This window comes from Nocardia miyunensis NBRC 108239, assembly GCF_001613065.1.
Taxonomy (GTDB): Bacteria; Actinomycetota; Actinomycetes; order Mycobacteriales; family Mycobacteriaceae; genus Nocardia; species Nocardia miyunensis.
On the sequence record NZ_BDBQ01000048.1, the window covers coordinates 1 to 57671 of the forward strand.

General features: G+C 68.3%; 40 protein-coding genes and 1 pseudogene (1 of these 41 running past the window's edge). 14 read left to right on the top strand and 27 right to left on the bottom strand.

What is annotated here, in order from left to right; genetic code table 11:
- The 7 genes from NM2_RS20775 to clpB all read right to left on the bottom strand — a co-directional run.
- Window positions 1-278 (bottom strand): lysoplasmalogenase family protein (locus tag NM2_RS20775; protein ID WP_245718140.1); only part of this gene is annotated, 278 nt, incomplete at its 3' end.
- Window positions 278-1336 (bottom strand): beta-ketoacyl-ACP synthase 3, encoded by a 1059-nt coding sequence (locus NM2_RS20780; protein WP_067671264.1) that lies wholly within the window; start codon window positions 1334-1336, stop codon window positions 278-280. The genes NM2_RS20775 and NM2_RS20780, both read right to left, overlap by 1 nt.
- A gap of 83 nt (window positions 1337-1419) precedes the next feature.
- Window positions 1420-1965 (bottom strand): orotate phosphoribosyltransferase, encoded by a 546-nt coding sequence (gene pyrE, locus NM2_RS20785; RefSeq protein ID WP_067671267.1) that lies wholly within the window; start codon window positions 1963-1965, stop codon window positions 1420-1422.
- A 51-nt stretch (window positions 1966-2016) separates the two neighbouring features.
- Window positions 2017-2826 carry an SDR family NAD(P)-dependent oxidoreductase gene (locus tag NM2_RS20790; RefSeq protein ID WP_067671584.1) on the bottom strand — a complete coding sequence of 270 codons (810 nt, stop codon included), beginning with the start codon at window positions 2824-2826 and terminating at the stop codon, window positions 2017-2019.
- A gap of 60 nt (window positions 2827-2886) precedes the next feature.
- Window positions 2887-4059, bottom strand: a complete 1173-nt coding sequence (locus NM2_RS20795; RefSeq protein ID WP_067671270.1) for a TtfA family protein — start codon at window positions 4057-4059, stop codon at window positions 2887-2889.
- Between the two features lie 85 nt (window positions 4060-4144).
- A complete protein-coding gene (locus NM2_RS20800) occupies window positions 4145-4978 on the bottom strand; it encodes a DUF5666 domain-containing protein (RefSeq protein WP_067671273.1) in 834 nt (277 codons plus the stop codon).
- A 183-nt stretch (window positions 4979-5161) separates the two neighbouring features.
- Entirely contained in the window at window positions 5162-7723 is a 2562-nt protein-coding gene (clpB, locus tag NM2_RS20805; protein WP_067671587.1) for an ATP-dependent chaperone ClpB, read from the bottom strand.
- A gap of 307 nt (window positions 7724-8030) precedes the next feature.
- Between clpB and NM2_RS20810 the strand changes: the two genes are divergently transcribed.
- Window positions 8031-9191 (top strand): FAD-binding oxidoreductase, encoded by a 1161-nt coding sequence (locus tag NM2_RS20810; RefSeq protein WP_067671276.1) that lies wholly within the window; start codon window positions 8031-8033, stop codon window positions 9189-9191.
- Between the two features lie 58 nt (window positions 9192-9249).
- Window positions 9250-10035, top strand: coding sequence for an FAD-binding oxidoreductase (locus NM2_RS20815; protein ID WP_067671279.1), 786 nt, complete (start codon window positions 9250-9252; stop codon window positions 10033-10035).
- A 10-nt stretch (window positions 10036-10045) separates the two neighbouring features.
- Here NM2_RS20815 and NM2_RS20820 read toward each other — a convergent pair whose 3' ends face one another.
- The 12 genes from NM2_RS20820 to NM2_RS47650 all read right to left on the bottom strand — a co-directional run bounded on the left by NM2_RS20820 (window position 10046) and on the right by NM2_RS47650 (window position 23109).
- On the bottom strand, window positions 10046-11215 hold the full coding sequence (locus NM2_RS20820) for a globin domain-containing protein (protein WP_067671282.1): 1170 nt from the start codon (window positions 11213-11215) through the stop codon (window positions 10046-10048).
- Window positions 11216-11754: 539 nt separating this feature from the next.
- The gene (locus NM2_RS20825) at window positions 11755-12381 is read right to left on the bottom strand and encodes a DUF6461 domain-containing protein (RefSeq protein ID WP_157121208.1); all 627 of its coding nucleotides are present in this window, start codon (window positions 12379-12381) and stop codon (window positions 11755-11757) included.
- Between the two features lie 133 nt (window positions 12382-12514).
- Window positions 12515-13597, bottom strand: coding sequence for a phage tail tip lysozyme (locus NM2_RS20830; RefSeq protein WP_067671287.1), 1083 nt, complete (start codon window positions 13595-13597; stop codon window positions 12515-12517).
- A 138-nt stretch (window positions 13598-13735) separates the two neighbouring features.
- Complete coding sequence (locus NM2_RS20835; RefSeq protein ID WP_174575657.1) at window positions 13736-14164, bottom strand: heat shock protein transcriptional repressor HspR; 429 nt, start codon at window positions 14162-14164, stop codon at window positions 13736-13738.
- Window positions 14164-15348 (bottom strand): molecular chaperone DnaJ, encoded by a 1185-nt coding sequence (gene dnaJ / locus NM2_RS20840; RefSeq protein WP_067671293.1) that lies wholly within the window; start codon window positions 15346-15348, stop codon window positions 14164-14166. Before dnaJ ends, NM2_RS20835 begins: the two co-directional genes overlap by 1 nt.
- Before the next feature lie 33 nt (window positions 15349-15381).
- Window positions 15382-15999 (bottom strand): nucleotide exchange factor GrpE, encoded by a 618-nt coding sequence (gene grpE, locus NM2_RS20845; RefSeq protein ID WP_067671296.1) that lies wholly within the window; start codon window positions 15997-15999, stop codon window positions 15382-15384.
- Window positions 15996-17831: a molecular chaperone DnaK gene (dnaK, locus tag NM2_RS20850; protein ID WP_067671299.1), complete on the bottom strand. Its 1836-nt coding sequence runs from the start codon at window positions 17829-17831 to the stop codon at window positions 15996-15998. Before dnaK ends, grpE begins: the two co-directional genes overlap by 4 nt.
- A gap of 425 nt (window positions 17832-18256) precedes the next feature.
- Window positions 18257-18901 carry an HhH-GDP family DNA glycosylase gene (locus NM2_RS20855; protein WP_067671302.1) on the bottom strand — a complete coding sequence of 215 codons (645 nt, stop codon included), beginning with the start codon at window positions 18899-18901 and terminating at the stop codon, window positions 18257-18259.
- A 65-nt stretch (window positions 18902-18966) separates the two neighbouring features.
- A complete protein-coding gene (locus tag NM2_RS20860; protein ID WP_245718141.1) occupies window positions 18967-19851 on the bottom strand; it encodes an RNA polymerase sigma factor in 885 nt (294 codons plus the stop codon).
- A gap of 148 nt (window positions 19852-19999) precedes the next feature.
- Window positions 20000-20899 carry a haloalkane dehalogenase gene (locus NM2_RS20865; RefSeq protein ID WP_067671305.1) on the bottom strand — a complete coding sequence of 300 codons (900 nt, stop codon included), beginning with the start codon at window positions 20897-20899 and terminating at the stop codon, window positions 20000-20002.
- Window positions 20900-21198: 299 nt separating this feature from the next.
- Entirely contained in the window at window positions 21199-22017 is an 819-nt protein-coding gene (locus tag NM2_RS20870; protein ID WP_067671308.1) for a DUF1707 SHOCT-like domain-containing protein, read from the bottom strand.
- Between the two features lie 9 nt (window positions 22018-22026).
- Window positions 22027-23109 (bottom strand): DUF1707 SHOCT-like domain-containing protein, encoded by a 1083-nt coding sequence (locus NM2_RS47650; protein WP_169816208.1) that lies wholly within the window; start codon window positions 23107-23109, stop codon window positions 22027-22029.
- Window positions 23110-23305: 196 nt separating this feature from the next.
- Between NM2_RS47650 and NM2_RS20880 the strand changes: the two genes are divergently transcribed.
- A complete protein-coding gene (locus NM2_RS20880; RefSeq protein WP_067671311.1) occupies window positions 23306-24454 on the top strand; it encodes a zinc-binding dehydrogenase in 1149 nt (382 codons plus the stop codon).
- Window positions 24455-24740: 286 nt separating this feature from the next.
- On the opposite strand, the gene NM2_RS20885 is transcribed toward NM2_RS20880, so the two are convergent.
- The 3 genes from NM2_RS20885 to NM2_RS20895 all read right to left on the bottom strand — a co-directional run bounded on the left by NM2_RS20885 (window position 24741) and on the right by NM2_RS20895 (window position 31290).
- Window positions 24741-26294 carry a dynamin family protein gene (locus tag NM2_RS20885; RefSeq protein ID WP_174575658.1) on the bottom strand — a complete coding sequence of 518 codons (1554 nt, stop codon included), beginning with the start codon at window positions 26292-26294 and terminating at the stop codon, window positions 24741-24743.
- A 214-nt stretch (window positions 26295-26508) separates the two neighbouring features.
- Window positions 26509-28332, bottom strand: a complete 1824-nt coding sequence (locus NM2_RS20890; protein ID WP_067671314.1) for a dynamin family protein — start codon at window positions 28330-28332, stop codon at window positions 26509-26511.
- A 33-nt stretch (window positions 28333-28365) separates the two neighbouring features.
- Window positions 28366-31290 carry an IniB N-terminal domain-containing protein gene (locus NM2_RS20895; protein ID WP_157121209.1) on the bottom strand — a complete coding sequence of 975 codons (2925 nt, stop codon included), beginning with the start codon at window positions 31288-31290 and terminating at the stop codon, window positions 28366-28368.
- 270 nt (window positions 31291-31560) lie between these two features.
- On the opposite strand from NM2_RS20895, the gene NM2_RS20900 reads away from it, so the two are divergent.
- The 6 genes from NM2_RS20900 to NM2_RS20925 all read left to right on the top strand — a co-directional run bounded on the left by NM2_RS20900 (window position 31561) and on the right by NM2_RS20925 (window position 41108).
- A complete protein-coding gene (locus NM2_RS20900; protein ID WP_067671320.1) occupies window positions 31561-33213 on the top strand; it encodes an Hsp70 family protein in 1653 nt (550 codons plus the stop codon).
- A 10-nt stretch (window positions 33214-33223) separates the two neighbouring features.
- A complete protein-coding gene (locus tag NM2_RS20905) occupies window positions 33224-35866 on the top strand; it encodes a LuxR C-terminal-related transcriptional regulator (protein ID WP_245718142.1) in 2643 nt (880 codons plus the stop codon).
- 47 nt (window positions 35867-35913) lie between these two features.
- On the top strand, window positions 35914-37101 hold the full coding sequence (locus tag NM2_RS20910; protein WP_174575659.1) for an Hsp70 family protein: 1188 nt from the start codon (window positions 35914-35916) through the stop codon (window positions 37099-37101).
- 169 nt (window positions 37102-37270) lie between these two features.
- Window positions 37271-38635: a S1 family peptidase gene (locus NM2_RS20915; RefSeq protein ID WP_067671326.1), complete on the top strand. Its 1365-nt coding sequence runs from the start codon at window positions 37271-37273 to the stop codon at window positions 38633-38635.
- Between the two features lie 127 nt (window positions 38636-38762).
- A complete protein-coding gene (locus NM2_RS20920) occupies window positions 38763-40112 on the top strand; it encodes a S1 family peptidase (protein ID WP_067671329.1) in 1350 nt (449 codons plus the stop codon).
- A gap of 153 nt (window positions 40113-40265) precedes the next feature.
- Complete coding sequence (locus NM2_RS20925) at window positions 40266-41108, top strand: NRDE family protein (RefSeq protein WP_067671333.1); 843 nt, start codon at window positions 40266-40268, stop codon at window positions 41106-41108.
- A 6-nt stretch (window positions 41109-41114) separates the two neighbouring features.
- Here NM2_RS20925 and NM2_RS20930 read toward each other — a convergent pair whose 3' ends face one another.
- Window positions 41115-41834, bottom strand: coding sequence for a DUF8020 domain-containing protein (locus tag NM2_RS20930; RefSeq protein WP_067671336.1), 720 nt, complete (start codon window positions 41832-41834; stop codon window positions 41115-41117).
- 141 nt (window positions 41835-41975) lie between these two features.
- Window positions 41976-42791, bottom strand: coding sequence for a DUF8020 domain-containing protein (locus NM2_RS20935; RefSeq protein ID WP_067671339.1), 816 nt, complete (start codon window positions 42789-42791; stop codon window positions 41976-41978).
- Between the two features lie 474 nt (window positions 42792-43265).
- On the opposite strand from NM2_RS20935, the gene NM2_RS20940 reads away from it, so the two are divergent.
- Window positions 43266-46595 carry a (Fe-S)-binding protein gene (locus NM2_RS20940; protein WP_067671602.1) on the top strand — a complete coding sequence of 1110 codons (3330 nt, stop codon included), beginning with the start codon at window positions 43266-43268 and terminating at the stop codon, window positions 46593-46595.
- A 226-nt stretch (window positions 46596-46821) separates the two neighbouring features.
- Here the strand turns inward: NM2_RS20940 and NM2_RS20945 are convergent, their stop codons facing one another.
- Complete coding sequence (locus NM2_RS20945) at window positions 46822-47271, bottom strand: hypothetical protein (RefSeq protein WP_067671342.1); 450 nt, start codon at window positions 47269-47271, stop codon at window positions 46822-46824.
- Window positions 47272-47525: 254 nt separating this feature from the next.
- Between NM2_RS20945 and NM2_RS20950 the strand changes: the two genes are divergently transcribed.
- From NM2_RS20950 to NM2_RS51725, 3 genes and pseudogenes are all read left to right on the top strand, one after another.
- Window positions 47526-48863 (top strand): helix-turn-helix domain-containing protein, encoded by a 1338-nt coding sequence (locus NM2_RS20950; protein ID WP_084531366.1) that lies wholly within the window; start codon window positions 47526-47528, stop codon window positions 48861-48863.
- Window positions 48864-49101: 238 nt separating this feature from the next.
- Complete coding sequence (locus NM2_RS20955) at window positions 49102-50358, top strand: pyridoxal phosphate-dependent aminotransferase (RefSeq protein WP_067671348.1); 1257 nt, start codon at window positions 49102-49104, stop codon at window positions 50356-50358.
- Window positions 50359-50702: 344 nt separating this feature from the next.
- Window positions 50703-51959 (top strand): annotated as a pseudogene (locus NM2_RS51725) (YibE/F family protein); the annotation flags it as partial.
- A 1115-nt stretch (window positions 51960-53074) separates the two neighbouring features.
- Here NM2_RS51725 and NM2_RS20965 read toward each other — a convergent pair.
- Both NM2_RS20965 and NM2_RS20970 read right to left on the bottom strand, forming a co-directional pair.
- Window positions 53075-54463, bottom strand: a complete 1389-nt coding sequence (locus NM2_RS20965; RefSeq protein WP_067671351.1) for a DUF7159 family protein — start codon at window positions 54461-54463, stop codon at window positions 53075-53077.
- Between the two features lie 132 nt (window positions 54464-54595).
- Window positions 54596-55918, bottom strand: coding sequence for a UDP-glucose dehydrogenase family protein (locus NM2_RS20970; RefSeq protein WP_067671354.1), 1323 nt, complete (start codon window positions 55916-55918; stop codon window positions 54596-54598).
- Window positions 55919-56198: 280 nt separating this feature from the next.
- Between NM2_RS20970 and NM2_RS20975 the strand changes: the two genes are divergently transcribed.
- Window positions 56199-57671: the 5' portion of a S53 family peptidase gene (locus tag NM2_RS20975; protein ID WP_067671357.1), read on the top strand. Its footprint extends 102 nt past the window's final position; only the first 1473 of its 1575 coding nucleotides appear in the window; the start codon lies at window positions 56199-56201; the stop codon falls past the right edge of the window.

Consider the following 57671-nt stretch of genomic DNA (forward strand, 5'->3'; position numbering starts at 1 on the left):
CCGGCCTGCATCACCGCGAACGCGCTCGCACCCGCGACCAGCCGACGATCGTCGTCCGGATCGATCAGCAGCACATCGCCCACGGTCGCGGCGGTCAGCGAGCCGAGCAGCAGCCGCCGGTCCGCGGGTGCGAGCGCATCGCCCGCACGCGCGACGTCCGCGGCCAGCAGCGGCATCATCGCGGGCTTGCCGATCCACTGCAGCCGATCGCGTCCGGTGAGCGCACCGGCCACGGTCAGCGCGGACGCGGCCAGATAGGCCACCCGGAACGGCCGCATCAGAAACTTGGCTCGCGGGGTGCGGGCGGGAGCCGGACCACCTGACCGGCATAGCTCAACCCGGCCCCGAAACCGAGCAGCAAGGCCAGCTGACCGCCCTTGGCCTGGCCTGTGACCAGCATCTCCTCGATGGCCAGCGGAATCGAGGCCGCGGAGGTGTTACCGGTGTTCTCGATGTCGTTGGCCATCGGAATGTCGTCGGCCAGACCGAGATTCTTGCGCATCAGCTCGTTGATCCGGGCATTGGCCTGATGCGGGACGAAGACCTCGATATCCTCCTTGGCCACCCCGGACACCTCGAGCGCCGAGGACAACGCCCGCGGCAGCGTGACCGCGGCCCACCGGAACACCCGCGGCCCCTCCATCCGCAGCGACATCCGGCCCACCGGATCGGTCTCGGGATCCACGCCCTGCAAGGCCTGGGCCTTGTCCATGTACGCGAGGAAATCGACGTTCTGCGCGATGGCCTCGGCATTCTCGCCGTCACTGCCCCACACCGTCGGCGAGATGCCGTTCTCCTCGCTGGGACCGACCACGACCGCGCCCGCGCCGTCGCCGAAGATCATCGCGGTGCCGCGATCGGTGGGATCGAGGCCGAGGGTCATCGTCTCGGCCCCGATCACCAGGATGTAATCGGCCGAACCGGCCCGGATCATATCCGCGGCCACCCCGAGCCCATAACCGAAACCGCCGCAGCCCGAGGTCAGATCGAACGCCGGAATACCGTTCATCCCCAGGTCGTAGGCGATGGTCGGGGCACCGTGCGGGGTCATCTTCAGCCAGCTCGAACTGGCCAGCACCAGCGCACCGATCCGGGACCGATCGATACCGCTGTTGGCGATCGCGCGCTCACCCGCCGCGCACGACATCATCCGCAGCGTCTCGTCACCGCTGATCCAGCGCCGGTTGCGAATTCCGGTGCGCTCGTAGATCCACTCCGGAGTGGAGTCGAGCACCTCGCACACCTCGGCGTTGCTGACGATCCGAGTGGGTCGGTAAGCGCCGATGCCGAGCATCGCGACATTCTCACGCCCCTTGTTCACCGCAATGCTCACCACAGGCGACTCACACGACCCTTCACCACGCTGTTCGACAGATCGCGTAAAGGCTAGCTCAGTGTCAACAGCCGTGGACGTCCCCGTCACCCGAGGGCGAGATCCTTCAGCCCGAGGATCGAGCGGTACTCCAGCCCCTCCGCGGCGATCACCTGATCGGCCCCGGTCTCCCGGTCCACCACGGTCGCCACGCCGACCACCGTCGCCCCGGCCTCGCGCAACGCGCGCACCGCGGTGAGCGGGGAATTGCCGGTCGTGGTGGTGTCCTCCACCACCAGCACCCGCTTGCCGGTGATGTCCGGCCCCTCGATCTGCCGCTGCATGCCGTGCGTCTTGGCGGCCTTGCGCACCACGAACGCGTCCACCGGAGGTCCGGGTGCGTGCATCACCGCGACGGCCACCGGATCCGCGCCCATGGTGAGCCCGCCGACCGCATCGAACTCCCAGTCGGATACCAACTCGCGCAACAACTTTCCGATCAGCGGCGCGGCCTGGTGATGTAGCGTCGCGCGCCGCAGGTCGACGTAGTAGTCCGCCTCCTTGCCCGAGGACAGGGTGACCCGGCCGTGCACGACGGCCAGTTCCCGTACCAACTCGGCCAATCTGTCCCGGTCGGTGGTCGATTCGATCATGTTGTGTGCCGTGTCCTTTCTGGTCGACCGGCCGCTGCGGGCCTGGCCGCTCTAAGTCCTACCGCGTGCGTTGAACAGGGTCCGACTGAGGCGGACCAGCAGGGAGCGCGGGATCATCCCGGCCACCGTGGTGAGCACCTTGTACTGGGCGCCGGGCACGCTGACCACCTTGTTCGATTCCAGATCACGCAGTGAACCCGCCACTACCTGCTCGACGTCGAGCCACATCGGCTTCGGCAGCGACGACATATCGATACCGGCCCGATCGTGGAATTCGGTGTGGACGAATCCGGGGCACAGCGCCTGCACTCGAACTCCCGTACCCGCGAGTCCGCCCGCCAGCCCTTCGCACAAGGATACGACGTAGGCCTTGGAGGCCGAATACGTCGATCCACGTCCCGGAATCAGGCCCGCGACGCTGGCGAGATTCACGATCGAACCCTTCGCCGCGGCGATCATCGGCGGCAGTGCGGCGCGGGTCAGTTGCACGACCGCGGTGACGTTGACGTCCAGTTGCGCCTGCAACTGCGCCGGATCGTTGGACCAGAACTCACCGGAGATGCCCACGCCCGCGCTGTTGACCAGGAACTCCACACCCTCCCCGAGCCGCGCGGCGACCCGCTCGCGGTCGGCGGCGACCGCCAGATCGGCGGGCAGCACCTCGGATCCGGTGTCGAAACGCCGGCTCAGCTCCTCACCCAGGGCGGTGAGCCGCTCCTCGTCGCGGGCGACCAGCACCAGGTCGTAACCGAGCGAGGCCAGTCGCTTCGCGTAGGCGTGCCCGATTCCGGAGGTCGGACCGGTGACCATGGCGACGGGCCTGCTCGCGCCGGGTAGGCGGGCGGCGGGTGTTTCGGTCATGACCTCATCATCGCGCACCCGGGCCGATCATCGTTCACCCGAGGTCGACACCGCGGACACTCAGCGCGGCGCGGGACCCTGATACGGACGGAAGCCGGGGTGGAACGGGCCGCCGGGACGGTCGGACTGCTCGTCCTCGTGCAGGTCCTGCGCGAATTCGGATTCCTCGGGCTCGTGTCCGGAGTCCTCGGGCGTCTTCTCCTCGGCCGGGGGCCAGTTGCGGCGGACGCGGGTGCGCGGATCGGGCACCACGGCGAGGGCCGGACGGCGTTGCGGCGGTTCGGAATCCCCGGCGATGTCCTGGACCAGGGGGGCGTACCGGTCGTCGGATTGCTCGGCCGGAATCTCGTAATCGCGTCGCTCGGAATCGAATTCGGCGAGTTTCGCGGACGCGGGCGAGCGGTCGTCCGCGTCGTCGTAGCCGCGCTCGTCGTAGCGGCGATCCTCGTCGAGACGTTCGGCGTACCGGCGCTCGTCGTCGTAGCGGTCCTGGTCGTAGTCGTCGTAACGGCGTGCGCCCGGCCGATCCTCGTAGTCCGCGTCCGGATCGTCGTCCTCGGCGCGGGTGCGCGGGCGCGGACGTCCCGGATCGTGCGCGTCGGGGTCCCCGGCCTCGCCGCCACCGGCCACCGGCGGCAACACGTGCAGCAGACCGGACAGGCGCAGCACCGCGTCGACCGCACCCTCCCACTCCCGCGAGGACAGGCCCACCGGCAGTACGCCGAGCGTCCAGTTGCCCTCACTCCACAGCTGATGCACGCTGCCGGAAAGGGTTTCGATGAAGGCGACCATGCGCTGATCCACCGCGTGCCGGGCGATATCCGGATTCGTCGCGAACACCACGCGGTCGCCGATCGCGCCGAGCAGTTCCAGATCCGCGTCCTTGGGCGGGGCGGCGGTCTTGAGGCGCAGGTCGATATCGATATCGGAGCCGATCTGACGACGCACGGCGACCAGCGTCGCGGCATCCTCCAGATCGAACAGAACGAACTTCTCGCCCTTGCGATTACCGGAGACCACGTCGACCGCGGACAGGTACCCGAGTTTGGCCATCGCGCCGCGACGCCACGTGGACGCCAGTGCCGGTTCGACCGAAACATAGGTGTAGCCCTGAGCTTTCGCCCAGACCTGACGCACGTGACCGGTCCGCTGCCGCTGGAGCCGATCGAAATACAGCAGCACGATCGCACCCACCAGTGCGATCGCCGCGAGTCCGAACCACATTGCCGTCATCGCGGACGAGTCTAGTTGGCAGTCGCACCTCGCGTGGTGTGCGCACTGCGTGTTGTGCGTGGCCGCCCGGTCCGCGGGCCGCGAATCACCGAGTGGGCGTGGGGATCGTGGTGCCCTGCGAGGGCAGTGCGGTGCCGATGACGATCTTGGCCTGAATGGATCCGTCGGCGTTCTTGTCGCCCTGCACCACGACCATATCGCCGGGATGCAGATCGGCGACGGTGCTCGAACCCAGCGCGATCACCTCGGTCTTGGCGTCGGTGTGCACGGTGATGGTCGAGCCGGACAGCGCGTCGACGGTGAGCGTGGATCCGTCGTTGGTGCTGATGGTGCCCATCGTCGCGCCGAGGCCGTCGATGGTCCCGCCCAGTCCGGGCAGTTGCGGCGCGGTGGTCCTGCCGGTGCCGGGGGTATCGGGCGACTTCGGGAACATCGGCAGTCCGGTCGGGGCCGAGTGGTACGTGGTGTCCCCGGCGGTCGAGGAGGACGAGGAGGTGTTGCCCAGGAACAGCCCCACCGCGATCGCGCCGAGCACCACCACCGCGAAGGCCACCAGCGTCATCCCCACCCACATCCCGCGACGGCCGCGGTGTGGCGGCTGCTCCGGGGGCAGATCGGGCGGCCCGACCAGCGTCGGGGTCGGCGGGCCGTTCTGGACGGGCGTGGTGTGGGCCGGGCCGATCCACTGGGTGTCGTATGCGGCCTCGCCCGGACCGGGCCCCTCGTAGACGCCCCACTGGCTCTGATACGGCGGCAGGGGCCGGGTCGGATTCGGCCCGGGAGCCTGGTCGAAGTACTGATACGGCTCGGTCGAACCGAACGCGTCCGAGTACTCCGGCGCGCGCTTTCCCTCCGACCCGCCCGACGCTCCGAGGTGCTCGGTCGGCGCGTCGGGCGAATCCGGTCCCTGTGCCGACATTTTGGCCTCCGCTTCGCTCCGGCGGGTTTTTCGGCGCCCTGAGCCGCGCCGAAAAACATCTGGGTTGATGTTCCTGGCCTGACAGTCCCAGCCTACAGAGACGCTTCGCCGCTGAGCACGCTGTGAGGTAGTTGCGTTGGGCCTGCTGTCCCGGGTCACGGCTGTGGCCCGGGACGCGGCGGGTCACCTGCCGACGATGAGTCCGTCACCGTCCGGAGAGACGTTGACCTTCACCAAGTCGCCGTCGGTGACCTCGCCTGCCAGCAGTTCCTTGGCCAGCGAATCGCCGATGGACTGCTGGATCAGCCGGCGCAGCGGGCGGGCGCCGTAGGCCGGGTCGTAACCCCGCACGGCCAGCCAGAACCGCGCCGAATCGCTGACATCGAGGGTGAGCCGCCGCTGCGAGAGGCGCTTCTGCAGCTGGTTCAGCTGGATGTCGACGATCTGCTCGAGTTGCTCCTCGTCGAGCGGCTGGAACATCACCACATCGTCCAGGCGGTTCAGGAATTCCGGCTTGAACGCGGAGCGCACCGCGTTCATCACGAACTCCTTGTCGCCGCCCGCACCCAGGTTGGAGGTGAGGATGAGGATGGTGTTGCGGAAGTCGACCGTGCGGCCTTGGCCATCGGTCAACCGGCCCTCGTCGAGCACCTGCAGCAGGATGTCGAACACGTCCGGGTGCGCCTTCTCGATCTCGTCGAACAGGACCACCGTGTACGGCCGGCGGCGCACCGCCTCGGTCAGCTGACCGCCCTGGTCGTAGCCGACGTATCCGGGCGGCGCGCCGACCAGGCGAGCCACCGCGTGCTTCTCGGAGTACTCGCTCATGTCGATCCGGGTCATGGCGCGTTCGTCGTCGAACAGGAAGTCCGCCAACGCCTTTGCCAATTCGGTCTTGCCGACGCCGGTCGGGCCGACGAACAGGAACGACCCGGTGGGCCGGTTCGGATCCGCGACCCCGGCACGCGCCCGGCGCACCGCGTCCGACACCGCCTGCACGGGTGCGGACTGGCCCACCACGCGGCGGCCCAGCTCGTCCTCCATGCGCAGCAGCTTCTGCGTCTCGCCCTCGAGCATCCGCCCGACCGGAATTCCGGTCCAGGACGAGACCACCTCGGCGATATCGTCCGGGCCGACCTCCTCCTTGAGCATCACCTCGCCGTCGGAGCCGGTGCTGGTCCCGGCCTTCTCCTCGGCCTCGGCCAGCTGCTTCTCCAGCGCCGGAATGCGCCCGTAGCGGAGTTCGGCGGCCTTGCCCAGATCGCCGTCGCGTTCGGCGCGCTCGGATTCGCCGCGCAGCGATTCGAGCTCCTCCTTGATCACGCGCACACCGTCGATGGCCTGCTTCTCGTTCTGCCAGCGGGCCATCAGCTGGTTGAGCTTCTCGCGGTCGTCGGCCAGTTCCTGACGCAACTTCTCCAGGCGTTGCTTGGACGCCGCGTCGGTCTCCTTGGCCAGGGCGACCTCCTCGATCTCGAGGCGGCGCACCGCGCGTTCGACCTCGTCGATCTCCACCGGACGCGAGTCGATCTCCATGCGCAGCCGCGAGGCCGACTCGTCGACCAGGTCGATCGCCTTGTCCGGCAGGAACCGGGAGGTGATGTACCGATCGGACAGCGTCGCCGCGGCCACCAGCGCGGAGTCGGTGATGCGCACGCCGTGGTGCACCTCGTACCGCTCCTTGAGCCCGCGCAGGATGCCGACGGTGTCCTCCACCGAGGGCTCGCCGACCAGCACCTGCTGGAAACGCCGCTCCAGCGCCGCGTCCTTCTCGATGTGCTGGCGGTATTCGTCCAGCGTGGTCGCGCCGACCAGGCGCAGCTCACCGCGCGCGAGCATCGGCTTGATCATGTTGCCCGCGTCCATCGCCGACTCGCCGGTCGCGCCGGCTCCGACGATGGTGTGCAGCTCATCGATGAAGGTGATGATCTGCCCGGCACTCTGCTTGATCTCCCCGAGTACGGCCTTGAGCCGCTCCTCGAATTCGCCGCGGTACTTCGCACCGGCGACCATCGCGCCCAGATCGAGCGAGACCAGTCGCTTGCCGCGCAACGACTCCGGCACGTCACCGGCGACGATGCGCTGGGCCAGGCCCTCCACGATCGCGGTCTTGCCTACGCCGGGCTCGCCGATCAGCACCGGGTTGTTCTTGGTGCGGCGGCTCAGCACCTGGACGACCCGGCGGATTTCGGTGTCGCGGCCGATGACCGGGTCGAGTTTGCCCTCGCGAGCGGCCGCGGTCAGGTCGGTGGAGTACTTCTCCAGGGCCTGATAGGTGCTCTCGGGATCGGGACTGGTGACGCGGGTGTTGCCGCGTACGGAGGTCAGCGCTTCTCGGAGCGCGTCCGCGGTCGCGCCGTACTTCAGCAGCAGCTGCGAGACATCGGAATCGCCGCTGGCCAAACCGATCAGCAGCACCTCGGCGGAGACGTATTCGTCTCCCAACTCCGTTGCCAGCTTCTGTGCGGCGTTCATCGCGGCGACGGCCTCGCGGCCCAGCTGCGGTGTGGTGGTCGCGCCGGTCGCGCTGGGCAGCCGGTCGATGATGTCCTGGGCCTCGCGTCGAATCTGGGCCGGATCAGCGGCGACAGCCTTCAACAGCGGGGCGGCGATGCCGTCGGTCTGATCCAGCAACGCCACCAGCAAGTGCGCCGGACGGATCTCCGGATTGCCCGCGGCCGAGGCGGACTGCAGTGCGGCGGTGAACGCCGCCTGGGTCTTGGTGGTGGGATTGAACGAGTCCACGGTCACCTTCCTACTTGTCGTCTCTTCGCAGCCTCGTCCGGCTGCTTCCGATCAGTTCAACGCAGTAGAAGTTGAGTCTGTTCCGCTCAAGTTTGAAACTTTTCGACGTTGCGCGCAACACCATCCCCGGACCGCTTCCCCCACGCTAGCCCCGCGCGGCATCCGACCACGACGTTTCGCCCTCGGCGAGGTTGGGTACCGTCAAAGCCGCATAACCGTGCGACCACGGTTTTTTCGGGGATACTGGAACCCGAGCCGGTCCGGGCCTGGGGTCCGGATCGTTCTATGCAGAAAGGAAGCTCGAGTCGTGGATGCGCGTTCGGCTGCGCTGGTCCGCGCCAATTACCGGTCCGTCATCGAGGCGCCGAACGGCCCGGAACGGCTGGTCAGTGCGTTCTACGGCCATATGTTCAGCGAGAATCCACGGCTGCGGGAGTTGTTCCCGCCCGCCATGGACATGCAGCCCAAGCGCGTGATGACCGCCGTGCAGTTCGTGCTCGACCATCTCGAGGACTGGGACCGCGCCCAGCACTTCCTCGAACAGCTCGCCCGGGACCACCGTAAATACGGGGTCGAGGCGGCACATTACGATATCGCCGGTCGCGCGCTGGTGGCCGCGTTCCGCACCTACTGCGGCATCGGCGGCTGGTCGCGCGAACTCGAGGAGGGCTGGCGCGATATCGGCATCCTCATCTCCGCCTCGATGGCCATCGGCGCGAATTCCGACAATTCCCGGCCGTTCTACGAGGCGACGGTGGTCGGGCACCGGCAGGTGCTGGAGGATCTGGCGATCGTGCGGCTGCAGTCCGAGACGCCGATCCCGTATCAGGCCGGACAGTATGTTCCGGTGTCGGTTCCCCAGCGGCCCAAGATGTGGCGGTACCTGTCGCCCGCGATTCCGACGAATCCCTACGGGGAGATCGAATTCCACGTCCGCAAGGTGGAGAACGGCTGGGTGAGCCCGGCCATCGTCGCCGAGACCGAGGCCGGGGACGTCTGGCAGATCGCCGGTCCGCTGGGCGGGCTGCACGTGGACCGCGACAGCGGCGCCGACGTGCTGATGATCGGCTCGGGCACCGGTATCGCGCCGCTGCGCGCGCAACTCATCGAAATGGGCAGGCGCGGAGACAATCCGCGGGTGCACTTCTTCATGGGCGGGCAGTACCCGTGCGATCTTTACGACGTGCAGAACATGTGGCAGCTGTCGCTGAGCAATCCGTGGCTGACCGTTATTCCGGTGTGCGAGAACGCATCCAACCCGTGGTGGTATCCGCATCCCCCGGCCGACCCGCCATTCGGCATGCACCGCACGCTGATCGGTAATCTGGGTGCGGTGGTGGCGAGCTTCGGCTCCTGGTCGGATCGGCAGATCCAGATCGCCGGATCGGCGCGGATGATCGCGGCCACCAAGCGGGCACTGGTGGCGGTCGGCACACCGGAATGGGCCATCACCGCGGATCCGGTGTGATCCGCAGCCGATCGAATCCTTCCGCAGCACAAGACATTTCGACGAACAGGGATGGTGTATGACCCTCGGCCCCGATGAGACCGGCGAAATCCACCTGGGCGCGCCCACCGAATGGGCCGCGACGGTGGTCGGCCACCATCGCCTGCGGCACGACATCGCGGTGGTGCGGTTGATCGGTGACTATGTGCCGTTCGTCGCGGGGCAGTCGGTCGAGGTGCAGATTCCGCAGCACCCCGGGTTGCGGCGGCGGCTGTCGCCCGCCCTGGCGCCCTCGCGGGACGGCAAGCTGGAATTCCACGTCCGGACCGTGCCGGGCGGGTGGTGCAGCGGAACGATCGTCGCGGACACCCAGCCGGGTGACGAATGGCGGATCACCGATCCGGCGGGCTGGCTCTCGGTCGACAACGACACCACCGACGTGGTGATGCTCGCCGGTGGCACGGGCCTGGCGCCGCTGCGTTCGATCCTGCTGGAGATCTCCCGCCGCCCCGAACCGCCCCGCACCCACCTGTTCATCGGCGGCCGCTCCCCCCGCGACCTGTACGCCTCGGACATGCTCTACCTGCTGACCGGCGAATTGCCCTGGCTGACGGTCGTTCCCGTGGTGGAGAGTCCCGACGACCCGACCTGGGAAGATCCCTGGTACGAGAGCTGCCGGGTGGACGTGGGCTTCGACGTCGACGAGATGTTGGAGGGCACTCTGGCGGACGTCGTCGGGGAGATGGGGCCGCTGGAGCACCACCAGATCCTGGTGTGCGGTTCGCCGGGGATGACCACGGCCACCGTCGATCGCCTGATCCAGACCGGTACTCCCGCGGAAGCCATTCGCTACGAAGGGGTTTGAGGCAGACCTCTCAGTACAGAGGGTCGTGGCGGATGTTGGCTGCCGGGGTGCCCGCTGCCAACAAGCGGAATTTGGTGGTCTGCACCATCGATGGGGAGCCCGAGATCTGCACGTCGCGATCGGCCCACGGGCCGTAACCCGCTACGACAGCGCCGATCTGGCCGGTGCGGCGCGGGTCGAGGCCCGGCAGATCCGGTGACGGTTCGCCCGAATCGAAGTGCCACCATGGGTTTTCGTCGCTCTCGACGATCGGGGTGACGGTCAGCCATTTGTTGGCCGCGGCCAGGTCGCTCAGCGTCCGGAGGTCGTACAGATCGCACGGGTGGTGCCCGCCGACGAACAGGTGCACCCGCGGATTGGACCGGCGACGCGCCATCGCCACGAGTTGTGCTCGCAGCGGGGCGATTCCGGTGCCGCAGCCGATCATCAGCAGTTTGCGCCGGGGGTTGCGCGGCACCCCGAGTCCGCCCATCGGCGCGCTCAGCAGCCACTGGTCACCGACGGCGGTGTGCCCGACCAGAGCCGGACTGACCCAGCCGCCGGTGCGGCCGCGCACGTGGAATTCGATCTCCCCCTGCGCGTTCGAGGGAACGGCCGGGGACAGATACCGCCACATCCGCAGCCGGGACGGGATCTGCACACTCACGTATTGACCGGCGGCATAACTCATCGGCTGATCCAGCCGCACCCGCACGACCGCCAGGTCGGTGAGCACCCGGCGATGTTCGATCACGGTGCCGGTCCACACCGCGGGCGTGTCCTGTTCCCCCGCGCCCACGATCATGGTCCCCGTGATCAGGGTGACGCACTGCTGCCAGGCGCGCTCCACTTCCTCGGTCCACAGCTCCGTGGCCGCATGGGTGCGCACCGCCGTGATCAGCGATGTCCGCACGGCCGGATAGTGTTCCGGCGCGATGCCGTATTTGCGGTGATCGCGCCCGAGCTGGGCCAGGAACGGCAGCAACTCGCCGGGCTCCTCGAGCCGATCCACCACGTGCGCGAGCGCGGCGATCAAGCGCTCGCACTGCGTATCGAGGGATGCGGGGAAGAACTCGCGCAGCTGCGGTTGCGCGGTGAACAAGATCGAATAGAACGACCTCGCCAATTTCTCATGCCCCGCCTCATCCGCAGCAACCGCCTTGAACGTCGTCCTGACCAACGCGGCGGCACGCGAATCCATCTGTCTCACATCCCTATTTCGCACTCGAATACGAGTCCGGCCACGAGAAGCGCACCGTCCAGAAACCCGGCAGCAGCCGATACGATCAGAGTGTAGGCGAGGTTTGCCAGCAGCGGTCGAAACCGGTTGAACAACCGCTCTGTAATTCCCCTCGAACCTGCTCAGCGCAGGCGGCAACCCGCAGAAACCAACCGTTTGCCCAGTAAATTCGGTCATTGCCCGCCAATTCATCACTGGATCAACATGATTCATTTTGAAAGACTCACTTCTACAGCGATCACTCTGCAATCGATCACCGCTCAATCGGAGCCGCTCCACGGGGCCGAATCTGGCCCATAGCAACCTATCCGCCACCTCTGAGGAAAATTCCGACCAGACACCCGGCAGACGAATCGCCGCGACCCCGGCCATGAGTGCAGCACATCACCAGCAATCGGATGTCGGGTGGGGCCGCACGGCCCGGCCACATCCCTCTCGCGCGCAACAAGACTCGACGTCACCTGATCGCAGGTGAATCGTGCGCCAACCGTTTTCGGCCGTCAGCCGATCTTCGTGGGTGCTCCCCAGACCGGTCCACTGATGTCCGACACCGTCGGCCGCAATCCGAAATAGCCGCAGGCAACCTGCAGCAGGTCGACCCAGCCGTCACCGAGGCTCTCCGGGGCGGCGTCGTTCTCGTCCCATGGCCGCAGGGCTGCTTCGGCCAGCTCGAACAACCGGGTGGCCAGATCCGCATCATCGGTTGCGATTTCATCGGGCCGGTCACCGTCGATGAAGGCCACCCGGACACCGTCCCGGACGACTGTCAGTTCCTGCGCGAGGCTGGTGGGGCTGAGGTAGACGTTGACGGCTTCCGCGCCCCGCGACAACGGCCCGGCCCACTCCGCGATACGTCCGCGGAATCCGAAATCCTCGACGATGACGGCGTGCCCGTCGATGGCGAACGCGGCGGTGACACCATGTCGGTGGGCCGGTTCGAGCTCCCCGGCCTGAGCTTGCAACTCGGACCACGGCGCGGTTCGGATGGTCTCCGCACCGACCCCCAGCCGATGCAGCGCCGCGCGCGGCCCCACTCCCCGCACCGCGGTGATGCAGTAGCCGGGCTCGAGATCCAACCCGGCCGCACGCATCCAATCCGCGGAGTAACCTGCGCCGTCCGAAAACACCGTCGCGCCTCCAGAATCACACGTAATGCGAACCAGGCCACCGTATTACGTTTGCCTCTCGCCCGCACGACGCACGACGCGCCACCACCCTCGGCTCCGAAACGTTGTCGCGGTCGAGCTTCAGCGCCGAAAGCTACACCTGCACAACGGTGTTGTAGATGTTCTGGGCGTCGGCCATCCGGGTGCCGCGGGAGGAGCCGGAACTTCTCTCGTAGTACTGGTCGAAGGCGGCCGCGGCGGCTTCGGGGGTGTCGGCGGCTTTGAGTTGGGCCAGGGCGCCGGATTCGCTGCCGCCGAGTTCGGACATCAGGAAGTCGAGCTGAGTGTGCAGGTCGGAGGCGGAGGTGCGGCGGGAGGCGGCGAATGCTCGCAGCGACGACAGGCGTCCGCCCTCCCACTGGGACAGGCCCAGGGCGCCTTCGCCGGAGTTCCACGCGCTGGTGTCGAAGCTGGATTCGACCTGCATATTGCCCAGGATGCCCGCGATCTGCGCGGAGGTCAGATTCATCTTCGTGCCGGGACCGTAATGCTTGTACAGATACTGGTAGATCTCTTGCGCGGTGGTCTTCACGCCGCCGGACAGATCCTGGGCGCTGGCGGCGGAGTAGTGCTGCGTGGAGTTTCCGGTACTGAAGGTGCGGCTGCCGTCGGAATTGGTCGTCACGGTCGGCGGCGACTGAGCGGCGATCTGCGCGGCCTTCTTCTGGATCTGCGTGTTGGCGTCCTTCAGGTCGCCGTGAATCTTGTCGACCGTATCCGAGCAGGCCGCGAGCAACGGGCCTTCGAGACTGATCAGACTCTTCGGATCGTCCTTCGGCAGTTTCACGTTCAGCTTGCTCTGCAACGAGGTGATCTTGTGAATGATCTTCCCTGCGGTGTCGTCGGCGACGCCCGCGGTGTCGCCGGTGCTGTCACCGACATAGTTGTCCATACCGGCCAGATCGGTTTTGACCTTCTTCACCTGCTTGACATGGCCGTCGTACGCGGTGACGAGTTCGGAGTGGTTCGAGGTGTCGGTCAGCGATTTGCCGTCCTTGCCCGCCTCGGTCTGCAGCAGCTCGGAGAAATCCGGGGCGCTGGCCGGGTCACCGTTCCCGGTCAGATCGACGCACGTCTGGGCGTACTGCCACACCGCGTCGACGGCCGCGACCAATCCGGGCGAGGCGTTGGCCGGCGCGGTGAGTTTCGGGACATCACGGAAGTGCTGGTCGGCCACCTCGTATCACCCAGCCTTTCAGGAGCATCCCATCCATCCTCAACTATGCAACCCTCCCAACGCTGGGAGGACAGTTCCCGCTCACGAAAACAGCGCCCCTGGATTCCAGGGGCGCTGTCTCGGTTGATATTTCGCGATCTACCGTCGCTTGTTGCGCGGCTGCCAGACCACCAGAGCGGTACTGCGTTGCGGCGGAGTGAGATCGGGGCGATACCCCGAACGCAGGCGTTCCACCTCGTCGCCGAGTTCAGCGACCCGCTGCTGCAATGCCTCGACCTGGTTGGTCAGTTCGATGATGCGCTTGATACCGGCCAGGTTGACGCCCTCGTCCTGGGACAGGCGCTGCACCTCGCGGAGCAGCTCCACATCCCGGTTCGAATAACGCCGGCCGCCGCCCGAAGTGCGGTGCGGGGTGACCAGGCCCAGCCGGTCATAGGTGCGCAGGGTTTGCGCGTGCATACCGGCCAGCTGGGCGGCAACCGAGATCACGAAGTACTCGGCGCTTGCTGCTCCACCCCGGTCGTTACCGGGTGGCTGTGGGGGCGAAGCCCCTGCATGACCGGACATTACGCACCTGCCCATCCAGCTCGCGGATCGAATCCGCCGGCCTTCTCCGCCTCCGCGTAACGCCGCAGCGCCTCGGAGGCCTCGTCGTCCAGCTTCGGCGGAACCGCGACCTTGACCGTCACCAGCAGATCGCCCGCACCGCCGGAGCGCTTGGGCACACCGCGCCCGCGCACCCTCAGGGTACGGCCGTCGGCGGTGCCCGCGGGCACCTTCACCCCGACACGCCCGTCCAGCGTGGGCACGGACACCGTTGTGCCGAGCACCAATTCGCTGTAGCTGACCGGCAGCACCAGGGTCAGATCGTCGCCGTTGCGGCCGAAGACCTTGTCATTGCTGACGTGCACCGTGACGAACAGATCACCCGCGGGCGCACCGCGCAGACCCGCTTCGCCCTGGCCCGCCAGGCGAATTCGCTGACCGTCCCGCACACCCGGCGGAATCCGCACCGTGATGGTGCGGGTCCGGTTCTGGATGCCGGTTCCGCGGCAGTCCACACACGGATCGTCGATGATCGACCCCGTCCCGCGGCAGTCGTCACACGGTTCGCTGAATCCGAACGCACCCTGGTTCCGGCTGATGACACCGGTTCCGTTGCAGTGCGGGCAGACTCGCGGACTCGTGCCGGGCTTCGCGCCGCTGCCGTGACAGGTCGTACACGGCGAGGGACTGGTCATCCGCAGCGGAACCGTCACACCCTGCGCGGCCTCGCGGAAGCCGAGATTGGTCTCGGTCTCCACATCGCTGCCGCGCCGCGGACGCGTCGAGGTGCGCGTCGCACCGCCGCCGCGGTTGAACAGGCCACCCAGGATGTCACCCAGTCCGCCGTCCGCCGCGGTGGAACCCGCCGCGCCACCGAAGATATCGCCCAGGTTGAATTCGCCGAATCCACCCTGCCCCTGGCCGTAGCCACCGCCGGGCGAGAAGCCGCCGCGACCGAAACCGCCGTTGGCGAACAGCCGCCGGGCCTCGTCGTACTCCGAGCGCTTCTCCGGATCGGACAGCACGGCGTGCGCCTCGCTGACGGCCTTGAACCGCTCCTCGGCCTTGGTGTCACCCGGATTCTTGTCCGGATGCAGGTCCCGGGCCAGTTTGCGATAGGCCTTCTTGATCTCGTCCTGGGTTGCGCCGGAGGAAATACCCAGCTCCTTGTAGAAGTCCTTCTCGAGCCATTCACGATTCACCAGGCATCTCCTCCTCTCCTCAGCTCAGATGTCTGCTCAATGGTCGTCGTCATCGGTGCCAGCGTTTCCTGTCACCAGATCTGTTACCCCGTCGGTCACTCCGACAAGCGCGTGCCGCAGCACCCGTTCGCCGAAGCGGTAACCCTTGCGCATCACGACGCCGATCACCGGATCGTGGCCCTCGCCCTCGTGCTGCACGGCCTCGTGCAGGGTCGGGTCGAACGACTCGCCCTCCGCGCCGAACTGCTCGAGCCCCTGCTTCTGCAAGGCCTCGGCCAGCTTGTCCGCCACGGACTTCAGCGGCCCGGATTCCAGGTCGCCGTGTGCGCGAGCACGATCCAGATCGTCCAGCACGCCGAGCAGTTCGGTGACCACCGACGCCTTGGCGGTGTCGATCGCGGCCTTGCGGTCGCGTTCGGTCCGCCGCCGGTAGTTGGCGTACTCGGCGGTAAGGCGCTGCAGATCGGCGGTGCGCTCGGCCAATTCGGCATGTACCGGATCGGCGGGCGCCTCGGTCTCCGGTGCGGGCCGGGGTTCCCCCTCGGCCGCGGCGTCCTGCGACGCCGCGGCCTGGCGAGCCTCACCAGTGACCGGATCGACCTTGCGGTTGTCCACGATCGTTACCGGTTCGGATTCCGAATTGTTTTCCGTCACTTCTTCTCCGGCTCTTCCACGACCTCCGCGTCGACGACCGTGTCATCGGATTCGGGAGCGGCGCCGTTGCCCGATGCGGCCGAATCGGCCGCCGACGCCTCGTAGATCGCCTGGCCCAGGGCCTGCGACTCGGTGGCCAGCTTCTCCACCGCGGTCTTGATGGCCGCGATGTCGGTGCCCTTGAGCGCCTCGTTGGCCTCGGTGATGGCCGCCTCGACCTTGGACTTGACGTCCGCGGGGACCTTGTCCTCGTTGTCCTTGATGAACTTCTCGGTCTGGTGGACCAGCGACTCGGCCTGGTTGCGGGTCTCGGCCTCCTCACGACGCGCCTTGTCCTCGGCCGCGTGCGCCTCGGCGTCCTTGACCATCCGGTCGATCTCCTCCTTGGACAGGCCGGAGCCGTCCTGGATCTTGATCGTGTTCTCCTTGCCGGTGCCCTTGTCCTTCGCGGTCACGTGCACGATGCCGTTGGCGTCGATGTCGAAGGTGACCTCGATCTGCGGCACGCCGCGCGGGGCCGGCGGGATGCCGGTCAGCTCGAACGAGCCCAGCAGCTTGTTGTGCGAGGCGATCTCGCGCTCACCCTGGAAGACCTGGATCTGCACCGAGGGCTGGTTGTCGTCCGCGGTGGTGAAGGTCTCCGACCGCTTGGTCGGGATCGTGGTGTTGCGCTCGATGAGCTTGGTCATCACGCCGCCCTTGGTCTCGATGCCCAGCGACAGCGGGGTCACATCGAGCAGCAGGACGTCCTTGACCTCACCCTTGAGCACACCGGCCTGCAGGGCGGCGCCGACGGCGACGACCTCGTCCGGGTTCACGCCCTTGTTCGGCTCCTTGCCGCCGGTCAGTTCCTTGACCAGCTCGGAGACCGCGGGCATACGGGTCGAACCACCAACCAGCACAACGTGATCGATGTCCTTGACCGAGATCCCGGCGTCCTTGATGACGGACTGGAACGGCTGGCGGGTGCGGTCCAGCAGATCGGAGGTGATCTTCTGGAACTCCGAACGGGTCAGCTGCTCGTCCAGGAACAGCGGGTTCTTGTCCGCGTCCACGGTGATGTAGGGCAGGTTGATCGAGGTGCTCTGCGAGGAGCTCAGCTCGATCTTCGCCTTCTCCGCGGCCTCGCGCAGCCGCTGCATCGCCATCTTGTCCTTGGTCAGGTCGATGCCGCTCGAGTTCTTGAACTTGTCGACCAGCCACTGCACGACGCGCTCGTCCCAGTCGTCGCCACCGAGGTGGTTGTCACCGGAGGTCGCGCGGACCTCGACGACGCCCTCGCCGATCTCCAGCAGCGAGACGTCGAAGGTGCCGCCGCCGAGGTCGAAGACCAGGATGGTCTGTTCCTTGTCGCCCTTGTCCAGGCCGTAGGCCAGGGCCGCGGCGGTGGGCTCGTTGACGATGCGCAGGACGTTCAGGCCGGCGATCTGACCGGCTTCCTTGGTGGCCTGGCGCTGGGCGTCCTCGAAGTAGGCGGGGACGGTGATGACCGCGTCGGTGATCTCCTCACCGAGGTAGGACTCCGCGTCGCGCTTGAGCTTCATCAGCACGCGCGCGCTGATCTCCTGCGGGGTGTATTTCTTGCCGTCGATGTCCACGTTCCAGTCGGTGCCGATGTGGCGCTTGACCGAGCGGATGGTGCGATCGACGTTGGTGACGGCCTGGTTCTTGGCAGACTGTCCGACGAGTACCTCGCCATTCTTCGCGAACGCGACGATCGACGGAGTGGTCCGCGATCCTTCCGAGTTGGCGACGACGACCGGTTCGCCGCCTTCGAGAACGGCGACGACAGAGTTCGTGGTCCCGAGGTCGATACCGACCGCACGAGCCATTGTGGTTCCTCCTATATGACGTACCTGTATGTGGCGATGCAGGGCAGACGCCTGCCGCGGCTGCCTGAGGGCAACCACCGGACCTCACCCCGACACCGCCTGGAGCACGGTCCTCAGCAACACTGAGCGTGGTCGACTCAATCTTGCATGCACTCGGGGTCCGAGTCAACCAAGAACTTGAGTCTTGCACGCGCAACTTTGCGTCGATCCAGACAACGAGCGGCCCGTCGTATCCATTCCCGGCAATCCGAGATTTTTTTGCGGAGGCCGCCTGGCCACCGAAATTGCCTGGTCAGCGCGGCTGATCGGATATTCGTACGGCGTAGCGGACACCGGCACCGTGACTCGGACCACCGGACGTCCGAAGACAGCAGAGCGCGGCCGCACGACCGCTCGGGCGATCGCGCGACCGGGAACAGCGGCCGCTATCCAGCCGCGGCCAGGACTTCCTCGGCGAGATCGTGGTCCAGCGTGACGCGCACCAGCGCGGCGGCCAGTTCGGCATCGTGGCCCGAGGGGCTCAGGCGATCCAGGCTCGCGGCATCGCCCGGCAGACCCAGGCGCTCGGCGCCCTGCCGGGCCCGTTCGTCGAAATGCGGCCGCACCCAGGTCCACACGTCCTGGATCTCCCGCAGGAAGATGTCCGCGCCGGTCGGTCCGATGCCCTTGAACTGCTGCAACAGCTCGGCCAGCCGGGCCGGATCACCGTCGGCCTCCGCCGCCAGACGGCGCAGATCGCCGTGATAGCGCTCGAGCAGCAGCGTGGCGTTCTCGCCCAAGCGAGTGGCGGTGGATTCGTCGTAACGCTTGTAGTGACCGCGGCCGAGGGCGTCGACGAGGTCCTGCCAACCGGCCTCGGCGACGTGCTGCGGGGTGTTGTACCCAGAGGAGATCAGTTCCCGGGTGGCGCCCAGCGCGATCTCCGCGGAGATGGGGTGACTCAGCAATTCGGCGAGCATCAGCAACTGGAACAGCGGCGCGGGCTTGTCGGCCGGCGTGATTCCGGCCTGGCGCGCGTAGCTGGTGCCCGCGCGATCCAGCAATTCGCGCACGATATCGGTTCTGCTCATCTCGCACCTGCCTTTCTTTCGGTCGGCATACCCGGTATCGAGGTGCTCACCCGCCGCGCGCGGAATCAGTCGTGCGGCCGGTTCAGCATGGGAAAACGATCCGAATCGAGCAGCGCGGCGACCGCGTCCCGGCGCGCGGAGGGCGCGGCGTAATCCGGGTGCGCGCGAAATACGGCCGCCACGTCGTGCAGCCGGACCATCTGCTGTTCGGCCGCCGCGGCCGTGCGGCCGCCCGGGGTGACCGGGTGAGCGGCCAGGACCGGGCGGCGGGGGTCGATGCGGCCGATTTCGACGGCCTTGTCGACGCGACGGGCACAGCGGCACGGGGCCTTCGGATTCGTCAGGCCGCAGGTGGAGTTCAGGAAGTCGCCGAGGCGTTTCTTGGCTCGCTGCAAGCGTTTTCGATAGGCGGCGGGTGTGGTGTCCAGAATCCAGGCCGCCTCGGACGAGCCGAGTTCGAACACGTCGCTCAGTACGAAGGCGACGCGTTCGTCCCGGCTCAGGCACTGCAGCATGGCCTGGCTGCAGGTGAGCCGGACCTCGCGGGTGAGCAGGGTGGCCTCGGGGCCGCGGTGATCCTGTTCGGCCAGGCCGTCGCGCAGATCGGTGGCGAATTCGTCCAGGGAGAGCTGGACGCGTTCTTGCGGGCTGCGGCGGCGCAGATTCAGCAGGTGGTTCACGCCGATGCGATATGCCCAGGTCAGCAGCCTGGCCTCACCGCGCCAGGTGGACAGACTGCCCAGGACGCGCAGCAGGATCTCCTGCGTCGCGTCCTCGGCGTCGGGCGGGCGGCCGGTCATCCGCAGGGCCAGCCGGTACAGCGGATCCTGCAGCAGCCGAACGACTTCGGTGACCGCGGCGGCGTCGCCGGCGACGGCCCGCGCGACCAGATCCGCCTCACCGGGGGCGGGCTCCTGCGTGAACGGCGCTGCGGCCGGTTCGATATCCACCACACCATCGTTCGGCGGATCGCCCGCCAACGCAAGAGCCGCCCGGACCAGTGCATCCCTGGGCCGCCGCTCGGAGACGGTGGCACAGGGATGCGGCCGCAACGTGATGCTCCGGCCCGGATCGCGAGACGAGCGTGGACCCATCCGCCTACGCAGGACTTCCGGCACCGGGCAGGGACGACGCCGTCACGGCCCCGGACAGGTTGTGCTGGAGCAGCCACCGCGCCACCGCCGTGCCGATCGCATCGGGCTGATCCTCGGGCGCGTGATGCCCCGCGGGTCCGATGCCGACCGTCTCGATATTGGCGAATGTGGTTGCCGCCCAATCGATCGTTTCGTTCCCACCCATGCCGATACCGTTCTCGACGGCTATCAGCAGTTTCGGGATCCGCGGGGTGTCGGCCATCGCGCGACCGTAGTTCTCCATCACCGCGGCCACGTCCGCGGGCTCGCCGTCGAACGGAATCTCCCTGGGCCACACCAGCATCGGGCGACGGGACTCGGGCGTCGGGTAGGGCGCGCGATAGACGTCGAGATCGGCCGGGGTCAGGCTCTTCGCGCCGAAGGGCAGATTGAATTCGATGAACATGTTCTCCTGCAGGATCATTCGCTCACCCTCCGATGATCGAAACCGCCGGAACAGATCCGCGCCCTGCGGCGGCATCTCCGCCCAGCTCAACGGGCGCAGGAAGGTCTCGAGCACGGCGATCCCCCGCACCCGCTCCGGATGCCGCGCCACCCGATCCATGGCCAGCGCACCACCCCAGTCGTGCCCGACCAGCACGACCTCCGCCAGTCCCAGCGCGTCGAACCAGGCATCCAGATAGCGCGCGTGATCGGCGAACCGGTACCCGATATCGGGCTTACCCGACTCGCCCATCCCGATCAGATCGGGCGCCAGCGCCCGCACCCCGCCGCTGACATGCGGAATCACATTGCGCCACAGGTATGACGAGGTGGGGTTGCCGTGCAGGAAAACCACCGGCACCCCACCCTCGCCGGTGTCGGTGTAGTTCATGAACGAGTCGAGAACGTCGATGACAGGCATCGCGGATCCTTCCGGTCGAAGTGCTTACACCGGGTTGGACACGTCCTGCGACGCCACCGTGACAGGCAATTGAAGTGATGCGCGTCACATAATTGTCGGACCGGCTCGGGCGGTCGAGACGGTGCGCCCCATCGCCCCGCCGTCGGTCCGATGCCGCGGAACTGCAGCAGCAATCGACCGGCGGTCCAGGGGCGTGATCCGAATCGGCGACCAGTCCGCGACGGTCACAGCGGCAGCACAATGCGGCATGGCACCGAGCGAGAGAATCGCTGCCCGGGACGATCGCCGAGCGGATGCGCCTAGGAATTCGCCTTGGCGATGTAGAGCGGCTCGCCGGTGAGGTCGACCATGAGGTATCCGCTGTGCGCACCCTCGGTGTAGATGGTCACGGCCGCCTGTTCGTCACGGCCGAGGGTGGTTCGGTCGATGATGAGGTGGCTGATCCCCGCGCCGGGAGCGCCGACCGACCGGGACGCACCGGCCAGCAGGGCGGCCAGTTTCGGGATGTCGAGTCCGCCGAGATCGATCGGCTGTCGATCCGGGTCGCGGCCGGCGGTCGTCCAGGTGTCGAATTCGCCTCGGTACGAGGCCCTTTCGGACTTCGACCGATCGTGCGCGGCGGGCCGCTCGATGGACGCGCTGTCCGGATGCAGGGTGATCTCGTCGGCGAGCAGATCACCGAAATGGGCGCGGTAGGCGGTGAGGAAGGATCGGATTCCGGCCGCGGTCGTCATATCGGGCGTCTTGTGGCTCGCGACCGGACCGTCGCTGCTCACCCACCCGCACAGCATGCCGATCAGCGCCGCGGCCAGCACCACGACGGTCGCCAGCAGCCAACGTCGCGAGGAGCGGCGCCGGGCCGGACTGGCCACCGGCCGGTCCACCAGATTCGCCGGAATCTGCAGATCGTCGATGAGGGCGTCCAACTGGGCGAAGGTGCGTGCCCGCATCGCGGACCGGGTGCGCTCGGCGTGCTCGGCCTGGGTCAACTGCCCGTCGGCGCGCGCGGCGTCCAGCACCGCGCACGCGTCCACGCGATCCGAATCACGAACGCGCAGTGCCCTGTTCGCGGTGCGAGACCAGGTGCGCCCGGACGTCGCGGGACGAGAGGTTTCCATCAGCTGCGCCTAATCGCCGAAGGGGGACACGCGGATGAGCTGCCCGGCGGGCGTGGCCTCGAGATATCCGCTCTCGCTGAACTCGTTGCTGACGTAGATATCGATCGTCGGCACATCGGTGATGCTGTCGATGTCCATGTTGATGTGACTCACGCTGCCGCCCTGAACCTTCGTCATCGAGACCGAGCGGTTGAGCAGATCACTCAGCGCGGACACGTTCACCGTGGCCAGATCGAGGATGGGCTTGTCCTTCTCGCGCGTTGTCACCGCGCTGGTGGCCAGGAAACCGCCCCGATAGTCGTAACCGACGACCCGATTCGGCTGCGCCACGGTGGTGCGCTCGATCGAGGCGTACTCGGGGAACAGGCTCACCTCGTCGACCACGGTATCGCCGAATTTCGCCCGGTAGCGGCCGCGGAAATTATCGAATCCGGCGGCGGTGGTGAGATCGGGCGTCTCGATCACCAACGGCTGCACGGCTTTTGCCGCCGGAGCCGCCACCGGGGCGGGCGGCGCGGATCGATGGGTCAGCTGATAGCCGCCGACCGCGGCGAGCACCGCGACGACGACCATCGCACCGGCGAACCGGGCCGCCCGCGGCCGGACCCGCGATCGTGGGTCGATCGGGGCGGGTGCGGGTCGCTGCAGGTCCTCGGTCAGCGCGGCGAGATCACCCAGGGTCTTGGCCTCGGCGGTCAGCTCGGTGAGGGTGCGGTGTTCCTCGGTCGAGAGCTGCCCGTCGGCCAAGGCGGTGTCCAGGGCGCGGCAAGTCAGATCGCGATCCTCGTCGCGGGCCCGGATACGGTCCGGATAACGCCCGAGCCGGTGCACCGGATTCGGCCGGGGCGGTTCGGACCAGCCCGCCACGCCCGCCGGAGTCTGCAGATCCGCGACCAGCTCCCGCAACTGTCCGATCGTCCTGGCGGTCTCGGCGCGGTCGGAGCGATCGTGATATTCGCCGGCCCCGAGCTGGCCCTCCTCGTAGGCGACATCCAGCAGAGCGCGGGCCCGCACCCGATCCATATCGCGAGCTCGCATCCCTCCCGGCGCCGCATTCGGCGTTTCCGGCATTTCGGACGATCGGGAGCTCACCTGAAGGATATTAGAGCCTTCATGACAGGTCGATCGGGAGCCGCGATGCGCTCCGCCATCCGCCCCGGGGTCGGCCCACCCGGGTTCCTGTGACAGTGCGGCGGATCCGGCCCTCGGGATCGCTGTCCCATCCGGATCGGTTGACCAGTGGGGTGAAGTCGACGTCGCCTCGGCGACTGCGCGGTACGGTTCGAATATGAAGGCGGTGGTCTGTTCCGAGGGCGAGCTCGAAGTCGCCGAAATCCCCGCGCCTGAGCCCGGCCCGGGGCAGGCGGTGATCGACGTGCGGCGGTGCGGCATCTGCGGATCGGATCTGCATGCGCGGGTGCACTGCGACGAACTCGCGGATCTGGCGGTCGCGACCGGATACGACGGGTTCATGCGGTCCGATCAGCGGGTGGTGCTCGGACACGAATTCTGCGGGGAGATAGTCGATTACGGTCGCGGCTGTCGCAAACGCTGGCGACCGGGCACCCGGGTGGTCGCGCTGCCGATCCTGCGCACCGGGCGGGCGCCGCAGCTGACCGGACTGTCCGAGGCCGCGCCCGGAGGTTACGCCGAACAGGTCCTGGTGCAGGAATCGATGACGTTCCCGGTGCCGAACGGCCTGTCCGACGAGCTGGCCGCCCTCACCGAACCCATGGCCGTCGCCTGGCACGCGATACGCCGCAGCCGAATCGGCGGAAAGCAGACCGCATTCGTGATCGGCTGCGGACCGATCGGTCTCGCGGTGATCTCGATGCTGAAGGCGGCGGGCGTGCGAACCGTCGTCGCGAGCGACTTCTCGCCGCGCCGCCGCGAACTCGCCGCGCGCTGCGGTGCGGACGCGGTGGTCGATCCGGCGATCGAACAGCCCTGGACCGCGGCCCCGCGCACCGGCCGGATCGAGGGCGTCACCGACATCCTGAACCTCGGTTTCGACGCCATGGAGAAATTGCGCCGCATCCCGAATCTGCCGTGGTGGTACCTGTTCCGGATGACGCACACCCTCGGCCTGGACCCCGCCGGTCCGGTGGTGTTCGAATGCGTCGGCGTCCCCGGCATGATCGAGCAGATCGTCACCGCCGCCCCGCCGCGCTCCCGGATCGTCGTCGTCGGCGTCTGCATGCAGACCGACCACTTCCGCCCCGCCATGGCCATCAACAAGGAACTCGACCTGCGCTTCGCCTTCGGCTACGACCCCGGCGAATTCCGCGACACCCTGCACATGATCGCCGAGGGCAAGGTCGACCCGTCGCCCCTCATCACCGGAACCGTGGGCTTGGACGGCGTCCAGGACGCCTTCGCCACCCTGGCCCACCCGGACCAGCACGCCAAGATCCTCATCGATCCCAAGGCGTCGTGATCGGGCGCGGCAGCGCCGGAGTACCAGCGGCAACGAGTTACCCACAGCTGTCCACAACCCCACCGACCAGCGGCGGCGAATAACCCACAGCTGTCCACAACCGCGCAGAGCAGCGGCCGATCCCACTACCGGGTCGACCGGCGGCGAGTTACGAACTGTGGCCCACAACCGGGGCGGACCAGTACGAACGTACCCGAGCAGACCAGTGGCGGGAGTTGGCAGTGCGGCGCGTGGCCGGGTGGATCAGCGGCGGAGGGTCGTGCACCGCAACCTGCGGTCGGGTGGCTCAGTGCGGTGGGGTGATTCGGGCGAAGGGGGTGGTGGGCGGGTCTTGGAGGAGGTCGAGTAGGCCCTCGGCGCTGCGGGTGGCGGTGCGGCAGGCGGTGGTGGTGAACTGGTCGGACAGGGGGTGGGCGGCGCGGGCTCGCCATTTGCGGACCGCGGACAGGGCCCGGTCGCGAAGTTGGGTGGGGGTCGCGTCCGGCGGGAGGCCGAGGCGGAGGTGGGCGGCGACTCCGGCGCCGCCGATGAGGCGGTGTAGTTCGGCGAGATCCTCTGGGGGTAAAGGTAATTCGTCGGCGCGGAGGTGACCGAGCAGGCGGAGTTCGGCGAAGCCGTGTACGTCGGCGAGCAGGGTGCGCACGCGAGGCAGGAGCTGATCGGCGGCGGTTCCGGGATGGGCGGTCAGCACTCGCGCCAGTCCGGTGAGGGCCGAATGCGCCTTCAATTGATCGGCGCGCTGGGCGAATTGGACGTCGAGCACGGTGCGCAGCTCGTCCAAACCGCTTCGCCTCACCAATTCCGTTGCCAGGGAAGATGAGTCGCGTGCACCGAGTCTAATCAGAGTGACCGCCAGGCGAATTCCGAACAGTCCGAATCGCGCCGCCAGGTGAGCACGCAGCGCGGGCGGTACGGGCAGCGGCAGGTCGGGGCGGGCGAACCGGTCCGCGGACAGCAGGGCGAGAGCGAGATCGTCGACCGGTACGGTGGCCAATGCCTCGAATGCGTCGAATTCGCGCTGACGCAACGTGGCCGCGGCGAAGGCGAGCAAGCCGGCGACCGGAATGACGGCCTGGCACAGACCCGTTCGCTCCAGCTCACCGGCGAATCGGGAGGCCACGTCGCGGGCCGAATGCAGAGCATCGATGCGGCCGGAACCGATCTCGTCGGCGCGCGAGACCACGCCGATCACGCCCAGCGGGCCGTGTTCACCCGTACCGATCTGCTCCAGGAAACCGATGTCCGCGGCGTCGAGACGACGCAGCAGGTACACCACGGCGTCCGCGGCGGGCAGTGCGTCCTCGGCCGTCTCGTCCGCGAGCAACCGTTCGGTCCGGCGTGAGACCGCGCGGGACAGCGAGGAGATGCCCGGGGTGTCGATGATCGTGGTGCGGGCCAGCGTCGTGGCGGGCCACTCCACCGCGAGATGGTCGACTTCGCGCTGCGCACCGCCGGGCCAGCGCAGCGCGGACAGGTCGAAGGTCAGGCCGTGCGCGCCCGGCAGCCCGTCCGCGCCGGGCAGACGGCGCACCACGACATCGGCGCGAGCGCCGTCGGCGGACATCGCGTTCACCCGGGGCGTGGAACCGTGCCGATACCAGGTGACCATGCGCGTGCACTCGGTCGCATCGGTCGGCGCGATGTCCTGTCCCACAAGGGCATTGAGCAACGTCGACTTACCGGCCTTCAACTGCCCCGCCAACGCCACCCGCAACGGCTGATCCAGCCGCCGCGCACAATCCTCCAGCAGACCCGCCGCATGCGGCTGCCCCGCGAACACCCGGCGCGCGGCAGCCAGCAATGCCCGCGCCTCCAGCACGCCCCCGACCTCGTCGTTCACGCGGTCACAGTAACCAAGGCCGCTGTGAATTCGCTATGGGCCCGGCGGATCGGTCCGGGAGTCGCGTCCTGGCTGCGGCCGTCGGGGGACGCACTCCGCGGCGCGGCACCAGACTGCGGGACCGCCCGCGAGGACTGTTCCGAGGCCGTGTAACCGCATCGCGCAGTTGTCACAACACCCACGGGCAACCTGAACTCGCTGCGGCTTGCCCCGATCATCCGGGCGGGAGCATCGCTTCGGCGTGGCGGCGCAGCTGTGCGACCGTTCGTAGTTGCTGTTCCAATTCGGCGCAGCGGGCGGTGCGGCGGGCGTTCTCCATGCCCGCGGCGTCCTGAGCGGCCTGGAGCGAATCGTTGATCGAGCGGAGGCTGCGGTCCGCGATGCCGGTGAAGTGGTCGCGCAGCAGGCGGTGGATGCGGTGCAGACGGTCGCGGGACTGTTTGCCCGCCTCGAAGCTGACATCGTCGAGGTAGCGACGCACGGCCGTCTTCGCCTCGCCGCGTCGGCGGGTCAGGCGTTCGCGTTTGTCGTCGCGGAATGCCTTGCCGCCCAAGAGAACACCCGCGCCGAGGGAGAACGGATTGATCAGCGCCAGACCGGCGACCGTGCTGGCCAGGCCGATCATCACCATGCCGCCGTAGGAACCGCGCATGCCCACCAGGAGTTTGTGGCCCAGTCCCAGATCGGGTTCGAGATCCGCGAGCGTCACCGATCCCGCATCCGTGGGACTCAGGCCATTGCGCAGGGCGGGCAGTTCCACGCCGCCGAATTCCAGGAAATGCTCGCCGACCCGTTCGGCCAGCTGGACCGCCCGTGCGTGCGTCCACAGCAGGTTGTCGCCGATGGCGGTATCGGTGGTCGCGGTGAGCCACTCCTCGATACGGTCCCAGTGCCGAGCCGGGTCGTTCCCATCGATCCAGTCCTCGGCGGTGCGGCCGATATTACGCAGACGATCGCGCAGATCGTGGTCGATATCGCCGGTCAGATCGGTGATGCCGTCGCCGAGGGTCTGCTGCCAGGCGGCAGTGCGCCGGTAGAGCTCCTCGGCCTGGGTCCTGGCCGTGCGCAGCTCGCGCACGGCCAGCTCGCCGCGTTCGGGATCCTTCAGGGCGACCAGTTCACTGCCCAGAGTGAGCGCCAAATGTTCCGCGGCAGCGGAGATGTCGAGTGCGACAGCCCGCCGGGTGGTTTCCTGTCCGCGCGCGACGACCTGTTCGCGCAGGAATTCGTAGAGCTCGCCGAAACCCGATTCGCGGCCGAGCTGTTCGTCCCGCAGTCGCATGGCATGGGTGCGCAGCAGCGCGGACACCGGCAGGATCGGCACGTCGATCCCGTTGCGCCGCAGATGTTCCCGATCGGCGTCGAGAATCTGCCGCCAGTGCGGATACAGATCGGTCTTACCCAGCAGCAGGGCCGTGGCCGGGCACAGTTCGGCGATCTGCCGCAACAGGTCGGCCTCGGGTTCGGTGAGTTCGGTGGACGCGTCCGAGACGACCAGCACCGCATCGGCCGCCGGAACCATCGCGAGTACCGCTGCCGTGCCGGAGGTTCCGTGTCCTCCGACAGCGGGGGTGTCCACGAGTACGATGCCCTCGGCGAGCAAGGGATTCGGCACCCGGATCTCCAGCCTTGCCGCCCGTCCGTGTGAATGCGCCGTTACCGCGTGAATTTCGCTGAGCGGCACCGGAACTCGCTGTTCCTGCGCCGAATGCCCGTCCGGCCTCGCGAGAACGATCTCGGCCTGCGGCTCGGATCCGTACGCCAACAGTATCGGAACCGTGGTGGTCGCGTCATCGCCCACCGGACTGATCTCGAGGTTCAACAGGGCGTTGACGAACTGACTCTTGCCCTGATTCCCCATGCCCGCCACCATGATTCGGCGGCGCGGATCGCGGACCCGCTCGGCCAGCGTCTCCAACCGTCCGACCAGATCCCCCCGCTCCGCGGCCCGCGCGACCGCGATCGTCTCCTCCAGCAGGGCCGGCAGCGGCAACGTCATTGTGCCGGATGCTGATTCGTCCACCACCACAGTTCCCATATCCGCTGTTCCTCTTTCCTTACCTCATTCCGCTCAGTGCAGCAATCCGCCGGTGATATCCACACCCGCATGCGTCTCGGTGGTCGTGGCAGCGTTGGTATCGCCGAACAATCCAGCACCCGCCGTATGCGCCGTGCCGTCCAGCCCGCCCCCGAGCGAACCGTTCCCCCCGGCGCTCAGCGTGCTGTCGATCGTGCTGTGCGTCGCGGCCCCCAGAGCCGAGTCCACCCCATTCCCGAACGCGTGCGAAACATCCACACTCGCCCAGGGATTCGCCGCCGCCGAGGGGGTGCCGCCGAGTTCACCACCGACCCCCAACGCACTGTGCACCGCGCTGTCGGCCACCCCGCCCACACTCGCCCCGACCCCGGATTCGAGCCCCGTCCCGGTATGCACCGCCGCATCGGACACCCCCAAATCTCCACCGCTGTGCACAGCCGCCCCACCGGCCCCCGACACCCCGGTGGACAACCCCGTCCCAGCCGAAACCGCCGAATTCACCCCCGCCGACACAACTGTGGACAAATCACTCCCAGCATGAACAGCCGAATCCCCTCCGGTCGAAAGCGTTGTGGACAAACCACTTCCAGCCTGCGCGGCCGAATCGGCACCGGTCGACAACGTCGTGGACAACCCGCTTCCCACACGCAGCGCCGAATCGACCCCCGACGACAACGTCGTCGAAAGCCCACTCCCCGCCTGCACCCCCGACTCAGCAACCGTCGACAAACTCGTGGCGCCCCCGGCCCCCGCCGACAGCCCCGAATCCACGCCCGCCGCAACCGATGTCGACAGACCGTCTCCGGCCTGCGACACCGAATCCGCACCCGACGACAACGTTGTGGATAGACCGCTCCCGGCCTGCACCACCGAATTCGCAGCCGTCGACAGGTTCGTGCCCGCGGCAACCGCCGAATCCGCGCCCGCCGCCAATGCCGAGGACAGATCGCCATTGGCGGACAGCACCGAACCCATTCCGGACGACAGCGCTGTGGACAACTCGGTACCGGCCTGCACCGCCGAATCCACACCGGACGACAGGCCCGTCCCGACCGACAAGACCGACTCTCCACTCGAGGACAAGGTTGTGGACAGATCACCACCAGCCTGAAGTACCGAATCCGCCGCAGCCGACAGGCCTGTGGACAGATCGCTCCCGGCACTCACAGCACCACCGAGCTCCGACGAGAGCCCGGTCGCCACCCCCGTTCCGATCCGCGCCCCCAGCCCGGCGAGATCACCGGCGGCCGTGGTCAGACCGGTGGTCGATGCGCTCGCCTCCGCGCCCAGTCCCGTATTCAATGCACTCGCCGCGTCGGCGACCGCCCGACCTGCGGCGTCGAAAGTCACGTTCGTGCCCGCGCCGATCGGGGCGGCGGCGGCCTCGGCCACCCCTTGAAGATCGCCCATCACACCGGCGGTTCCGTTCACCGCATCGCCGAGCCCCGCAGCCCCGGCAACCAACGCTCCGACTCCGCTGGTCAGACCGGCTGTGACCGCGGTGGTCGCAGCTGCCCCGGCACCGGCGGCCGCATCGAGCCCGCTCGCGAGTTCCGTCCCCAGCGTTGCGGCCGATTCGATACCTGCGCCCAGGCCCGCAGCCGACTCGAGACCGGCACTCAGCTCGGTCCCCAGTCCCGCAGCCGCGCCAAGACCCGCGGCAGATTCCACACCCGTAACCAATTCGGTGGCCGACTCAGCAGCCGAGCTCAGGCTCGCAGCGGACCCGAGACCTGCGCTGAGCTCAGTACCCAGGTCAACGGCAGAGCCCAGACTCGCGCCCAGTTCCGCGCCCAACCCGGCACCCGACTCCAGGCCGGCACCGAGACCGGCGGCAGACCCCAGAGCGGTACCCAGTTCACCACTCAACCCGGTACCCGAGCCGGCAACCGACTCCAGGCCCGCACTCAGCGCACCGCCGAGGTCGGCGACCGACTCCGAACCAGCACCCAACCCCGCAGCCGATGCCAAGCCGGCACCGAGCTCACCGCCCAGGTTTGCAGCGGACTCCAGCGCGCCCAGTTCCGCGCCTACCCCGGCAGCGGACTCCAGGCCTGCGCCGAGACCTACGGCAGACCCCAGGCCGGTGCCGAGTTCAGCGCTCACCCCGGTACCCAAGCCGGCAACCGACTCCAGGCCGGCACTCAGCGCACCGCCGAGGTTGGTGGCCGAGTCCAGACCAGCACCCAACTCACCGCCGAGGTTGGCGACCGACTCCAAACCAGCACCCAACTCACCGCCAAGGTTGGTAGCCGACTCCAGGGCGGCGTTCAGGGTTCCGGTGGGTGCCAGGGTTGTGGCCAGGTTGGTTGCTGAGGTCAGGTCGGATTCTGCTCGAGTGGCGAGGTCGGCGGCGGTTTCCAGGACGGTGTTCGCGCCGAGGCCCAGTTGTTGGGTGGTGGTGGTTGCGGCTGATGCGGCTGCCAGGCCGAGGGCGGCCGCGGCTGCTCCGGCTTCGAGTGCGGCTTCAGCGCCGAGCCCGGCCGCGGCGCCGGCAGCGGTGCCGAGACCCAGGCCTGCTCCGACACCGGCACCGAGTTCCGCGCCGAGATCAGCACCTGTGCCAAGAGCACCGCCCAATCCCGTGCCGAGTCCGATACCGGTACCCAATCCCCCACCGGCACCCAATCCCGCACCGGCCCCTAGTCCCACACCAGCACCACCCCCGGCTCCAACGCCACCACCAACCCCAACCCCGGCACCGGCACCGGCACCGGCACCGAGGCTTGCGCCGGCCTGGCCTCCGGAACCCGCAGCGACGATCGCCGCGAGCTGATCGCCTCCGGCGACCAGGGCCGATTCGGCGACCATGGGGGCTACGGCGGCTATGTCCTCGGGGGTGACCGCGCCCAGGCCTGCGGCGGTGAGGGCCTCGGTGGGGTTGATGCAGTAGCCCGTGGCGGCCTCGTGGTCGCGGAGCAGGGCGAGGATGAATTCGAGAATGGCGTTGGGGGTCATCGCGTCTCCCGGGTCGGCGGACACTGACGATCCGCGGTGTGAATTGCCATCGACGCTAGAAACCTCGGCGACAACGCGAAACGGGGTGAAACCCCCTGATATCGAGACCGGTCCCGTTGGGGGTATGTCCCGCATTAGGGGAATTTCCCCGCAATTACCCGACCACCGGTAACGGGGACACCCCAGCAACCGAAAGGTTCGTTAGGTCGGCAGACCGCAGCACTCGCCGATTCACGCACCGCGTGTTCAGAACGAGACAGGGGTTCTCGCATGACTCAGGACCTGACGCTCGGCATCACCGCCGGGTCGTCACAGACGGTGGCCGTGCTCGCGCCGGATTCCGGCCGGGCGAACGGCTTCACCGTCCGCACCCGGCCGACCGCACCCGGTCTGGCGCCGGAGCTGGCGCGCACACTGCCCGCGCGGGTCGGGGATCCGGTGGACATCCGCACCGACGACGGCCGTGCCCTCGCCCCGGCCGATCTGCTCGCCGAAACCATCGCCGCGGCGGTGCGCGATATCGGACCCGCGAGCACCGTGGCCGCGTTCCCCGCCTGGTGGTCGCCGCACGCGGTGCGGGCCCAGCGCGACGCACTCGATCGCGCGGGTCTGAGCAACGTCGTCCTGGTCCCGGAGCCCTCGGCGGCCGTGCGCTGGCTCGAGACCACACACGACATCGCCGACGACACGACGGTGGTGGTGTACGACCTGGGCGCGACCGGCGTGACCGTCTCGGTTGTCGACACCGGACCCGACGGCGGGCCCCGCGGCGAATCGCTGCACTCCACCGCGGTCTCCGGTGACGAATTCGATCTACTGATCATGCGCTATGTGCTGGCAAATGCCGTGTGCGATAACGATTTCGACCCTTTCGATCCGGCGATCGAGCAGGAATTGGCCGTTATCCGACAGCACAGTGGAAATGCCAAAGAGGTGCTGTCCGGAAATACCGCCACGTCGGTTCCGGTCCGGCTGCCGGGTAGCACCCGAGACGTCCGCCTGGTCCGCGACGAACTCGAGGATCTGCTTCGGCAGCACCTGCTGGCCACGCTGCAAGTGATCGACGAGGCGATGCGCCGGGCCGGCGTGGACCGCGATTCGGTCGGCCGCATCCTGCTCACCGGCGGCGGCGCATCGATTCCTCTGGTCACCGAGCTGATCTCGACCGAATTCGGCGTTCCGGTGGTCGCCGCCGACGATCCGGCGCACACCAGCGCTTCGGGCGCGGCACTGCTGGCGGCCGAACTGCTCGCGGATTCGGCGGTTTCGGAGATCCCGCGCGACACTGCCGCGCAACGCGCGCCCGAGCGGTCGGCCGACGCCGTCCCGGACATCCCCGCGGCTACGAAAACACCTGTCCTACCCGAACTTCCACAAGACCCCGCACCCGACCGGCCCAGCTCGCGCCGACGGGTGATCCTGGCCGCCGCCGCGGCCATCGCGGCAGTGGCGCTGGCCACCGGGACGCTCGCACTGGGCACCACCACCCCGACGACGAGTTCGCCCGCGGCCGTGACCAGTACGACCGGCAACGCACACTCGGGCGCCTCGGCGCCCGGCGAGGCATCGGGCGGAGATGTCGCATCCGCGGCCCCGGCGGCGAATTCGGCCACCACGCGGAACGGAGTCGCCCCCACCTCGGCGACCGCCGCACCCGTGGCAGGCACGGCCGCTGCACAGTCGAAATCCTCTGCAGCCCAGTCGAATTCGACTCAATCACCGAATACCGCGGCGCAACAACCGGTCACGGTGATCACGGTCCCGGCGATCCAGCAGCCCGCCGCTCCGACGGTCCCGGCCGCACCCACCGTTCCCAGTGCGCCACTGGGCAATTCCGGCACCAATCCGCTGAACCAGGCGGGCAATGCTCTCGGCACGGTACTGCAGGCACCGGGACGGATACTCCCGCAGACGGGTAAGTGAGGTAATATCGGTGGCCGGAAATCCTGCCGTCGCGGTCGAATCGCTGCCCGGAGCACGAGATATCCTGCGCGAACTGGAATCCGGTGACGGTGAGTTCGTCCACCTGATCCGGGGACGCGCGGCGACGGGCAAATCCACCCTGCTCGGCGCGGTCCGCACGCGCCTGCGCGCCCGCGGCATCCCCACCTGCGACACCGTCACCGAGGCACTGGCGCCCGGCGCCCGGCCCGTGCTGATCCTGGACGACGCGCACACCCTCGACCCGGTAGAACTGGAAAAGCTCAGCGCCGCAATCGGTTCGGACTGCGGCACGATCATCGTCGCGGCCCGCCCCCGCCCGCACGACAGCGCCCTGCGCACCCTCACCGACGCGGTGTCCCGCCGCGGCCGGGTGACCGACCTGCGCCCGCTCGGCGTCAGCGATATCGCCCCCTTCGCGCGCGAACTGGGCATGATGACCCCGCGCGCGATCGTCGAACACGTGCACCGCCGGACCGGCGGAATCCACGGCGGCGTGGTCGCCACGCTGTCCGCGGCCAGCGCCACCCGCCTCGACGCGGGCATCGCCGCGGTCGACCGCGCCGTCACCGGCTGGGCGCGCTCGATGCTCGAGGATACCGATCCCGATCTGCTGGACGTCTTCGTCGTCGCCACCACCGGCACCGGCCTCGACCCCGACGAACTCACCGAGATCCTGGGCACGAACTATTCCACCGCAAGGGATCTCATCGATCGCGCACGTTCGACGGCACTGGTGACCGACGCCGATCTGCTGCTGGACGCGGCGGTGGCCCCGCTGCGCACGCTGGTCGGCGACCGCCGCTTCCTGGCCGTGCAGCGTCGGCTGCTACAGGCCCGCCTGGATGCCGGGCTGCTGCGTGATCACACCGCCCTGCTGCTCGCCGAATCCGGCGTCCACGACGCCCGACTGTCCGAATTCCTTTGCGCCGCAGCCGAAAACGCAGGCGACGAGGCGGTCCGCTATTACGCCGCCGCCGAACGCAGCGGCGCGGACCGGCGATCCATCGCGATCCGCTGGGCCGAGGCCGCCGCCCGCACCGGTGACGGAGACACCGCACTGCGGCTGGCCGAACCGATCCTCGGCGATCCGGCCGCAGCGCGCTCGGATCTAACCGCGGCCGTTCGGATCTGCGCCGGAGTGTGGACCCGGCGCGGGCTCGCGGGACGCGCCGCGCGGCTGTACACCTGGCTCGGGCCGGAACGGGTGGGCGTCGATTGGGCCCTGGGAGCGAGCGTGCTGTACCTGTCCGGCGACCCCGAGGCCGCCGCCGCGTTCTCGGCCTCGGCGGATCTGTGGCCGCCGACCGAGGCCGCCACCCGCTCGGGCCTGGTCGCCGACGCCCTCGCTCGGACGATCGGCGAATCCGACCGCGCCGCAGCGGTTTCCGCCGCGTCCGCACTCATCCAGGCCGCCCGCGCCGACAACGCCTCCCCCGGCCCCGACCGCTTCGTTCCCTACACCGCGACATCCATCGCCACCCTGCTGTGCCTGAGCATGGGCGAACCGCAGCGAGCCGCGGATGCCCTGCGCGGCAGCTCCGCCCGACCGCTGCCCGAATCGGCACACGCACCGCACAACCACACCCCGGCCACGTCGCCGCACGCCAGTCCCACCCCGATGCCGGCCACGTCGCGACATTCACCGCACAGCGGTGTCACCCCGTTCAAATCCACCCACACGCAACACGTCCTGGCGGCATGGATCGCGATGCTCGGCGGCGACGAACAGGCAGCCGCGACGCTCGTCGCCGATCTGGATCTTCCCGCACTCCCACCGCGTGAGCGCCTGCTCGCGCACGGCGTCCGGGTCGGGCTGGCCCGGCGCGGCGGCGACCACACGGCGCTGAGCCTGGCCTGGCAGGCCGCCCATCCGCTGTTCGACGACGTCGGCGCGGACCTGCTGGCGCTGTTGCCGATCGGCGAGCTGTGGCTGGCCGGTATCCGGTTGAACGACGAGGGCCGGATCGCCGCACTGGTCGAGGGCGCGCGGGAGTTGTTGTGCCGCTTGGGTAATCCGCCCGCGTGGGCGAATGCCTTCCACTGGTACGCGATTCAGGCGGCGATCGCCCGGATGTGCCCCGACGAGCTGCTGCCACCGGCCCATCGGCTCAAGGCCGCCGCCGAGACCGGCGATCCGCACGCCGCGGTCCTGGCCGACGCGGGCCGCACGTGGATCCTGGTGTTGCGCGGCGAGGTGGACCGCGACCGGGTGACCGCCGCGGTGCGCAGACTCGCCGAGATCGGGCTGAGCTGGGATGCCGCCCGGTTGGCCAGCGAGGCGGCGCTGGCGGGCCAGGATCCGGCGGACTCGACCGCACTGCTGAAATTGGCGCGCACCGTCCGCGCCGACGCCCGCCCGCCGCAGCGCCCGGCCGATCCGGCCGTCCCGGCGCAGCCCGAGCGCCCCGAACCCGCACCCGTGCCGGGCCCGGTGCTGAGCGAGCGCGAACGCGAGGTCGCCGAGCTGGTCCTACTCGGGATGACCTATCGCGAGATCGGCGCTCGGCTGTACATCTCGGCCAAGACGGTGGAGCATCATGTCGCGCGGATCCGACGTCGGATCGGAGCCGGGTCGCGTTCGGAGCTATTGTCGATGCTTCGCGCCATGGGGCACGGTTCGCTGCTCGTCTAGGCCGGTGCGAACACGAACCCGGGATGGACCAGAGCGAGGTAACGAGGATGGCCACAGGGGTGGGCCTGCGAATCGCCGACGACGAATGCCTGGCGGCGATCGTCACCGGTGCGGGCGGCGAACCCGGGGAAGAGGCGTCCGAGCCGTACTTCGTCGTGCGGGAATCGGTCCTGCACATGTCCGACGACGGCGACACCGCACTGGGCGGGGATCCCCCGGCCGGACCGTCGCATTCCATCACCGGATTCGCCTCGGCCGTCGGCGACCCGGCCGGGATCAGCGTCGACGACGGCGAGGCGTATCGGGCCGAGGATCTGCTGGCCACGGCCCTGTTCTGCCTGATCGATCTGGCCGCGGCGCAGCTGAGCGGCCCCGCCGAGTTCTACGCCGTCCATCCCGCGGACTGGCCCGCCGCCCAGGTGCTGGCACTGCGTGATGCCCTGGACTATCTGGGCCTGCGGTCGGTCGTGCTGATCAGCGAGGCGATCCTGCCCGACGCGCGGACCGGCCGGGAGATCGCCGCCGCGGCCGCACGGGGTGCGCTGACCGCGGTGCTGTCCACTCCGGCGGGCACCACCCCGCCGGATCCGCGTCCCGCGGAGAACCCGCTCGAGGCCACCGACGTCCTGCCCGCGATCCGCGCGGCCGAACCGGTGGCGCAGGCGTATTCCGCGGCCATCCCGATCGACCGCTCCGGCGCCGCCGAACCGCCGCCCGCCCCGGCCGCGGAGCCGACCGCGACCAAGCTGGCTCCGGCGGTGCTCGCACCCCCCGACTCCGGCGGCCGACGCACCCCGCTGCTGATCGCCGCGGCCGCCACGATCGGCCTGCTGCTCGGCGGCATCGTGGTGGCGCTGCTGCTCAGCGGCGGCGACTCGACGCCGACGGTGCCCGACGCCCGTTCCGACCTGACGCCGACGAATCAGCCCACCAGGACGCCGCATCCGCCGGTCACCACCAGGCGCGTCCCGGTCACGATCGTCCCGCAGCCTCCGGCGCGACGCACCGTCGCCCCGCCGCCGACCTCGACCGCGCCACCGCCACCGCCGACCACGAAGTCGCCCGCCGCCACTCCGCACACCTCGCCCACCCCCGAACCGAGCGTCACGACCGACCCCGACGACCCCTGGGGCACCCCGCCCCCTCAATCGCCGTACTTTCCATACACTTTCGACCCGTACTCGACGTTCCCGGTGCCGCCGACCTTCGGTTTCCCTTCAGCGGGCATTCCCTGATCGGTTCATAGCGAACTTCGCGCGTTTGTGCCTTAAAGTGATGCGCTGACCGTAATAATCCGGCGTCGGCCGGAGGGCGCGGTCGGCAGCAGAGCGAGGGTCGTTGTCGCGCAACGAAACACGGCACTCGGATCTACCGGCACAATCGGGTGCCCTACGAAGGGACTTCATGCGCAAGTTGACGGGCCGTCGCGCAACGGTCAAAGCTTCCACCGTCGCAATCGCCTCGACCCTGCTCTTGAGTCCCCTGCTCGGTACCGCACCCGCCAGCGCCGCACCCGCTGCGGTGACGCAACTGAAAGCCGATCAGTTACCGCCGTCGCTGGTGCAGGCCATCGCGCGCGATCTGAAGATGACTCCGGCGCAGTACCTCGAGCGCGCCGCCAAGGCCCAGCAACTGCGCGACTACGCCCACCAGTTCCGGTCCGCGCACCCGGAACAGTTCGCCGGCGCCTGGATGACGCGCGACGGCAAGCCGACCATGGCCGTCACCTCGCTCGAGGCGGCCCGCACCGCGTCCTCGGCCGGATATCAGACGCGACTGGCCCCGATCTCCGCCGACAAGCTGGAGGGCTCGCTCGATCAGCTCACCCAGTGGATCAACACCCTGCCCCGCCAGGTCTCCTCGGCGATCAACTCCGTCGCGATCGACTTCCTGAACAGCCAGTTGGTGCTCACCGTCGCCAACACACCCGCCGGACATCTGCTGAACCTGCCGACGCTGATCGCCAATGTGAAGGTGATCCTGTCCCCCGACAACGGCGGCCCGGTCGACCATCACCCGATGGCCGGGGACACCTACATCAGCGCGCCCACCTCGCTGAACGACTCCGCGCTCAAGACCGTCGACGTGTGCTCGTTCGGTTTCAACAGCGTCGACTCGCACGGCAACGCGCTGAATATCAGTGCGGGACACTGTGATCCGAATCTGGGCAAGGGCAACCAGCAGGCCGGGGTGTGGGTGCCCGATCCGCGCAATCTGAAGTCGAGCCCGCAGGCGGGCTCCTTCGTGAACGCCCAGCTCGGCGGTGCCAGCGGCCTGGACTACTCGGTCATCAAGCTGACCGACCGCGCGGTGCGGGCCGGGATGGACCGGCCGTCGGTGCGCGGCGCGAACGGCACCACGCTGACCGTCACGGGCACCGCGGCGCCGGTGACCGGCGCACCGGTGTGCAAATCCGGACAATCCTCCACGTTCACCTGCGGCTTCGTCGTCGCGGACCGGGTCGAGACGCAGCTGTACACCGCGGAGGGCGAGTCCAAGACCGTGCGCGGTTTCGCCAGTTCGGCGTGCACCCTGGGCGGGGACAGCGGCGGCGCGATCGTGACCGGTACGCTTGCCCTCGGCATCACGAGCGGTTCGAACGCGGCCGACGCACCGGACTGCAAGGAAGCCAATATCGACCTCGCGCAGTACGGCGGCACGGCTTCGCTGGGCATTCCGATCCGGTCGATCCTCGCCGACATCGACGCCAGGTCCGGCGGCGGGCTCGGGTCGGGGATCTCGGTTCGGACCCGTCCGAATGCCGGGTGAGTCCCGAATGCCGGACAGTGTGTATTGTCCGTGAATTTCTTCCGAACGATGTCGGCCTGCGCTGCGCGCATCCGATCAAAACACGTGATAAGTAGGCATCAGAGTGCGAAACCCATATAGTCGGCACATGCTCCTGCCACGCCACCTGCCCTCGCGCGCTGCCCGACCTGGCTCGCGCAACCGTTTCCGCAATGCAGCGGTCGCCGCCTCGGCGGCGATGTTGGTTCTGGGTCCGTTGGCTACGACAGCGTCCGCGGATCCGGCCAAGGCTCCCACGCCGAATCTGCCGGTCGATCTGGCCACGGCGGTGCATCGGGATCTGAAGATCTCCCCGCAGGAATACCTGCGCCGGGCCGATCTGGCTCAGCACGTGAGCGCGTTCGCCACCACCGCGGAGCGGCAGTACCCGCGGACGTTCGCCGGAGCGTGGCTGGACGACGCCGGTAAGGCCGTGATCGCGCTGGCTCCCGGCGCCGGTCACGACGACGCCGACAAGGCCGCCACCAAGGCCGGGTACCAGGTCAAGCAGGTCGCCAAGACCGAGACCCAGCTGCGCAGCGAGAAGAACGCCTTCCAGCAGTGGCTGTCCGGACAGCCCAAGTCGGTGTCGGCGCAGGTGCGCGGCGCGGTGATCGACACCGTGAACAACGCCCTCGCGGTCCGGGTCGACAAGGCCGGAGTGCCGATGCCCGGATTCGTCGATCCGGCGCGGGTGATCGTGATGGCCGCCGCGCCGACCGGTCCGCAGCAGTCCGATGTGAGCAAGGCTTCGGCCGTCGCGGGGCAGATGCGGAACACCCAGGTCGCCGCCGGTGACGCCTACGCCTCGGTCGCGGGCAAGATGCAGCTGATCTGCTCCTCCGGTTTCAACGGCACCGACAGCCGTGGCAACGTCGTCAACATCACCGCCGGTCACTGCGACCCGAACATCCCCGCCGCCGGCACCGCGAACGCGCCGGGCATGTACGAGGTCGCGGCGGGCGAGCACCTGGGCGCGCAGCTGGGCACCTTCCAGAAGTCGGTGCTGGGCGCGCAGGACTACTCGATCGTCACGATCAACGGCGCGGCGCGAAACCGCTTCAGCAACAACCTGGTTCGTGTTCCGGGCCGGGCGCCGCTGGCCATCACCGGCGTGGCGCAGCCGGTCATCGGCGCACCGGTCTGCAAGTCGGGTTCGCGCACCGGTTTCAGCTGCGGTGTGGTGAGCGCGGTCGACCAGGAGGTCCAGGTCGGCGATCACAACCTGGAGCACTCGTTCTCCGCGAACATCTGCGCGCTGCCCGGTGACTCCGGCGGCCCGCTGGTCTCCGGCACGAAGGCGCTGGGCGTGTCCAGCGCATCGTCGGTGGCCGACTACCCGATCTGTGAGATCCCCAACCTGATCGGCGCCCTCACCGGCAACGCCCCCCAGCTGTTCGCCCAGCCCGTCAGCGCGATCCTGTCCGCCAACCCGGGTCTGCGTCTGCGCACCAACTGATCCCCGCCGAGAGGGGCCGGCAGCACACCGCTGCCGGCCCCTCTCGCATTTCTCCACACCGGCCGCAGCCCCTCCGCTTGCTCGGCCGATTGGCAGTTCAAGGGCGGTGCCGCACGGTTACCGAGTCGGGGCAACGTCCGGCATTCTGAAGGTATGTGTTTGGTGTTGACGGGCTGGCGTGCGCACCCGCAGTATCGGCTGATCGTGGCGGCCAACCGGGACGAGTTCTATACCCGGGCCACCGGATCCATGCGGTGGTGGCCCGAGGTGGACGGATTGCTGGCGGGGCGGGACCTGGGGGCCAAGGGTACGGTTCCCGGGACGTGGCTGGGATTGCTGGGCGGGACGCATCGGTTCGCGGCGGTGACGAATGTGCGCGGGCCGGGTGAGGATCGTGCCGACGTCCGCTCGCGCGGCGCCCTGCTGATGGATTTCCTGCGCGGGGAGATCGCTCCCAAGAAATTCCTCACCGCGGTGGCGGCCGCACCGGACGACTACAACGGTTACAACCTGATCGCCTCGGATCTGCAGACGCTGTGGTGGCACAGCAATCGCAGCTCACACACCCCGCTGGAACTTCCCCCGGGCTTGCACGGGCTGTCCAACGGCGCGCTGCTGGGTTCGGTGAACACGGTGCGAGACAACGCGATTCGCACCGACACCGGCGCAGCGGCGTGGCCGAAGGTGCGCGACGGACTGCGCGACCTCGGCGCGGTCATCGCGAACGACCCCGGCGATGTGGCCGGTTACCTCACCGTCCTGGCGGACCGCACCATCGCGCCCGACGCCGAATTACCTTCCACCGGACTGCCTCTCGAACGCGAACGCACGGTATCGGCGCGCTTCATCCCCAGTACCGATCACGGAACCCGATGCAGCACAGTGCTGTTGGTCCGAGAGAACGGCGAATTCACGATCACCGAACGTTCTTTCGCCACGCTCGGACGGGAGCTGGGCGAGGTGTCCTTCAGCGGACACCTCGAACTACCGGACTGAAACCGCCTAGCCCGCAGCCGGATTCGCCCATTCGGTGGTGCCGTCCTTCGCCTTGAACGTGTTCTGCAGTTCGATGAACGACTGATTCAGCTGCGGGCCGCCCGCCACGATCGTGCCCAGCACACCACCGCCGATACCGCCCAGGATCAGGCCCGGGATGCAGAGGATCAGGATGGTGACCACGCACCCGACCACTCCACCGATCACCGCGCCGATCAGACCGCCGACCGCCACCGCCAACCCGGCCTTGGTCGCGAAATCGTTGAAGGCACGCTGATTCTCGACCGTCGAGGCGACGGACTGGGCCCGCAGCGGCTTCCCGGCGACCGTCGCGCCGATCAGCCGGGGCGCCACCGGCTTGCTCAGATCCACTCCGGCGGGGCGGACCGGGGTCAGATCCAGTTCGCGGCCGTCCGCGCGCAGCACCGGGGTGACCGGGATCCGCACCCCGGACACGCGGAAGTCCAGCGGCAGTTCGAGCGCGACGGCTCCGGTCGAATCCTTGACGTTCACGACCCGCCGAGTCCGGCCGGGTGCATCGCCGGGCTTGTCGACCAGCTGGAACGTCCCGTTCTTCAGCTTGGTGACGACCGTCTTCCCGACCTTCGTGGTCGAATAGTCGATCTGCGGCCGGGCGGGTGCAGGATCGGCGTGCGCGGTACCCAGCGCGACGGTCATCGAGCCGATGACCATGGCCGCCGCAGCAGCACTTCTGCGGAACGTCATTCGGTCTTCCAATCCTCATCAGTTTCGGGCGTGATCTTAGCCGAACCGGCCGCATCCGGCCCGGCATCCCCGGGCGGCCGGAAATATGCGACCGGCCCGCTCTCCGGATCGGAGAACGGGCCGGGCCGGTGGAGCCGGCGATTACTTCTGCGCGGATTGCGCCTTCGGGGTCGGTGTGACGCCCACCGCCTGCGCCCACTTGGTCTTACCGGCCGGCTTCTGCATCGTGTTGATCAGATCCATACCCGCCGCGACCAGGGTCGGGCCACCGGCGGCGATGGTGCCGATGACGCCGCCGAGGGTCGCGCCGACCGGAATTCCGGCGAGGCAGCCCACACCGAACAGCGGCAGACCGAAGATGCAGCCGACGACCGCGCCGATGGCCATGCCGACGAAGCTGCCGATACCGGTGGCCAGGCCGAACTTCGTCGCGAAGTCGGTCATCGCGGCGTTGTCCTCCTGCGGCGAGGCGATGTCCTTGGCCTGCGGCTTGGCCTGGGCCTTGGGCTGCGGCTCGGGCTGCGCCGAGGCGACCGACTCGGCCTTGGGCGAGACGATCGGCTGCGCGACGACGGTCTCTTTCGTGATTTTCGCCGCGGCGGGCTTCTGCGGCGTCAGCTGAAGTACCCGGCCATTCTCCTTCACGACGGGCACGACCGGAATCTGCACGCCGGAGATGCGGTAATCCACCGGCATTTCCATGGCGATTTTTCCGGCCTTGTCTTTCACATTGATAATTTGTTGCGGCTTCGCCTGCGGGGTGAGGCCGGGCTTCTGGACGACCTGGAAGGTTCCTCCCTGCAGGGTGGCCACTACCGCCTTGTCGACCAGCTTGACCGAATAGTCGATCACATCCTTGGCCGGCTTCGGGGCGGGAGCGGCATTCGCGGTACCCACAGCGGCGGTCATCGCACCGATGACCAGTGCGGCGCCCGCGGTAGCGGTGCGGAACTTCATTCGGTTGTTTCCAATCATCATCAAGGGTCTGCCGTGCCTCTCCCTCCGCGAGAGCTCACGCATCCCTCGAGTCGCTGCCACATCGGCACAGCCGATGGGCGCGGCCTACAGGAACCCTCCCCGAGCAGAGTGGAGATTTACACAGCAAGCAGGACCCGCTGAGCCTAATCGAATGGCCCCCCGGAAGCGACATCCATTTCCCACCAATTGGAGTAAGTGTGTCCAGCCGACGAGCGGAATTGCCGGGATTTACCGTTATAGCCATTCGCATCAGCGCAAACGCCCAGGACAGTACGTGAGCCGACTCACACTCGAGGGCCCACGAGCCCCGGCATGCTGGGGCGCATCAACTTGCGAGCATAGGGTAGACACGTAAGTTACCGGCGGGTAACTTACTGCCAGTTAGTATGCGAGACAACCCTGGCGGCAACAGCCCTGCCGCCGATGCTCGTCGAACCGAAGGAAGGTCGCGACATGAATGCCCTGACAGTGACGCTGGGCACGATCGGAGTGGTGTTCAGCCTGTTGGCTTGGGTGTCATTCCTGGGCGGCGTCGGCAAGATGGTCCGCGCCATCCGGCTCGGACAATCCGCACCGGACCGCTGGCGGCCGTTCCTACCCCGCCTGAAGACGATGATCGTCGAGTTCCTTGCCCATACCCGGATGGTCAAGTTCCGGACCGTCGGCTGGGCGCACTGGCTGGTGATGATCGGCTTCCTCGCCGGGTTCATCCTGTACTTCGAGGCGTACGGGCAGACCTTCGACCCCGAGTTCCACTGGCCGGTCTTCGGCAACTGGCACATCTACCACTTCATGGACGAGCTGCTCGGCATCGCCACCGTGGTCGGCATCCTGGTGCTGATCGTCATCCGCCAGCTCAACCACCCCCGCGTTCCCGCGCGGCTGTCCCGCTTCTCGGGTTCGGCGTTCGGCGCCGCCTACGCGATCGAGGCGATCGTGTTCATCGAGGGCCTCGGCATGGTCCTGGTGAAGGCCGGCAAGATCGCCACCTATCACGAATCGACCGCCTGGACCGACTTCTTCACCATGCAGGTGGCCAAGCTGCTGCCCAGCAGCGTGGCGCTGGTCGCGGTGTTCGCGTTCGTCAAGATGGTGTCCGGCAGCACCTTCCTGCTGCTGGTCGGCCGCAACATCAACTGGGGTGTGGCCTGGCACCGGTTCGCGGCGTTCTTCAACATCTACTTCAAGCGTGAGGACGACGGCGGCGTCGCGCTGGGCGCGGTCAAGCCGATGACCTCGGCGGGCAAGGCCCTGCTGGACATGGAGGAGATCGACCCCGACAACGACACCCTGGGCGTCGGCAAGGTCGAGGACTTCTCCTGGAAGGGCTGGCTGGACTTCACCACCTGCACCGAATGCGGTCGGTGCCAGTCGCAGTGCCCGGCGTGGAACACCGGTAAGCCGTTGTCGCCCAAGCTGTTGATCATGTCGCTGCGCGACCACGGGCAGGCCAAGGCGCCGTATCTGCTGGCCGGCGGCCGCAAGGATATGGGCGGGGACGAGATCGGCCTGGTCGATGCCGAGGGCAAGCCGAACGAGGCCGCGCTGGCGCGGATTTCGGAAGCCGCGCGGACCGAGGCCGAGCGGCCGCTGGTCGGCGGCGAGGACGTGCGGGGGATCATCGATCCCGAGGTGCTGTGGAGCTGCACCACCTGTGGCGCGTGTGTCGAGCAGTGCCCGGTGGACATCGAGCACGTCGACCACATCATCGATATGCGCCGCTACCAGGTGCTGATCGAATCGGAGTTCCCCTCCGAGCTGGCGGGCCTGTTCAAGAATCTGGAGAACAAGGGCAATCCCTGGGGCCAGAACGCCAAGGACCGGCTCAACTGGATCTCCGAGATGGACTTCGACATTCCGGTCTTCGGCAAGGATGCCGACAGCTTCGACGGTTACGAATACCTGTTCTGGGTGGGCTGCGCCGGTGCGTACGAGGACCGCGCGAAGAAGACCACCAAGGCGGTCGCCGAACTGCTGGCCACCGCGGGCGTGAAGTTCATGGTGCTCGGTCAGGAGGAGACCTGCACCGGTGATTCGGCGCGGCGCGCGGGTAACGAATTCCTGTTCCAGCAGTTGGCGATGCAGAACATCGAGACGTTCAACTCGGTGTTCGAGGGCGTCGAGCGGTCCAAGCGCAAGATCGTCGTCACCTGTGCGCACTGCTTCAACGCGCTCAACAACGAATACCCGCAGGTGGGCGGCGAATACGAGGTCGTGCACCACACTCAGCTGCTCAACCGCCTGGTGCGCGGCAAGCAGCTGGTGCAGGTGAAGCCGGTGTCGGAGAAGGTCACCTACCACGACCCCTGCTACCTGGGCCGCCACAACAAGATCTACAACGCGCCGCGCGAGCTGATGGGCGCTTCGGGCGCGACGGTGACCGAAATGCCCCGGCACGGCGAACGTTCCATGTGCTGTGGCGCCGGTGGCGCGCGCATGTGGATGGAGGAACAGCTCGGCAAGCGCATCAACCTGGACCGGGTGGACGAGGCCCTGTCGACGCTGGACGGCGGCAACTCCCCGTCGATGATCGCCACCGGCTGCCCGTTCTGCCGCGTGATGCTCACCGATGGCGTTACCGCGCGCAAGGATTCGGGCGAGGTCGGCCAGGGCGTCGAGGTGGTCGACGTGGCGCAGCTGATGTTGCAGTCCATCGATCGGGTCGAACCGGCGACGCTGTCGGAGAACCTGCGGGTGATCCAGGAGCCGAAGGCCGCACCCGAGCCCGAGCCGGAGCCCGCCGCACCTGTCGCCGAGGCCGCGCCGGCCGCCGAACCCGCGGCCGCCTCGCAGGCGAAACCCGCTGCGGCCAAGGGGCTCGCGATGAAGGGCGGCGGCAAGGCGCCCGGCGGCGGACTGTCCATGAAGGGCGCGGCCAAGGCCCCCGGCGCGAAGGCCGCACCGGCTCCGGCGGATTCGGCCGAGACCCCGGCGGCTCCCGCACCCGCCAAGGGCCTGTCCATGAAGGGCGCGGCGAAAGCGCCCGGCGGCAAGGGACTCGCGATGAAGGGCGCGGCGAAAGCCCCCGGGGCCAAGGCGACTCCCGCTCCGGCCGAGACCGCGTCCGCCGAGTCGGCCGCGCAAGCCCCCGCCGCACCCGAGGCCAAGCCCGGCGGCCTGTCGATGAAGGGCGCCGCCAAGGCCCCCGGCGGCAAGGGCCTGGCCATGAAGGGCGGTATCAAGGCTCCCGGCGCGAAGACCGCCGGAAGCGACTCCAGCGCAAGCGAATCCGCTCCGGCCGCCGAGCCGGATACGGCTACCGCCCAATCCGCCTCCGCCGCAACCGAATCGGCACCGGCCTCGGAGTCCAAGCCAACGGTCGCCGCGAAGGGCCTGGCGATGAAGTCCGGATTCAAACGTCCCGGACCGAAGGCTCCGGGCACAGCGGCACCAGCCGAGTCCGCCCCGGCGAGCGAATCCACTCCGGATGCCGACACTGACGCGGCTACCGAGCAATCCGCCTCCGCCGCAACCGAATCGACACCGACCGCCGCGGAATCCAAGCCGACGGTCGCCGCCAAGGGCCTGGCGATGAAGTCCGGATTCAAACGTCCCGGACCGAAGGCTCCGGGGTCGGCGAAACCGGCCGCGGATGCCGCTCCGGCCGACGAATCGGCTCCGGCCGCGGAACCCACTGCGGCCGAATCGGTTTCGTCCGCTGATGCCGCTCCCGGGGAAACCCCGGCCGATTCGTCCGGCAACGGGGCACCCAAGCCCCCGACCGCCAAGCCGGGCGGCCTGGGCTTCAAGTCCGGAGCGAAAGCCCCCGGCCGCAAGAGCTGACCAGCTCCCGACAATCGAAGGGGCGTAGCCGAGATCGGCTACGCCCCTTCGTCGTCCCATGGCCCTGCATGATCGGGCCCGGCTACTTCCGCCGGCGCAACGTCCATGCCCTCGAACCGGGCCTTCGTGATGACCGAGCGGACCCCATAACCGGGCCCGCCCCCGTCGACTGCCGGGTGGAAAGTGGGGGCGGACCCGGTGCGGGGCGGTGAGGACCGGTCTGCGGTCAGTCCTCGCCGCCACCCACCGCCAATGCTGTCGTGATGACGGCCGACAGGGGTGGGAGTGTGGTGTCGTCGCCGGTGGGCGGGACCACCCAGTGGCAGCCCTCCCTGGTCCAGCGGCCGAAGCCGGTCGGCAGCATGACCGCGCTGCCGATGGCCGGAATGCCGATATCGAGACGGTTGAGCACGTCCATCACCGGGGTGCCGAGCGGATCGTCCGGGGCGACAACGAAACTCCAGCGGGCCTGGCGAGCCAGGACCGGAGCGGACATGCCCTGATCGATGAGGGAGTTGCTGACCCGTTCGGCGCGCACGAGGGGTAGATGCAGAACGCCGATGCGACTGGTGATCGGCAACATGACGTATCCGCCGCGTTCGATCACCGGCAGTTCGAACTCGTACCGGTACAACGCGACCCAATCCTCAGCCGTCCTGAGTTTCTCGACGTTCACGGCGAACTCCCTCGGTCCCTCCAAGGTTCCCGCGTACCTACCCCGCGAGGTAACGTCCCCTCACCAGCCTTGCACTGCCCTTCCACTGCCATTGACGCACGACCTGCTGTTTCCCTGATACCAGCTCGATTTCGGCTGTGGCCGTGATCACTGGACCCTCGTACTCTGGAGTTCGAAGTACGTGTGGAAAGGGTGACATCGTGGTCCGGCAGTGGTCAGGCAGGGAAGCCCGTGCCCTCCGCGATGCCAAGCGGATGAGTATCCGGGAGTTCGCTGCGCATTTGGGTGTACACGAACGACTGGTCTCGAAATGGGAGGCCGGGGGCACACGTGTCCACCCCCGTCCCGTCAACCAGGCCGCGCTGGACACCTCCCTGGCCAGGTCCGACGAAGTCGTGCGGGCACGGTTCGCGGCCATGATCGATCAGCCCCTCATCGATCGGCCCACACCTGAATTCGATGCGCGGCCGGATGATTCGGCGCGCGCCCAGTATTCGAGCGACGCGGAACTGCTGACACTCGTCGACAACGGTGCGATGAGAGGTGATGCGTTGGGAACGATTTCGGAGAGGGATCTGATCATGGCGGCCGCCCACGAAGCCAGCGAACATGCCGGACGCGCGGAGTCCACCAATATCGGCGCGACGACGCTGGAGCAGTTCGACGCCGATGTCACCCGCATCGCCAACGACTACGTGCACGCTTCGCCGGTCCCGATGATGGTCGAGATGCTGCGGGTGCGGCGGCGGGTCTACCGGTTCCTGGAGGGACATCAGAGTCCCGCGGACACCGGCCACCTGTACCTGCTGGCCGGGACCCTGTCCGGGTTGCTCGCCAACGCCAGTACCGATCTGGGCTATCACGATGCCGCGGGCGAGCAGGCCCGCGCGGCCTGGGCCTATGCGGAACTGTGCGGGCACAACGGATTACGCGCCTGGACCCGCGGTATGCAGGCGCTCATCGAATACTGGTCCGAACGTCCGCGTCGCGCGGTGCAACTCGCGCAGAGCGGGCAGCAGTACGCGGATTCGGTGACCGCGAAGGTGCGGCTGCTCAATATCGAGGCGCGCATCTGGTCCAAGCTCGGTTCGATCAGCGATACCGAGCGCTGCATCCGCGCGGTCGACCTGGCCCGCTCGCAAACCGGCACCGACGAACTGCACGACGAGATGGGCGGCGTCTTCGGATTCGACGAGCCGAAGAGCCACTACTACGCCGGGGCCACCTACATCCATCTCGGCCAGGCCGAACCGGCCCTGACCGCGACCGATCGCGCCATCGACCTGTACGCCAACGGCCCGCAGGAGCAACGGTCCTACGGCGCCGAGGCGCTGGCCCGGGTGGACAACGCGGCGGCGCACCTGATCAACGGCAGTCTCGACGGGGCCGCGGATTCGGTGCTTCCGGTGCTCGAGCTGGCCGAGGACAAGCGCATCGCGCAACTCGAGGAGCGGCTGACCGGGCTGCGGCACCGGATCGCCGGACCGCGTTTCCGGGCCGCGGTCGAGGCCCGCACGCTGGACGAACGGATCGAGGAGTTCTGCGGAGCGAGTGCGGCCCGGGGGATGCTGCCCATCGATCCGACACTGTGACCTTCTCCACAGTTCGTCGCCCGTCTCACCATTCGGACGCGAACCCACAACGGCGAAGAACACCACTCATCCACCCAGTTCCGCCAACCCCGAACAACGTCAGCACCAAGGTTCGCGGCCCGTCTCGCCGCTCGGACGCGTGGCGGGTGCGAGGAACGAGTGCCCGACACGGGGCCGAGCGGTGAGACTCCGGGGGCCGCGAACCCGCCGGAGCGGAGGCAGAAGATCCAGTGGCACCATGGGACGGGTGAGTCCTACCAGCCAGTCACCGCAGCGCCCGCGCACGCTGGAGCAGTCGCGCAAGCTCCAGAACGTCCTGTACGAGATCCGGGGCCCGGTACACGCACATGCGGCACGGCTGGAGGCCGAGGGACATCGCATCCTCAAGCTCAACATCGGCAATCCCGCGCCGTTCGGTTTCGACGCGCCCGATGTGATCATGCGCGACATGATCGCGGCGCTGCCGGTCGCCCAAGGCTATTCCGAGTCCAAGGGCATCCTGTCCGCGCGGCGCGCGATCGTGACCCGCTACGAGCTGGTCGCCGGATTCCCCGAATTCGACGTCGACGACGTCTACCTGGGCAACGGCGTGTCCGAGCTGATCACCATGACCATGCAGGCCCTGCTGGACAACGGTGACGAGGTGCTGATCCCCGCGCCGGACTATCCGCTCTGGACGGCGATGACCAGCCTGGCCGGCGGCACGCCGGTGCACTACCTGTGTGACGAGTCCAACGGCTGGCAGCCCGATATCGCCGACATCGAGTCCAAGATCACCGATCGGACCAAGGCGCTGCTGATCATCAACCCGAACAATCCGACCGGTGCGGTGTATTCGGCCGAGGTGTTGCAGCAGGTGGTCGATCTGGCCCGCAAACATCAGCTGCTGCTGCTGGCCGACGAGATCTACGACAAGATCCTCTACGACGACGCCAAGCACACCTCGCTGGCCACCCTCGCGCCCGATCTGCTGTGCCTGACGTTCAACGGCCTGTCCAAGGCGTATCGGGTGGCCGGGTACCGCTCGGGCTGGGTGGTGATCACCGGGCCGAAGGAGCACGCGGGCGGATTCCTGGAGGGTATCGATCTGCTGGCCTCCACCCGGCTGTGCCCGAATGTGCCCGCGCAGCATGCGATTCAGGTCGCCCTGGGCGGGCATCAGAGCATCGAGGATCTGATCCTGCCGGGCGGGCGGCTGCTCGAGCAGCGCGATGTCGCGGTGGAGAAGCTCAACACCATTCCGGGTGTGTCCTGTGTGCAGCCCAAGGGTGCGCTGTACGCGTTCCCACGGCTGGATCCGGAGGTGCACGAGATCCACGACGACGCGAAACTCGTGCTCGACCTGCTGTTGCAGGAGAAGATCCTGATGGTGCAGGGCACCGGGTTCAACTGGCCCCAGCACGACCATCTGCGGATCGTGACGTTGCCGTGGGCGCGTGATCTGGCGGTCGCGATCGAGCGATTCGGCAACTTCCTGGCGAGCTATCGGCAATAGCCCGATCGCACCTTAAAACAGACCGGAAGTACGAGAAGTCTGGTTTTTGAAGACTGAACTAGCGCAAAGATCGCCGGTTTGTGTACAGTGGTTTTCGGCACCGAAAAGTGCCCCGGCCGAGCCGCCTACCCCCCTGGGCCGCTCGGCCCCGGGTTCAGCCGCCTACCCCCCTGGGCCGCTGAGACCCCGGGCGGCGGAGACATCCCCCTGCTCTCCGCCGCCCCTCCCCACCTCCGCGCATTTCACCGGATCCGGTTGACACGTCCGGCTTTTCGGCACGCCTGAGGTGAAAATCCCGAAGCACTGCCGGTGCCGGACGCCACCGCATCCTTTACGCTCGCCCGGTGAGCGACCACCACCATCACCACCACGACCACTCGGGTCCGATCGCGATCGGGGCCACCGCGGCCAAGGTCGTCGTCGGGCTGCTGACCGGCATCGGCGTGCTCGTGGTGATCGGCGCGGTGGTGCTGTGGCCGAGTCATCAGCACATCGATATCCCACTGCCGATGCAGAACGGCGGCGGCGGCGCGGTGCAGACCGAGGCCGGCACGGTGACGATGCAGGACACGGGCCCCTGCGGCAGCCCGTCGAACGGCAAGGTGTTCGCGGACACCCCCCAACCGCCGCCCGGCAACAGTTACAACTGCGCGCGCAGCCTGGTCTCCATCGAGTCCGGACCGGCCAAGGGTCATCACACGCTGCTCGAGATCGCACCCGGACCCGGGCAGCCCGTCCTGCATCAGGGCGATCACATCCGGATCCTGCGACAGGACGACCCCAGCGGACAGCCCAACTACTCCTTCGAGGACTACTCGCGCGGCTTCCCGCTGACGCTGGTGGTGCTGATCTTCATCGTCGTAGTCGTCGTGGTGGCGCGCTGGCGCGGATTGCGCGCGGTGATCGGGCTCGTCTTCGCCTTCGTGGTGCTCGTCATGTTCATGCTGCCCGCGCTACTGGACGGCAAACCCGCCCTGCCGGTGGCGGTGGTGGCGGGTGCGCTGATTCTCTACGCGGTGCTGTATCTGGCGCACGGGGTGAATCTGCGCACCAGCTCGGCGCTGCTGGGCACATTGAGCGCCATGCTGCTGGCGACCGTATTGTCCTGGGCGGCATTGAAACTCACCCATGTGACCGGGTTGTCCCAGGAGGACAACACCAATGTCGCCACCTACGTGCAGCATGTGAGCATCACCGGACTGCTGCTGGCCGGGTTCATCATCGGCTCGCTCGGTGTGCTCAACGACGTCACCATCACCCAGGCCTCGGCCGTCTTCGAACTCGCCGCGATCGACGAGAAAGCCACGCGCCGTGAGGTTTTCGCCGCCGCCATGCGGGTGGGCCGGGACCATATCGCCAGTACCGTGTACACGCTGGTGCTGGCCTACGCCGGTGGGGCGCTGCCGCTGCTGATGATGTTCTCGGTAGCGGGCCGCTCGCTCGGCGATGTGATCACCGGCGACTCGGTGGCCATCGAGATCGTGCGATCGGCCGTCGGCGGCATCTGCCTGGCGTTGTCGGTGCCGCTGACCACGGTGATCGCCGTGCTGCTGGCCCGGCCGCTCTCGCTGAGATCCGAACCCGAGCCGCCGCCCCGGCGCACTCGGGCCGCGAAAGCCGTTGCGGGCGAACGGCCGTCGCGGCGCGCGGAGGGAACTCGGCCGCGGCGGCGTCCCGCCGAAGCGCAGCGACGTCCCGAGGCCGAAACCGATCCGGACGACGAGGACTATCTGCGCAGCCTCTCGCAGGAGGAGTACCGGCCCGCACGCCAGGGCCGGGCCGGGTCGCGCCGACGTCCCGAGAACGATTCCGCGAGTCGCGGTCTCGCGGCGACGCAGCAGACTCCCGACGACTACGCGAGCCCGTCCGAGGAGTCGTATCCGCGCCGCCGTGCGAGCGGTCCGCCCGCGAATCAGCAACCTGCCGAAGCGTATTCGGGCGAGCAGCCCGCTACGCCCCGGCAACGCCTGAGCGCCGAACCGCCGCACACCGGCTCGCAACCGTACGTGCGGCATGCCGACCCGTACTCGAATCAGGGGCCCGACCAGGACGAACCCGACTATTCCGCACCCGACCCGGACGCGGCCGGCCACCGTAGGGTGAACCGCCGCTCCACCGGGCCGAACTACGACACCGGCTACGGCCCGAACGCCGCCTACGACACCGGCGCGAACTCCTCCACCGACTGGTTCGCCGACGCGGCGCCGAATCGCCATTCCAGCGAGCCGTATTCCAGCGAGCCGTACCGAGAACCCTGGCCCGCCGCCGACCCCTACGCGAGCGACGCCTACTCGAATCAGTGGTCCGGCGAACAATATCCGAGCGATACCCCCGCCGACCATCCACCGCAATCCCGACCGCGCCTGTCCGGCCTACCCGAGAACACCGACACCGCGGGCCGCCACTACCGAAGAGACCGGTCGGCGAACGAATACGACGAATAACTGGTTCGACCGGCGCCGTGTTTCGGCCAACGTATTCCATGCCGCCGACTGCCACCATCGTCGCGGACACATCGGGCTGCCGGGACCGGCCGCCAGCAGCCGACCCCCATGTCCGCCGATGGCCCTGCCGACTCCGATTGCGATGAGCCGCGACGAAGTCACCGCTCGAGCGTCTCGGCACGGATCAGCCCGGCGAGAAGTCTGCTTCCGCCATGATCACGCGACGTCCCGCTCTCGCCGCGTGAACGTCGATTCCGGACGACCACCCGCGATCAGCGGTGCGGCCCCGGTGGGAGCAGCGGGGGCAGCGTCGGGACCACGATGGCGGGCAGGCCGGGGACGACGATTATCGTATTCGGTCCCGCATGGGTGGGAGCCGGGGCTTGGGGGCTCTGATGGTATTGCGGGGCCGGGGCCACCGAGGCATTGGTGGAATCGGCGGGCGGGGGTGTGACCGTCGTGGTGGGTGCGACCGTGTGCTCGACAGTGCTCGGCACCGCACTACGGGTGGATTTCGTACTCTGCGAATCGCCCTGCAGCACTTGCGGACCCCAGCCCAGGGCCAGGCCCAGCGCCGCGACGACGACCAGCGCGCCGACCGCGACCCCCGCGACGCTCAGATCGCGTTTCCCCTCGGGCGCACCGGTACCGCCCGCCGCGAATTCCCGCCCCACGGGCCGCGATCCACGGCCGCCGAGCATCATCCGCCGCCTGCGCCGCCCGCGACCGCCCAGCACCGAGCGGTCCGGCCGGACCACCGGCAGCACCTCGGTCTTCGCCTCGAAGGCCGCGCGCGCCTGTGCGGCGGCCCGGGATGGGCGAGCCAGCAGCGCCGCACCGCGGGCGATCACCGTCTCCGGATGCGCCGGAGCCAGCACCGGAACACCGAGCAGGCGTTCGAGCACCTTTGCCACCTGCGGAATCCGCGCGCAGCCGCCGATCGCGACGACGGCCTGCACCGACCGCTCGGAGCGCGTGATCACATCGCGCGTCAGCCGGGCCGAGGATTCCACGGCCAGCATGATCAGCGCGTCGAAGTTCTCCTGCGACAACAGGACCAGCCCGTATTCGGACGGCAGGGCGACCGCGGTGCTGCCGGTCAACTGTTCCTTGGCCGAGCGGCACAGCCGATCGAGCAGCTCGAGCCCCTCGGGATCGGGCGGATGGGCGATGCGGCCCGACGCGATCTGCTGTTCGCGGATCAGCGAATCCAGATAGTCGCCGCTGACATCGCTGGTGCGTTCGCTGCAGTGGACCTGGCGGGTGGCGATATCGACGACGCTGACCGACAGGCCCGCCCCGCCCAGATCGTAGAGCGCGATCGTGGTCGCACCCGACAATTCGCCGCCGGCCTGCAGGAATTCGACCGCCGCGGCAACCTCGGGCACCAGCTCGTAATTGGTGAGCTGGCGGCGTGCGAGGGCCGCGCGCACCGCGCGCGCATGCGCTTCGCTGCGATAGGCGATGGCGGTCGCGGTGATCTCGGGACCGAGTGCGCCGACGATCGCCTCGACGGCGGCATCCTCGACGGACTGTTCGCCAACCGCGGTGACGCGTACATCGAAACCGTCGGGCGCGAAATGTTCGGCGGAATTACCGGTTTGGGGACGCACGACGCGAATAGCGCTTGCCCCCACCGATATTCCCAATACCGAACTCATCTGCCGCCCATCTCGTCTCACACTCCAACGACGCGCGCGCGGGCAGCTACGCAAGCTGGGTACTACGCAAGCTCCAGCCGTTGTCGCTCGCGTCGCGCGGTACTGGCCACTGTACCTTGCCCTGCGGACAGACTACGGCGTGCCGAGCCCCGCGTACACCCATCCGGCGTCCCGCCACCTGGCGCGTTCGAGACAGTTGCGGCCGTCGATGATCGAGCGCGAACGAACCACCGGATTCAGATCCTCGGGACGCAGCGCGGTGAATTCCGCCCATTCGGTCAGTACCAGAACCACATCCGCGCGATCGCAGGCATCCGTTATGGAGGTGGCGTAATTCAGCGTCGGAAATACGCGTCGTGAATTCTCCAGAGCCTTGGGATCGTAGACGCTCACGACAGCGCCGTGCAGTTGAATCATTCCGGCGACATTGAGCGCGGGTGAATCACGGACATCATCGGATTCGGGTTTGAATGCCGCGCCGAGGACGGCCACGTTCGCACCGAGCAGCGAACCGCCGCAAGCCTTCGCGGCCATGTCGACCACCTTGGTCCGGCGGCGCATGTTGATGTTGTCGACCTCGCGCAGGAAAGCCACCGCGTGATCCGCGCCGAGTTCACCGGCGCGGGCCATGAACGCCCGGATGTCCTTGGGCAGGCAGCCGCCGCCGAATCCCAAGCCCGCGTTGAGGAATCGGCGTCCGATCCGGGCGTCGTAGCCCAGCGCGTCGGCCAGGACGGTGACGTCCGCGCCGGTCGCCTCGCACACTTCGGAGACCGCGTTGATGAACGAGATCTTGGTCGCCAGAAAGGCATTCGCGGATACCTTCACCAATTCCGCTGTGGCCAAGTCGGTTTGGAGATACGGCACATCCGCGGCCAGCAGATCCGCGTAGACCTCGCGAACCAGCTCGGCCACCCAGTCGGCGCGTTCGCGCGCGGAGTCCACGCCGAGCACCAGCCGGTCCGGGCGCAGGGTGTCCTGCACGGCGAAGCCCTCGCGCAGGAATTCGGGATTCCACGCGACCTCGACCTCGGCCGTCGCCGCGGCGCGGGCGCGGGCGCCGAGTTCGGCCGCGGTGCCCACCGGGACGGTGGATTTGCCGATGATCACCGAGGGCCGCTCGATCAGCGGTGCGAGCGAATCGACCACGGCGTGAACGTATTTCAGATCCGCGGCGTATTCGCCCTTCTTCTGCGGGGTGCCCACGCCGAGGAAGTGCACGTCGGCGTGATCGGCCGCCTCCGGATAGGAGGTGGTGAAGCGCAGCCGTCCGGCATCGAGGTTGCGGCGCAGCACCTCCTCGAGTCCGGGCTCGTAGAAGGGCGTCACCCCGTCGGAGAGCTTGGCGACCTTACCCGGGTCGACGTCGACGCCGACCACCTCGTGCCCGAGCTCGGCCATGCACGCGGCATGCGTGGCCCCCAGATACCCAGTCCCGAAAACCGTGAGACGCATATTCCATTGGTAAGCGCCCGTCGTGGCCGTGCCGCGTCGCCGAGGCAAGTGCCCGGGCAACATCAGATGTACAGGTGGAAACCGCCTGCTCACCGCCCTCCGTCGCGGAGGCGAGGTGGACCCTGGCACCGCGACTTCACCGAAACGAGCTGCCCGAAACCGGACCGCCCGATCCGGGTCGCGCATGCCGCCGGTTGCGCTACGCTGGAGTCTTGTCGCGAGGGGGGGAACCCGAAATGACAGCGCTCCTTCGCATTTCGTGTGAACGGAGAATCCGTTGATGTCCGATGTCGCTGTAGCCGCACTGCCCGGAAGTGCGCGTGCCGCACTCGCCGGAGCCGAAACCCTCGGGCCGGTCGATCCGGCCTCGACCGTCGAATTCACGGTGGTGTTGCGCCGTCGCGCGGCACTGCCCGCCGAGTTGGTCGCCGGCCCGCGGGCCGTACTGCCCCAGGAACTCGCCGACCGGTACGGCGCGGACCCGGCCGATCTGGAACTGGTCGTCGCCACGCTCGAAACGGCCGGGGCCACGGTCCTCGAGCAGCATGCCGGATCGCGGCGGGTGCGCGCGAGCGCACCGGCGTCGGTGACGCGGCAGCTGTTCGGCACGGAACTGGTCCGGGTGAACAGTCCGCATCCGATCGGCGGGGAGCGGATCCAACATCGGATGCGTACCGGTGAACTGTCCACACCCGCCGCACTGGCGGGCGTCGTCGTCGCCGTACTCGGCCTGGACGACCGGCCGCAGGTCGGCCTTCATCTGCGCGCCTCCGAGGCGAACGCGGCCGATGTGGAGGTCTACACCCCGACCCAGCTCGCCGAGGTCTACCGCTTCCCGCAGGCGCGCGGCACGAACCAGCGCGCGGCGATCCTCGAATTCGGCGGCGGTTACGACGACGCGGATATCGCAGCGTACTTCGCCGAACTCGGCATCGATGCGCCCAAGGTCACCTGGGTGAGCGTCGACGGCGCACAGAACGCGGGCACCGGCGATGAGGCGGCGATAGAGGTCGCCCTGGATATCGACGTCATCGGTGCGGTCGCGCCGGGCGCGGAGGTGATCGTCTACTTCGCACCGAATTCCGATCAGGGTTTCGTGAACGCGATCTCGACAGCGGCGCACGCCGACCTGCCGCCCACGGTGATCAGCATCAGCTGGGGTGGTGCAGAGGAGTACTGGACCGCGCAGGGGCTGGCGGCGGTGGACGCCGCACTGTCCGATGCGGCGGCGCTCGGGGTGAGCGTCTTCGTGTCCTCGGGTGACGACGGCAGCCGATCATTCGACGGCCTCCCCGGTCCGCACGTGATGTTTCCGGCGTCGAGCCCGCACGTTCTGGCGGTCGGCGGGACAACCCTGTACGTCGATCGCCACACCGGAACGGTCGACAGCGAGTCCGTCTGGGGCGGGGCCGACCGCGGCGCCGGAGGCGGCGGGGTGAGTGGGGTGTTCGACCTGCCCGCTTGGCAGAGCGAGGTCGCGGTGCCGCCGCGCGCCGGACGGACCGGGCGCGGCGTCCCGGATGTCGCGGCGGCCGCCGACCCGGCCACCGGCTATCTGGTCCGGCTTCGCGGCGGCAACATATCGTTGGGCGGGACCAGTGCCGCGACCCCACTGTGGGCGGGTCTGTTCTGCCGGATCGCCGACCTGCTGGAAACGCCCGTCGGCCTGCTCCAGCCCGCGCTGTACCAGGGCGTCGCCGCCGGACAGGTCGCACCTGGTTTCCGCGATATCGCCGGGGGCACCAACGGGCTC

What these genes read in the sequence shown, in the direction of transcription:
- NM2_RS20930 (WP_067671336.1), bottom strand. Translation starts at nt 41,834, where the DNA reads ATGACGTTCCGCAGAAGTGCTGCTGCGGCGGCCATGGTCATCGGCTCG.
- NM2_RS20790 (WP_067671584.1), bottom strand. Translation starts at nt 2,826, where the DNA reads ATGACCGAAACACCCGCCGCCCGCCTACCCGGCGCGAGCAGGCCCGTC.
- NM2_RS20970 (WP_067671354.1), bottom strand. Translation starts at nt 55,918, where the DNA reads ATGCGTCTCACGGTTTTCGGGACTGGGTATCTGGGGGCCACGCATGCC.
- dnaK (WP_067671299.1), bottom strand. Translation starts at nt 17,831, where the DNA reads ATGGCTCGTGCGGTCGGTATCGACCTCGGGACCACGAACTCTGTCGTC.
- NM2_RS20820 (WP_067671282.1), bottom strand. Translation starts at nt 11,215, where the DNA reads ATGGATTCGCGTGCCGCCGCGTTGGTCAGGACGACGTTCAAGGCGGTT.
- NM2_RS20955 (WP_067671348.1), top strand. Translation starts at nt 49,102, where the DNA reads ATGGGACGGGTGAGTCCTACCAGCCAGTCACCGCAGCGCCCGCGCACG.
- NM2_RS20915 (WP_067671326.1), top strand. Translation starts at nt 37,271, where the DNA reads ATGCGCAAGTTGACGGGCCGTCGCGCAACGGTCAAAGCTTCCACCGTC.
- NM2_RS20900 (WP_067671320.1), top strand. Translation starts at nt 31,561, where the DNA reads ATGACTCAGGACCTGACGCTCGGCATCACCGCCGGGTCGTCACAGACG.
- NM2_RS20935 (WP_067671339.1), bottom strand. Translation starts at nt 42,791, where the DNA reads ATGAAGTTCCGCACCGCTACCGCGGGCGCCGCACTGGTCATCGGTGCG.
- NM2_RS20920 (WP_067671329.1), top strand. Translation starts at nt 38,763, where the DNA reads ATGCTCCTGCCACGCCACCTGCCCTCGCGCGCTGCCCGACCTGGCTCG.
- NM2_RS20910 (WP_174575659.1), top strand. Translation starts at nt 35,914, where the DNA reads ATGGCCACAGGGGTGGGCCTGCGAATCGCCGACGACGAATGCCTGGCG.
- NM2_RS20965 (WP_067671351.1), bottom strand. Translation starts at nt 54,463, where the DNA reads ATGAGTTCGGTATTGGGAATATCGGTGGGGGCAAGCGCTATTCGCGTC.
- NM2_RS20870 (WP_067671308.1), bottom strand. Translation starts at nt 22,017, where the DNA reads ATGGAAACCTCTCGTCCCGCGACGTCCGGGCGCACCTGGTCTCGCACC.
- NM2_RS20865 (WP_067671305.1), bottom strand. Translation starts at nt 20,899, where the DNA reads ATGCCTGTCATCGACGTTCTCGACTCGTTCATGAACTACACCGACACC.
- NM2_RS20835 (WP_174575657.1), bottom strand. Translation starts at nt 14,164, where the DNA reads ATGTCCGGTCATGCAGGGGCTTCGCCCCCACAGCCACCCGGTAACGAC.
- NM2_RS20815 (WP_067671279.1), top strand. Translation starts at nt 9,250, where the DNA reads ATGACCCTCGGCCCCGATGAGACCGGCGAAATCCACCTGGGCGCGCCC.
- NM2_RS20895 (WP_157121209.1), bottom strand. Translation starts at nt 31,290, where the DNA reads ATGACCCCCAACGCCATTCTCGAATTCATCCTCGCCCTGCTCCGCGAC.
- NM2_RS20880 (WP_067671311.1), top strand. Translation starts at nt 23,306, where the DNA reads ATGAAGGCGGTGGTCTGTTCCGAGGGCGAGCTCGAAGTCGCCGAAATC.
- pyrE (WP_067671267.1), bottom strand. Translation starts at nt 1,965, where the DNA reads ATGATCGAATCGACCACCGACCGGGACAGATTGGCCGAGTTGGTACGG.
- NM2_RS20800 (WP_067671273.1), bottom strand. Translation starts at nt 4,978, where the DNA reads ATGTCGGCACAGGGACCGGATTCGCCCGACGCGCCGACCGAGCACCTC.
- NM2_RS20950 (WP_084531366.1), top strand. Translation starts at nt 47,526, where the DNA reads ATGAGTATCCGGGAGTTCGCTGCGCATTTGGGTGTACACGAACGACTG.
- NM2_RS20855 (WP_067671302.1), bottom strand. Translation starts at nt 18,901, where the DNA reads ATGAGCAGAACCGATATCGTGCGCGAATTGCTGGATCGCGCGGGCACC.
- NM2_RS20925 (WP_067671333.1), top strand. Translation starts at nt 40,266, where the DNA reads ATGTGTTTGGTGTTGACGGGCTGGCGTGCGCACCCGCAGTATCGGCTG.
- NM2_RS20940 (WP_067671602.1), top strand. Translation starts at nt 43,266, where the DNA reads ATGAATGCCCTGACAGTGACGCTGGGCACGATCGGAGTGGTGTTCAGC.
- NM2_RS20795 (WP_067671270.1), bottom strand. Translation starts at nt 4,059, where the DNA reads ATGACGGCAATGTGGTTCGGACTCGCGGCGATCGCACTGGTGGGTGCG.
- NM2_RS20890 (WP_067671314.1), bottom strand. Translation starts at nt 28,332, where the DNA reads ATGGGAACTGTGGTGGTGGACGAATCAGCATCCGGCACAATGACGTTG.